At 71.1% G+C, this 57,671-nt stretch carries 40 protein-coding genes (2 of these 40 cut by a window edge); 19 read left to right on the forward strand and 21 right to left on the reverse strand.

All coding sequences use genetic code 11. The features are described 5' to 3' along the window. Together mnmA and ABD817_RS12510 are read right to left on the reverse strand one after the other, a co-directional pair. On the reverse strand, window positions 1-727 hold the 5' portion of the coding sequence (gene mnmA / locus ABD817_RS12505; RefSeq protein WP_344917999.1) for a tRNA 2-thiouridine(34) synthase MnmA. The gene continues 344 nt to the left of window position 1, outside the view; 727 of the gene's 1,071 nt are visible here — the first part of the coding sequence; the start codon lies at window positions 725-727; the stop codon falls past the left edge of the window. A gap of 174 nt (window positions 728-901) precedes the next feature. Beyond that, window positions 902-2,065, reverse strand: coding sequence for a cysteine desulfurase family protein (locus tag ABD817_RS12510; protein WP_344918000.1), 1,164 nt, complete (start codon window positions 2,063-2,065; stop codon window positions 902-904). Between the two features lie 111 nt (window positions 2,066-2,176). Here ABD817_RS12510 and ABD817_RS12515 point away from each other — a divergent pair, with 111 nt between their 5' ends. After that, the gene (locus ABD817_RS12515; protein ID WP_344918001.1) at window positions 2,177-2,683 is read left to right on the forward strand and encodes a TetR/AcrR family transcriptional regulator; all 507 of its coding nucleotides are present in this window, start codon (window positions 2,177-2,179) and stop codon (window positions 2,681-2,683) included. A gap of 183 nt (window positions 2,684-2,866) precedes the next feature. Continuing rightward, complete coding sequence (locus ABD817_RS12520; RefSeq protein ID WP_344918003.1) at window positions 2,867-4,069, forward strand: MFS transporter; 1,203 nt, start codon at window positions 2,867-2,869, stop codon at window positions 4,067-4,069. A 123-nt stretch (window positions 4,070-4,192) separates the two neighbouring features. Here the strand turns inward: ABD817_RS12520 and ABD817_RS12525 are convergent, their stop codons facing one another. From ABD817_RS12525 to glgP, 14 genes are all read right to left on the reverse strand, one after another. After that, window positions 4,193-5,146, reverse strand: coding sequence for an electron transfer flavoprotein subunit alpha/FixB family protein (locus ABD817_RS12525; RefSeq protein ID WP_344918004.1), 954 nt, complete (start codon window positions 5,144-5,146; stop codon window positions 4,193-4,195). An 18-nt stretch (window positions 5,147-5,164) separates the two neighbouring features. Next, window positions 5,165-5,947: an electron transfer flavoprotein subunit beta/FixA family protein gene (locus ABD817_RS12530; protein WP_344918005.1), complete on the reverse strand. Its 783-nt coding sequence runs from the start codon at window positions 5,945-5,947 to the stop codon at window positions 5,165-5,167. 365 nt (window positions 5,948-6,312) lie between these two features. After that, on the reverse strand, window positions 6,313-7,719 hold the full coding sequence (locus ABD817_RS12535) for a serine/threonine-protein kinase (protein ID WP_344918006.1): 1,407 nt from the start codon (window positions 7,717-7,719) through the stop codon (window positions 6,313-6,315). Between the two features lie 90 nt (window positions 7,720-7,809). Beyond that, entirely contained in the window at window positions 7,810-9,795 is a 1,986-nt protein-coding gene (locus ABD817_RS12540) for a serine/threonine-protein kinase (RefSeq protein WP_344918007.1), read from the reverse strand. Beyond that, on the reverse strand, window positions 9,795-12,134 hold the full coding sequence (locus ABD817_RS12545; RefSeq protein ID WP_344918008.1) for a serine/threonine-protein kinase: 2,340 nt from the start codon (window positions 12,132-12,134) through the stop codon (window positions 9,795-9,797). The genes ABD817_RS12540 and ABD817_RS12545 overlap by 1 nt, the downstream gene beginning before the upstream one ends. Window positions 12,135-12,265: 131 nt before the next feature. Beyond that, window positions 12,266-12,823, reverse strand: a complete 558-nt coding sequence (locus tag ABD817_RS12550; protein WP_344918009.1) for a YbaK/EbsC family protein — start codon at window positions 12,821-12,823, stop codon at window positions 12,266-12,268. Between the two features lie 73 nt (window positions 12,824-12,896). Continuing rightward, window positions 12,897-14,573, reverse strand: a complete 1,677-nt coding sequence (locus tag ABD817_RS12555; RefSeq protein WP_344918010.1) for a flavin monoamine oxidase family protein — start codon at window positions 14,571-14,573, stop codon at window positions 12,897-12,899. 100 nt (window positions 14,574-14,673) lie between these two features. Next, a complete protein-coding gene (locus ABD817_RS12560; protein WP_344918011.1) occupies window positions 14,674-15,516 on the reverse strand; it encodes a M55 family metallopeptidase in 843 nt (280 codons plus the stop codon). Beyond that, window positions 15,513-16,745, reverse strand: a complete 1,233-nt coding sequence (locus ABD817_RS12565) for a DUF6395 domain-containing protein (RefSeq protein ID WP_344918012.1) — start codon at window positions 16,743-16,745, stop codon at window positions 15,513-15,515. Before ABD817_RS12565 ends, ABD817_RS12560 begins: the two co-directional genes overlap by 4 nt. After that, window positions 16,742-17,098 (reverse strand): hypothetical protein, encoded by a 357-nt coding sequence (locus ABD817_RS12570; RefSeq protein WP_344918013.1) that lies wholly within the window; start codon window positions 17,096-17,098, stop codon window positions 16,742-16,744. The genes ABD817_RS12565 and ABD817_RS12570 overlap by 4 nt, the downstream gene beginning before the upstream one ends. An 86-nt stretch (window positions 17,099-17,184) precedes the next feature. After that, window positions 17,185-17,955, reverse strand: a complete 771-nt coding sequence (locus ABD817_RS12575) for an enoyl-CoA hydratase/isomerase family protein (RefSeq protein WP_344918014.1) — start codon at window positions 17,953-17,955, stop codon at window positions 17,185-17,187. 107 nt (window positions 17,956-18,062) lie between these two features. After that, the gene (locus ABD817_RS12580) at window positions 18,063-19,154 is read right to left on the reverse strand and encodes a glycosyltransferase family 4 protein (protein ID WP_344918015.1); all 1,092 of its coding nucleotides are present in this window, start codon (window positions 19,152-19,154) and stop codon (window positions 18,063-18,065) included. Window positions 19,155-19,291: 137 nt separating this feature from the next. Continuing rightward, complete coding sequence (locus ABD817_RS12585) at window positions 19,292-21,409, reverse strand: amylo-alpha-1,6-glucosidase (protein ID WP_344918016.1); 2,118 nt, start codon at window positions 21,407-21,409, stop codon at window positions 19,292-19,294. Window positions 21,410-21,943: 534 nt separating this feature from the next. Continuing rightward, window positions 21,944-24,526, reverse strand: a complete 2,583-nt coding sequence (glgP, locus tag ABD817_RS12590) for an alpha-glucan family phosphorylase (protein ID WP_344918017.1) — start codon at window positions 24,524-24,526, stop codon at window positions 21,944-21,946. 352 nt (window positions 24,527-24,878) lie between these two features. Between glgP and ABD817_RS12595 the strand changes: the two genes are divergently transcribed. The 3 genes from ABD817_RS12595 to ABD817_RS12605 are packed head-to-tail and all read left to right on the forward strand — an operon-like array spanning window position 24,879 to window position 30,079. Continuing rightward, on the forward strand, window positions 24,879-27,011 hold the full coding sequence (locus ABD817_RS12595; protein ID WP_344918018.1) for an alpha-1,4-glucan--maltose-1-phosphate maltosyltransferase: 2,133 nt from the start codon (window positions 24,879-24,881) through the stop codon (window positions 27,009-27,011). A gap of 46 nt (window positions 27,012-27,057) precedes the next feature. Beyond that, window positions 27,058-28,761: a maltose alpha-D-glucosyltransferase gene (treS, locus tag ABD817_RS12600; RefSeq protein ID WP_344918019.1), complete on the forward strand. Its 1,704-nt coding sequence runs from the start codon at window positions 27,058-27,060 to the stop codon at window positions 28,759-28,761. 4 nt (window positions 28,762-28,765) lie between these two features. After that, complete coding sequence (locus ABD817_RS12605) at window positions 28,766-30,079, forward strand: maltokinase N-terminal cap-like domain-containing protein (protein WP_344918020.1); 1,314 nt, start codon at window positions 28,766-28,768, stop codon at window positions 30,077-30,079. Window positions 30,080-30,108: 29 nt separating this feature from the next. Here the strand turns inward: ABD817_RS12605 and ABD817_RS12610 are convergent, their stop codons facing one another. Then, on the reverse strand, window positions 30,109-30,735 hold the full coding sequence (locus ABD817_RS12610; protein ID WP_344918021.1) for a fasciclin domain-containing protein: 627 nt from the start codon (window positions 30,733-30,735) through the stop codon (window positions 30,109-30,111). A gap of 219 nt (window positions 30,736-30,954) precedes the next feature. Between ABD817_RS12610 and ABD817_RS12615 the strand changes: the two genes are divergently transcribed. Then, on the forward strand, window positions 30,955-31,569 hold the full coding sequence (locus ABD817_RS12615; RefSeq protein WP_344918022.1) for a DedA family protein: 615 nt from the start codon (window positions 30,955-30,957) through the stop codon (window positions 31,567-31,569). 188 nt (window positions 31,570-31,757) lie between these two features. Here the strand turns inward: ABD817_RS12615 and ABD817_RS12620 are convergent, their stop codons facing one another. After that, on the reverse strand, window positions 31,758-33,209 hold the full coding sequence (locus tag ABD817_RS12620) for an alpha/beta hydrolase (protein ID WP_344918023.1): 1,452 nt from the start codon (window positions 33,207-33,209) through the stop codon (window positions 31,758-31,760). 379 nt (window positions 33,210-33,588) lie between these two features. On the opposite strand from ABD817_RS12620, the gene ABD817_RS12625 reads away from it, so the two are divergent. Further along, the gene (locus ABD817_RS12625; protein WP_344918024.1) at window positions 33,589-34,770 is read left to right on the forward strand and encodes a sensor histidine kinase; all 1,182 of its coding nucleotides are present in this window, start codon (window positions 33,589-33,591) and stop codon (window positions 34,768-34,770) included. Further along, complete coding sequence (locus tag ABD817_RS12630; RefSeq protein WP_344918025.1) at window positions 34,771-35,448, forward strand: response regulator; 678 nt, start codon at window positions 34,771-34,773, stop codon at window positions 35,446-35,448. A gap of 80 nt (window positions 35,449-35,528) precedes the next feature. Here the strand turns inward: ABD817_RS12630 and ABD817_RS12635 are convergent, their stop codons facing one another. Continuing rightward, window positions 35,529-36,905 (reverse strand): FAD-binding oxidoreductase, encoded by a 1,377-nt coding sequence (locus ABD817_RS12635; RefSeq protein WP_344918026.1) that lies wholly within the window; start codon window positions 36,903-36,905, stop codon window positions 35,529-35,531. A 299-nt stretch (window positions 36,906-37,204) separates the two neighbouring features. On the opposite strand from ABD817_RS12635, the gene ABD817_RS12640 reads away from it, so the two are divergent. Beyond that, window positions 37,205-38,323 carry a helix-turn-helix transcriptional regulator gene (locus ABD817_RS12640; protein ID WP_344918027.1) on the forward strand — a complete coding sequence of 373 codons (1,119 nt, stop codon included), beginning with the start codon at window positions 37,205-37,207 and terminating at the stop codon, window positions 38,321-38,323. Window positions 38,324-38,463: 140 nt separating this feature from the next. Here ABD817_RS12640 and ABD817_RS12645 read toward each other — a convergent pair whose 3' ends face one another. Then, complete coding sequence (locus ABD817_RS12645) at window positions 38,464-39,042, reverse strand: CHRD domain-containing protein (RefSeq protein ID WP_344918028.1); 579 nt, start codon at window positions 39,040-39,042, stop codon at window positions 38,464-38,466. Between the two features lie 328 nt (window positions 39,043-39,370). On the opposite strand from ABD817_RS12645, the gene ABD817_RS12650 reads away from it, so the two are divergent. The 4 genes from ABD817_RS12650 (at window position 39,371) to ABD817_RS12665 (ending at window position 44,734) form a co-directional block, all read left to right on the forward strand. Then, window positions 39,371-40,753, forward strand: a complete 1,383-nt coding sequence (locus ABD817_RS12650) for a xylan 1,4-beta-xylosidase (RefSeq protein ID WP_344918029.1) — start codon at window positions 39,371-39,373, stop codon at window positions 40,751-40,753. A 371-nt stretch (window positions 40,754-41,124) separates the two neighbouring features. Continuing rightward, complete coding sequence (locus ABD817_RS12655; protein ID WP_344918030.1) at window positions 41,125-42,411, forward strand: extracellular catalytic domain type 1 short-chain-length polyhydroxyalkanoate depolymerase; 1,287 nt, start codon at window positions 41,125-41,127, stop codon at window positions 42,409-42,411. Window positions 42,412-42,661: 250 nt separating this feature from the next. Beyond that, entirely contained in the window at window positions 42,662-44,080 is a 1,419-nt protein-coding gene (locus ABD817_RS12660; protein ID WP_344918031.1) for a M6 family metalloprotease domain-containing protein, read from the forward strand. 45 nt (window positions 44,081-44,125) lie between these two features. Further along, window positions 44,126-44,734 carry a GNAT family N-acetyltransferase gene (locus ABD817_RS12665; protein ID WP_344918032.1) on the forward strand — a complete coding sequence of 203 codons (609 nt, stop codon included), beginning with the start codon at window positions 44,126-44,128 and terminating at the stop codon, window positions 44,732-44,734. 347 nt (window positions 44,735-45,081) lie between these two features. Here the strand turns inward: ABD817_RS12665 and ABD817_RS12670 are convergent, their stop codons facing one another. Continuing rightward, on the reverse strand, window positions 45,082-47,529 hold the full coding sequence (locus tag ABD817_RS12670) for a M14 family zinc carboxypeptidase (protein ID WP_344918033.1): 2,448 nt from the start codon (window positions 47,527-47,529) through the stop codon (window positions 45,082-45,084). Window positions 47,530-47,937: 408 nt separating this feature from the next. On the opposite strand from ABD817_RS12670, the gene ABD817_RS12675 reads away from it, so the two are divergent. The 6 genes from ABD817_RS12675 to sppA all read left to right on the forward strand — a co-directional run. Continuing rightward, window positions 47,938-48,615: a hypothetical protein gene (locus tag ABD817_RS12675; protein ID WP_344918034.1), complete on the forward strand. Its 678-nt coding sequence runs from the start codon at window positions 47,938-47,940 to the stop codon at window positions 48,613-48,615. Window positions 48,616-48,618: 3 nt separating this feature from the next. Next, a complete protein-coding gene (locus ABD817_RS12680; protein WP_344918036.1) occupies window positions 48,619-49,866 on the forward strand; it encodes a copper amine oxidase in 1,248 nt (415 codons plus the stop codon). A gap of 270 nt (window positions 49,867-50,136) precedes the next feature. Next, window positions 50,137-52,428 (forward strand): 1,4-alpha-glucan branching protein GlgB, encoded by a 2,292-nt coding sequence (glgB, locus tag ABD817_RS12685; protein ID WP_344918037.1) that lies wholly within the window; start codon window positions 50,137-50,139, stop codon window positions 52,426-52,428. 286 nt (window positions 52,429-52,714) lie between these two features. Then, on the forward strand, window positions 52,715-54,316 hold the full coding sequence (locus ABD817_RS12690) for a glycosyl hydrolase family 18 protein (protein WP_344918038.1): 1,602 nt from the start codon (window positions 52,715-52,717) through the stop codon (window positions 54,314-54,316). A gap of 148 nt (window positions 54,317-54,464) precedes the next feature. Continuing rightward, a complete protein-coding gene (locus ABD817_RS12695; RefSeq protein WP_344918039.1) occupies window positions 54,465-56,510 on the forward strand; it encodes a S8 family peptidase in 2,046 nt (681 codons plus the stop codon). 226 nt (window positions 56,511-56,736) lie between these two features. Next, window positions 56,737-57,671 carry the 5' portion of a signal peptide peptidase SppA gene (sppA, locus tag ABD817_RS12700; RefSeq protein WP_344918040.1) on the forward strand. 769 nt of this gene lie beyond the right edge of the window, so 935 of the gene's 1,704 nt are visible here — the first part of the coding sequence; its start codon is at window positions 56,737-56,739; its stop codon lies off the right edge, out of view.

Genomic DNA, 57,671 nt, shown 5'->3' on the forward strand with positions numbered 1-57,671 from the left:
GCAGGCCCTTGCGCTGGCCGATCGTGAAGCCGTAAACGCCCTCGTGATCGCCCACGACCTCGCCGGACTCGTCGACGATCGAGCCCCTCGACGCGCCGAGGCGGTCGGCGAGGAAAGCCCGGGTGTCACCGTCGGCGATGAAGCAGATGTCGTGGCTGTCGGGCTTGTCGGCCACCAGGAGGCCGCGCCGCGCGGCCTCCTCGCGGACCTGCGCCTTGGTGGAGTCGCCCAGCGGGAAGATCGCGTGACCGAGCTGCTCCCGGGTGAGCACGCCCAGGACGTACGACTGGTCCTTGCCCTGGTCGGGGCTGCGGCTCAGGACGCCGTCCGCGACACGCGCGTGGTGCCCGGTGGCCACCGCGTCGAAGCCCAGCGCGAGGGCCCGGTCGAGCACCGCCTCGAACTTGATCTTCTCGTTGCAGCGCAGGCACGGGTTGGGCGTGCGGCCGGCGGCGTACTCGCTGACGAAGTCCTCGACCACGTCGCGGTGGAACCGCTCGGCCATGTCCCATATGTAGAAGGGGATGCCGATCACGTCGGCGGCCCTGCGGGCGTCTCGCGAGTCCTCGATCGTGCAGCACCCGCGGGCGCCGGTCCGATAGGACTGGGGGTTGGCGGAGAGGGCGAGGTGGACACCGGTGACGTCATGGCCCGCCTCGGCGATGCGGGCGGCCGCCACGGCGGAGTCGACGCCGCCGGACATGGCGGCAAGCACACGAAGACTCATAACCCCTTGAGCGTACCCGCGCCGGCGCCCACCCCGTCGGGCCGGGAGGCCCCGGGATCACCCGCGGGTTCGCGCGGAAGGCCCCGGGCGAAGGCCCCGGGAGGCCGCGAGGAACGAGCCTGCACCATACGGGACCAACTCAGACCCGCACGGCAGACACCCATACGGCACGGATCAGCTCAGGCCCGCACGGCGGGCACGCTCGACGACGAGGCCGATGACCTCGGCCAGCCGGTCCACGTCCGCCTCGGTCGAGGTGTGCCCCAGGGAGAAGCGCAGCGAGCCACGCGCCCGGACCCCGTCGGCGCCCATCGCGAGCAGCACGTGGGAGGGCTGGGCCACCCCGGCCGAGCAGGCCGAACCCGTCGAGCACTCCACCCCCTTGGCGTCCAGCAGCATGAGCAGGGCGTCGCCCTCGCAGCCGGGGAAGGAGAAGTGGGCGTTGCCGGGAAGGCGGTTCACCGGGTCGCCGTTGAGGATCACGCCGGGCACCGCCTCGCGGACCCTGCGGATGAGGTCGTCGCGGAGCCCGGTCAGCCGGGCCGAGGTCTCGGCCTGCCCGGCCACCGCGGTCCGTACCGCCATGGCGAAACCGGCGACGGAGGGGGCGTCGAGCGTGCCGGAGCGGATGTCACGCTCCTGGCCGCCGCCGTGCAGCACCGGCACCGGGTCGACGCCCCGGGCGAGCAGCAGGGCACCGACGCCCATCGGGCCGCCGACCTTGTGCCCGGAGAGCGTCAGCGCGTCGATCCCCGAGTCGGCGAAGACCAGGGGAAGCTGCCCGACGGCCTGGACCGCGTCGGTGTGGAAGGGGATGTCGTGCTCTTTCGCGATCGCGGCGAGCTCGTGGACCGGCTGGACGGTGCCGACCTCGTTGTTGGCCCACATGACGCTGACCAGGGCGACACTCGCAGGGTCGCGCTCGACGGCGTCGCGGAGGGTCTGCGGGTGCACCCGGCCGAACTCGTCGACGTCGAGCAGCTCGACGGTCGCGCCCTGGTGGGCGCTCAGCCAGTGCGCGGGATCCAGCGCGGCGTGGTGCTCCACCGCGCTGATCAGGATCCGGTCCGCGCCCCCGGCGCGGCGGGCCCAGTACAGGCCCTTGACCGCGAGGTTGTCGGCCTCGGTACCGCCCGAGGTGAAGACGACCTCGCTGGGCCTGACGCCGAGCGCGGCGGCGATGGTCTCCCGCGACTCCTCCACCACCTGGCGGGTGCGGCGGCCGGCGGCGTGCAGGGAGGACGCGTTGCCGACCTGGCCGAGCTGGGCTGTCATCGCCTCGATCGCCTCGGGAAGCATCGGCGTGGTCGCCGCGTGATCGAGATAGGCGGACTTCACGGCCGCATTCCCCTCCCCAACTCGCTGTCAACCTTCCAAGCGTATCCGCGCCCGCGTGGGACCTGTATCCCGGAGTTGCCACTAAACCGTCCAGACGGTACAGTAACTGCCATGAGACGGGAAGAGCTGTTGGACGCGGCAGAGGATCTGCTCTGCGACCAGGGCTCCCAGGCGCTCACCCTGGCGACCGTCGCGGAGCGCGCCGGATGCAGCAAGGGCGGCCTGCTCTACCACTTCGGCACGAAGGAAGCCCTGATCAAGGGCATGGTCGAGCGGCTGATCGAGGAGTTCGACGAGCTCGTCGCCACCCAGGGTCACGACACCTACACCAAGAACTATCTGGCGGCCACGTTCGCCGCCGTGCGGAGCGGCAGGCTGCGCCGCTGGGCCGTGGTGACCGGAGCCTCCGGCAACCTCTACCTTCTGGCGCCGCTGCGGGTGGCGATGGCCCGGTGGCACCGCGAGGGGCTCGACAGCGAGCCCGACCCGGGGGCGGCGCAGATCGTGCGCCTGGCCTGCGAGGGATTGTGGGACGTGGCGAGCCACGACCCCGATCTCTACGACGCCGAGCACCTCGAGGGCCTGAAACAGCGCCTGCTGGCCCTGCTGCCCGCCTGATCGCCCCGTCCGCCTGACCCCCCGGCGCCACGACGCGCCGGCCTGCGGACGCCCATCTGATCATTCACCTGACCGGGGGAAACACTCACAAAGATTGGTGGTCGCTTTCGCACGCGCGAAAGCGACCGACTTTGGTGTGCCCGCTCCCCGGTTTGTCAAAACATTTATTGAAGGGATTGCGTCATGACCCGCGACCTGAGAGCGGCTCGAACCGGGGCGGTTCTCACATTCGTGCTCGCCGGACTGCTGTGCGGATCGATGACCGTGCGCATTCCGGCGCTCTCCGACAAACTCGGCCTGTCCGAGGCGTCGGTGGGCGTCACCCTCCTCGTGTGGGGGCTGGGAGCGCTCATCACCATGCAGTCGATGCGCGGGGTGATGGCACGCTTCGGCAGCCGGAGCATCCTGCGGGTCGCGGCCCCCCTGACCGCGATCACCCTGGCGCTGCTCGCGGTGGCGCCGTCGTTCCCCCTGGCCGTCGCCGCGAGCGGCCTGTTCGGCATGGCGTTCGGCGCGGTGGACGTCGCGATGAACGCGCAGGGATCGGTGGTCGAGCGCGCCTACGGCCGCCCGCTGATGAACGGCATGCACGCAGGCTGGTGCGTGGGGGCGATCTCCGCGGGCCTGCTGGGCACCGTGGCGATCGCGGCGGGACTCTCGATCACGGTCCACCTGGCCCTGGTCGCCCTGCTCGCGCTCCCCGTGGCGGCCCTCGTCAGCCGCTCCTACCTGCCCGACCCGGTGACGGCCCCCGCTCGCGGGCGCGGTGCCGCCAGGCCGCCGCGACGCCGGATGCCCCCGGTCGTCTACCTCCTCGGCGTGATCGCCTTCTGCGCGTTCATGGTGGAGGGTACGGTCGCCGACTGGAACGGCCTGTACCTGCGGAACACGCTGGGGGCGCCGGAGGCGCTCGCCGCCCTGGGCTACCCGATCTTCGAGGCGGGCATGCTGGCCGGGCGCCTCGCCGGTGACCGTGTCCGGAACCGCTTCGGCGCCCGCGGCATGATGGTCGCCTCGGGCCTGGCCACCGCCGCGACCTTCGGCGTGGTCATCACGGCCCCCACGGCGCCGATCGCCATCTCGGCCATGCTGTTCGTCGGCGTGGCCGTGGCGACGGTCTCGCCGATGGCCATGTCCCTGGCGGGCGGCGCGACCGGCACTCCCGGACCGGCCATCGCCCAGACCGGCGCGATGGGCTACGCGGGACTGCTCCTCGGCCCGGTGATCATCGGTCTCCTCTCCGACCTGGTCACGCTCAGGGTGGGCCTCGGCCTCGCCGTGGTACTCGGCGTCCTGATCGCCGTGGTCGCGTGGTTCCTGCCCCGCTCCCGCGCGGTCGTCGTCCCGCTGGAGACCCCCAGGCGCGAGCTCTCCATGGCGGCCTGACCCCGGCGGGCCCGCGGGCCGTCCTGGCCCGCCGGTGAGAGCCGGAACACCGAGAGGGCACCGCACGACGCGTGCGGTGCCCTCTCGCGTTCCTCTGCCCGCCGGTACGCGTGACCCGGCCGGTCACTTGCGCTTGGTGATCTCCTCGGTCAGCTGCGGGATGATCTGGTGCAGGTCGCCCACGACGCCGTAGTCGGCGAGTTCGAAGATCGGCGCCTCGGGGTCCTTGTTGATCGCGATGATCGTCTTGGCGGTCTGCATCCCGGCCCGGTGCTGGATGGCCCCGGAGATGCCCGCCGCGATGTACAGCTGCGGGGAGACGGTCTTGCCGGTCTGGCCGACCTGGAACTGGTGTGGGTACCAGCCGGCGTCGGTGGCGGCGCGGGAGGCGCCGACGGCCGCGCCGAGCGAGTCGGCCAGCTCCTCGATGATCGAGAACTTCTCGGCCGAGCCGACACCCCGGCCGCCGGAGACCACGATCGCGGCCTCGGTGAGCTCCGGGCGCGCGCCCTTCTCCTCCTTGACCCGCTCCACGATCCTGGCGCCCTTGGCGGCGTCGGACACGGTGAAGGTGACGCGCTCCTCGGCGCCCGCGCCCGCGGCGGCCTCGACGGGGGTGGCGTTGGGGCGGATCGCGACGATCGGGACGCCCTTGGTCACCCGCGACCGGACGTTGATGCCGCCGCCGAAGATGGACTGGTCGGCGACCAGGCCGTCCTCGATGCCCACGACGTCGGTGAGCACACCGGAGTCGATCTTGATGGCGAGGCGACCGGCGATCTCCTTGGCCTCGGCCGTCGCGGCGACGAGCACCGCGATCGGCGACCTCTCGGTCACGAGGTGGGCGAGCAGCTCCGCCTTGGGGGCCACGACGTAGTCGCTGACCTCGGCGGAGTCGGCCAGGTAGATCTTCTCCGCGCCGTACTCGGCCAGCCTGGCCTGGGCGTCGGGAGAGTAGCCCGCGCCCGTCCAGACCGCCGCCGGGGTGCCCAGCTTCCTGGCGAGTGTCAGCAGCTCAAGGGTGACCTTCTTGACCTGGCCTTCGACGTGCTCGACCAGAACGAGAATCTCGGACATTCCAGCTAACCCCCGCTCTCAGACGAACTTCTTCGACGCGAGGAAGTCGGCGGCCTTCACGCCGCCGTCGCCCTCGTCCTTGACGACCGTGCCCGCCGCGCGCAGCGGGGCGACCGCGAAGTCGGCGACCTCGCTCCAGGAGTTGGCCAGGCCCACCTGGGAGGCGTCGATCTCGGCGTCGGCGACACCGAGCTTCTCGACCGGCTTCTTCTTGGCGGCCATGATGCCCTTGAAAGACGGGTAGCGCGGCTCGTTGATCTTCTCCACGACGGAGACGACGGCGGGCAGCGAGGCCTCGACCCTGTCGTAGCCGTAGTCGGTGACGCGCTGGATGGAGATGGAGCCCTTGTCGGCGATCTCCACGCGGTTGGCGAAGGTGAGCTGCGGCACGCCGAGGCGCTCGGCCAGCATGGCGGCGAGGACGCCGGTGCGGGCGTCCGTCGACTCCGAGCCGAGCACGACCAGATCGAAGCCGATCTTCTTGAGGGTCTGTGCCAGGGCGTGGGAGGTGCCCAGGGCGTCCGAGCCGTGCAGCGCGTCGTCCACCAGGTGGACGGCCTTGTCGGCGCCCATGGCCAGGGCCTTGCGGATGGTGTCGCTCGCCTTGTCGGGACCCATGGTGAGGACGGTCACCTCACCGCCGTGGGCCTCCTTCAGGCGCAGCGCCTCCTCGATCGCGTATTCGCACAGCTCGTTGATGACGCCGTCGGCGGCGTCGCGATCGAGCGTATTGTCATCGGACCTCAGCTTGCGCTCGGTCGCCGTGTCGGGGACCTGCTTCACGCAGACGACAATGTTCATGGCCGGTGGCCGACCTCCCGTGTTCGCGTACGCCACCGCGTCGCTGCGGTTGACGTCGGATGCGGTGCGCGCACGCGGGGCACGTGCACGCGCTGCCAAGACTGCCACAAGACTGCAACAAGACCGCCAGGTGCCCTCGGGCGGTGTGGCAGCGGGTGGCCCGAGCGATACGTACCCCGCCCCGGCCTCCCGTCCTTATGTTACCCATTGGTAGCTTAGGTGCAAACCACCAGGTCGCGCAGCTCTCGCCGGGCAGCCGCGACCTTTCCCAAGGATCATTCCCCTACCATACCGAACTATGTTCCGGTATTCGCGGGAGGGCTCCACGCCACGCGTACGGTCCGGGCCCACTCACCCGGCCGCGTTCAACCGGCCACCAGGATCCCGACCAGGACGAAGACGACGGTGCCCAGCACCAGCGCCAGGGTGAACGTGCTGAAGAACGCGCTCAGCACCGCTCCCAGCGCGACGGCCCCGGCCCCCGCGGCCAGGTCGAGGATCGCGCGCCCGCGGTTCCGGTGGGCGAACAGGGCGATGCCCGCGTCGACGAGCAGCACCGAGCCGTACCCGGCCAGTAGCAGCAGTGCCACCTCGGGCAACGGCTCCCTCGCGGTCGCGGCCGTCAGGGCGACGAGCAGGCCGGTGCCGACAACCCAGCGGCGGTGCACGACGGCCCTGCGGCGCTCAAGGGCCTCCTCGGGCGAGGGCCTGCCCGCCGCCGGGCGCGGCTGCCCCGGCCGCCACTCCCGGGTGCCGAGATCCCGCACCCCGGCGTCCGCGGCGTCGGCGTCGGTGTCGGCGGCGTCCTGGGGCGGCCTGCTCCTCGGCACCGCGATGTCCCGGAGGCGGAATTCCGGGCCGTCCGCCTCCGCGAGCGGCGGAGGGTCACGGAACTTGGCCGTCCGGTGCCATTTGGCCTCGGCCTGGGCGCTCCTCCGGGCGTCGGCGGTGTCGCGGCGGGATCGGGCCGGCCGTGCGACGGGAGCGCCGCCCAGCCACGCCACGATCCTGTCCGCGGACGGCCGGGCGGCGGGATCGCGCAGCAGGCACTCGCCGAGCGCCGGCTCCAGCCACCCGGGAACGCCGTCGAGGTCGGGAGGGTGATGGACGACGCGGTAGCCGATCGCCGACGCCGGGCCGGTGCCGTAGGGGTGCCGTCCCGTGGACGCGTACGCCAGCGTCGCCCCGAAGGCGAAGACGTCGGCCTCGGCACCGGCCTCCGCGCCCTCCAGCACCTCGGGCGCCAGGTAGCCGGGCGTGCCGAGCACGGCCCCCGAGGCGGTGACCGAGGGCGAGTCGAGCGCGGAGGCGATGCCGAAGTCGATGACGACCGGCTCGCCGTCGGTCAGGATCACGTTGGCGGGCTTGAGGTCGCGGTGCACCACCCCGGCGGCGTGCACGGTGGCCAGGGCCTCGGCCAGGCCGCGCGCCAGCCGTACGAGATCGTCATCGAGGACCGGCCCGTCGGCGGCGACCACCGCGCCGAGCGGGCGGCCCTGCACGTAACGGGTGACCAGATAGGGGCGGGCCCCCTCCAGGGAGGCGTCCAGGACCTCGGCGACACGCGGGCCCTGGACCAGCCGCATGGTCTCGACCTCGCGGGACAGCCTGGTCAGAGCCGTCTCGTCCGCCGCGACATGGGGATGCAGGATCTTGACCGCCACCGTGCGCCCCTCGGGGTCCAGCGCCAGGTGGACCTCGCCGAAACCTCCGGCGCCCAGTCTCGACAGCAGGCGGTAGGGGCCAAGGTGTTCACCGTCCGCCGCGACCATGCGACTCCTTCCGGCCGGTCTCCTCCATCGTGCCGCAGAGAAGGCCGTCGCGCACCGGTCGGCGGCCGGGAAACACCCGTCAGCGGGCCGTTACTTCCAGAATGTCAGGAATCCCAGACCGAGGCTGTTCATCAGGTTGTCGAAAAGCCCGCCGACGAGGTCGAGCGCGCCCATCGCGCCCTCGTTCGCCGACTGCCGCCACTGCGCCGTGAGGCTGTCGACGACATCGGTCGGGTTGCGCCACGGGGAGAAGGACGGGACCACGCTGAACGCCGCCATCACCGCGAAGAACGCCAGCGTGCCCAGCACGATCGTGGTCACCATGCCCGCGCCGGGACTGCGGATGACCCCGCTCAGCGTGCGGGCGACGGCCTTGCGGGGCTTGCCCCCGCCGGGCAGGACGAACAGCCCGGCCACGAAGGCACCCGCGGCGTAGGCGGCCGCGAAGTTCTTGTTCATGTCCCCGGCGTAGACGAGGAACCCCCACACGCACATGCCGAACATCGCGGACAGCACCCCGGTGACCAGCGTCCCGAACGCGGACCTGATCAGCGCCCACGGGGTGCCGAGCACCGCGAGCAGGGGGTCGCTGGCGCTGTTGCCCCGGATGGAGCGGCGCTGGGCCAGGTCCCCGAGCAGGTGTTCGCCCACCCGCAGGCAGAGCGCGGCGGCCAGCGCGAACACGCTCACCACCACGGGCAGCACGCAGGCCAGCGCCACCAGGATGGTCAGCAGCAGCATCGAGGCGAGCGGGTGGGCGGCGCGGTAGCGCTCCCGCGGAGGGGTGCGGGGCGCGGGCGCGGGCCGGTCCTGGGTGGGGGCCTCACGCCGCGCCTGGACCGGCGGCGGGTAGGGCCGCGCCTGGCCGGTGGGCGGGGGCGCGGGATATCCGGCCACCCGCTGGTCGGCGAAGGGCGGCGGGGCCGCGGCCCTGGCCTGCGCCGAGGGCGGCGCGGGGACGTAGGGCGGCGGCTTGGGAGCCGGGACGTACGGGGGCGGTGCCGTCGCGCCGGACACCTGGCCCTGCTCCTGCCTGGGCCTGCGCTCGCGCCGCTCCGGCTTGGCGTACTCGACCGGCGGGAGCAGGTCGGCGTACCCCTCGTCCTGCGGCAGCGCGCGGGTGCCGTTCCGGGGCGGCGAGGACGGCGAGACCGGGGCGGCCGGGGACTGGGACTGGGTCTGGCCGTCCAGGACCCTGGTGCCGTCGGCGTTGAGGACCTTCGTCCCGGCGTCGAGGACGGCGGTGGGCGGCGTCTCCTGCAAGGCCGTCACCCTCGGGTCGAGGGCGCGGGCCATCCGGTGCAGCTCCGTCGCGGACGGCCGGGCGACGGGGTCGACGGCGAGGGCCCGCCGCAGCCAGCCGCGCAGCCACGCGGGGGCCAGGTCGATGTTGGCCCGGCCCTCCATGATGTTGAAGCAGACGACCTCGAAGCTGCCCGTGCCGAACGGCGGCTTGCCGGTCGCGCCGAAGAAGACCGTCGAGGCCAGCGCGTGCACGTCGGCCGCCTGGGTGATCTCGGAGTCGCGGATGATCTCCGGGGCGAGGTAGCCGGGGGTGCCGACGAACATGCCGGTCTGGGTGAGCCGGGTCGCGTTGACCAGGTGCGCGATGCCGAAGTCGATGACCAGCGGGTCACCGTTGACGATCATCACGTTGGACGGCTTGAAGTCGCGGTGGATGACGTCGGCGGCGTGGATGGCCACCAGCGCCGCGCACATGCCCCGCGCCAGCCGGATGATCTGGTCGGCGGAGAGCGGGCCGTCCTCCAGGACGGTCTCCTCCAGCGTGCGCCCCGGGGCGAACCTGGTCACGATGTAGGGCTGCTTCGCCGTCAGCTCGGCGTCGAGCACCTCGGCGACGTGCTGGCTGCGCACCCGCCGCATGGTCTCCACCTCGCGGGTGAGCCGGTCGCGGGCCTTGAGGTCGGCGGCCACGTGCGGGTGCAGGACCTTGACGGCCACCTCGCGCCCGTCCTCGTCGAGCCCGAGGTGGACGACGCCCATGCCGCCCTCGCCGATCTTCCTGAGCAGGCGGTACGGGCCCAGCCGCTCGGGCGCCCGCGTGTCCCCGGTCATCACGCCGCCTTCTCTCGTAGGGCTTCCAGTTTCTGCACCACCGTTTCGACGTCGACCGGCGTCCACACCGCCTGTCGTGCCTTCTCTCCCACGGTGCCGATCGCCAGGAAGACCATCAGCGCCGCCACCGCCGCCAGCCCCGCGGCGGCGACGATGGCCGCGCCGCGCGACGGCAGCAGTGATGCCAGCGTACGTCGCATCTGGCGGCTTGGGCCCTCGACGCCGGGTCCGGCGCAGAGGGTCCAGAGCGTGACGGCCGTCCCCCAGCTCAGCGCGTTGGTCTCCGACATGCCCCCGACCCACACCGTGAGCAGGAGCGTCACCGGCAGGCCGAGGACCAGCGCGTACGGCACGAGGGCGACGGTGATGCCGATCGACTTCAGGAGCGCGGCCGGCTGGCCGAGCACCCGGAAGACGTCGGCCGCCGCCTCGCCCGCCCCCCTTCTGGCGTTGAGCGCCGGCTGGGCGATGTCGGCGGCGCGCAGCAGGATCGCCACCGGGATCACCAGCACGGCGACGATCACCGGGGCGATGACCGCCGCGACCGTCATGACGACCAGCATCAGCACGCTCGCCACCCCGTACGCCTTGGAACGCTGCAACGCGTGACCCGGACGCTGGCCGGGGTGGAGCGCCGCCGGCACGGGCTGCTGAGGCTGCTGGGCATGCTGCTGGGAGGGCTGCTGCGGCTGGGGGTGCGGGTAGGGGTAGGGCGGTGGTGTGGGGGTGCGGACGTGCGGGGTCTGCTGCTGGTCGGGCGGGGCCTGCCGCTGCGGGTAGACCGGCGGGGGCGGGCCACCCGACTGCGGTGACCGGCCCTGCTGACCCGGCTGGGCCTGCCGGCCGAGCTGACCGTGCTGGGCCTGCTGGCCGTGCTGGGCCTGCTGGCCGTGCTGGCCCGGCTGGCCGGTGTACTGGCGGATGTATTCCTGCAGGTCCTGGGGGCGGACCCGCTGGGTGGGGATGTCCCCGTCGGAGACCGGCGCGGTGGCGCCCTGGTCGCGGGCGGCGGGGATGGGCGGACCGGACGCCGGACCGGGCACGACGCCCGGGGTGCGGGTGGGGATGTCCTCGGGGGCGAGCGCGCCGGTGGGCAGGTCGTACGCGGCCTGCTGGGCCGCGGCGGCCTGGCGCAGCTCCTCGGGCGTCACCCGGCGGGTGGGCCACGGGTCGGGCTGCTCCTCGCCGAGCAGCGAGACGTACTCGTGGGGCTGGGCCACGGGGGCGGGGGGCCAGGGGGTGGGCTGCTGGACCGCCGGGCGTGACGCCACCGGGGTCGGCACGTCGCCGGGCTCGTCGACCGCGGCGCCCTGGCGGCCGGGGACGTGCGGGGCCTGGGCGCCGGATCCCGTGGGCCCCTGGCCTCCCTGGGCCACCTGACGGCCGTGACCCGGCTGGCTGTCCCGGCCCGGCCGGTCGCCCTGGCCGGACGTGCCCGAGGCGCCGTGACCGAACGCGCCGGAGGACCCGGGAGCGCGGGAGCCGGTGGCGGGGCCGTCGAACTCCGCGACCGTGGCGACCTCGTCGGGCACCCGGGACCTGCCGGAGGCGGGCAGCAGGCGTGCGACCCGCGCCGCCAGCTCGGCGGCGGCGGGCCGCCTGGCCGGGTCGCGCTGGAGGGCGGCCCGCAGGACCGGCTGGAGCGCCTGGGGGACGGCGTCGACGTTCGCCTTGCCCGCGGTGATGTTGTAGAAGATCATCTCCAGCGTGCCCTTGCCGAAGGGCGGCAGGCCGGTGGCGGCGAAGACCAGGGTGCCCGCCCAGGCGTGCACGTCGACCTCGGGTCCGGCCTCGTGCCCCTCGATGATCTCGGGGGCGAGGTAGCCGGGGGTGCCGATGAACATGCCGGTCTGGGTGAGCCGGGTGGCGTCGACGGCCTGCGCGATGCCGAAGTCGATGAGGACCGGCTCGCCGTCCAGGATGAGGACGTTACCGGGCTTGAGGTCGCGGTGGATCACCCCGACCGAGTGGACGGCGGCCAGCGCCGACGCCACCCCGTGCGCGACCCGCAGCAGCGCGGGCAGCTCCATGGGGCCGTCCTGCTTGACGACCTCGTCCAGCGGCCTGCCCGCGACGTAGCGCGTCACGATGTAGGGGCGGTGGCCGGTCACGTCGGCGTCGAGGACCTCCGCGATGTACTCGCTGCGCACCCGCCGCATCGTCTCGACCTCGCGCGAAAGACGGCGGCGCGCGACGTCGTCGCCCGCCACCTCCGCGCGGAGGACCTTCACCGCCACCTGCCGGCCCTGCGGGTCGACGGCTAGGTGAACCACGCCCATACCGCCCTCACCGAGCCGCCGCAGCAACCGGTAAGGACCCAATCGGTCGTCCTGATTCATGGCATGAAGCACCATATCGGCTTAGACCTCGCCCACGAGATGAACCATCGGGCCACATTTTCCGACTGAATAACGTTCACAGAACCACGACGGTTTCCCGATTCCCGCTCCCACTTAGTCTCATTTCCGCCTCAGTTCGCCAGGTGAAGAACCTGCGCCGTCTTCAACCCGGCCAGCAGGGAACCGGCCACGGCCAGTTTGGAGCGGCGGACGCCGCTGCCGATCACGACCCCCGGGTGGGCCGCCACCGCCTCGTCGACGAGCACCGGCCAGTCCTCGGGCAGCCCGAGGGGGGTGATCCCGCCGTACTCCATGCCGGTCAGCGTGACCGCGTCGTCCATCGGCGCGAACGAGATCTTCCGCGCGTCCAGGTGGCGCCGGATCACCCCGTTGACGTCGGCCCTCGTGGTGGCGAGCACCATGCACGCCGCGTAGCGGGTCTCCCCCGCGCGCCTGGCCGCCACGATCACGCAGTTGGCCGACTCGCCCATGCTCACGCCGTAGCGCTCGCAGAAGGCCGCCGTGTCGGCCAGCTCCGGGTCGATCTCGGCGACGGTGATCCCGCCGACCCCACCGGCCCCGTCAAGACCACCGAGCCCGCCGAGCCCGCCGACGGCCCGTGCCACCGGCTCGGCCAGCAGGTCCGGCCGCCGCACGGCACTCGTCCACTCCAACGTCCCGATCGCCATCGCCGTCTCGTCTCCCTAGGAATTCCCCCGGAAATTCTCTCGCACCGAAGACTTTACGGCCGCGCGGTGACACTCAGGAGGTCGCCTGGAGCACCCGGCGGTGCAGATCGGTGACCGCCCTCCTCGCGGACTCCATCGCGCCGGCCTGCCAGGCGGTCAGGTGCGTGAGCCAGTCACCGGCGAAGTAGACCCGGCCCGCCGGGCGCTGCAGCAGGTCGAAGGCGGCGTCGAAGGAGGGCCAGCTCGCCCAGCCGCCCTCGATGTACGGCTGGCGCCGCCAGGCGATCGAGACACTGGACCGCAGCTCGGCGCGGTACTTCTCCCCGTGGATCTTCTTGCCCTGGGTGAGCGCGCGGTTGCGCCGTTCGCGGTGGGAGAGGCCGGTGTACGCCTCGGCGTTCTCCTCGACGTTGTAGTAGCCGACCACCAGACCGCCCCGGGAGTGGAAGCCGTGGGAGGGGTACCAGATGTGGGTGATGTCCAGGTCCGTCTCGCTGGCGCCGCCGTAGATGCGGTCGTCGATCTCCCACCAGCGCCTCCCGTACTCCAGCCCGATCTTGCCGGCGGAGACGGGTACGGGCGTGCGGAGCGCGGCGGTGACCGGGGTGCCGAGGTTGTGCGGCAGGCGCGCGAACAGGTGGGGCGGCAGGGTCGCGACGCAGTAGTCGGCGCGGACGACGCCCTCCCCGGTGCCGCCCCGGTGTGTCACCTCCACGCCGTCGGGAAGGTTCCTCACCCCGGTGACCGGGGTGCCCGTCCTGATCCGGTCGCGGCCGACCGCGTCGGCGAGCGCGTCGGTGATCGTGTCCATGCCGCCCACCGGCTGGAACATGGGCATGACCTGGTCGTAGCCGAAGTCCATGGTGACGTACCTGCCGGTGTTCGCGGCGAGCACGTCGCGCAGCGAGGAGGCGGTGCCCACGGAGACGCCCTCGCCCACCCCGGGATAGGTCTCGAACCCCCGCCGCCTGGAGTCCCGCCGGTAGGCGAGGTCGGGGCCGAGGTCGCCGAAACGCCGCAGGAACTCCGCCAGCCGCTCGCGGTCGTCGGCGGTGAGACGGCGGTCCAGCGCGCCCGTGTTGCTCGCCTTGGCCAGCAGCTCCGCGACGTAGCCGTACAGGTCCGCGCGGGCCGCGCGCGCCCGGAGCGGGGCGCTCATGTCCTGGGTGTAGACGTACGCGGAGGCGTTGTTGTTGACGAAGATCTCGACGGGTACGCCCAGCTCGCGGCAGTAGTCCATGGTGACCATCCAGGCCGCGATCCGCGCGGCCCCCGCGTTGAAGTAGATGCCCTCCTCGAACGCCGCGGTCTGCGTCTCGCCGCCCAGCTCGTCCAGCCGGTCGCCCGCGCGCAGCGTGAGGTTCCTGCCGCCCACCCGGCCGGACGCCTCCAGGACCGTGCAGTCGTACCCGGCCTTGCCCAGCTCGTAGGCGCAGGTCAGCCCGGCGACGCCCGCGCCGAGGACGACCACTTTGGCCGCTCCCCTGCCGGTGAGGGAGAAGTCGGAATGCCGTGGGGGCGTGAAGTCCCTGTCCTGGGACTCGGGGGCGAGGCCGAGGGCGCCCATCGCCGCGAACATCGCCCCGGCGCCCCCGGCCGCGCCCACGCCGACGAGCAGCGCCCTGCGCGTCAGGCCCGCCCCCGTGGCGGGTGCGGTCTTCGTGGACGCGGTCTCGGGGGGCGCGGTCTCGGCGGCGGTGGCCGCCGTGCCGGAGGCGTCGGGTCGCGCGGGGCCCGTCTCGTCACTCATGGGGGTCGTCACAGCACATGTCGTCACAGCACATGGGGCACCGTCAGGTCGCGGGCTATCCGGGTCGGGGGAGCCGTGGGGCGAAGGGGCATCGGAAGGGTCAGCCGTACGCGCCGCTGCCGCAGGCGACGTGGCCGCCGATCGTGGCGAAGATCCCCAGGAGGGCCATGATCTGCGAGAAGTCGTCGGTGGTGAACTCCGTGTGCCGGGGGCCCGCGGCCGTCACGCCGGGGATGATCGCGCATCCGGCGGCGATGGCGGTGGAGTTCCACTCGACGCCGAGGGTGAACGGCGGCTCGGGGGCGCAGAGGCGGAAGTCGGCCACCCGGTCGAGCGCGCGGGCCGCGGCCTCGCGGATCCGGGCGCGGGCGACGGCGGGCGGCAGGAGCTCGGCGGCGAACCGGTCGATGCCCTTCTTGACCGCGACGGTCTCCACGTCGCCGAGCAGCTCCCTGGCCTCCTCGCAGACGGCCTCGTCCCCGGTCACCAGGATCACCGGCACGCCGAGCGTCCCGGCGAAGGAGGCGACGAGGCGGGTCTCCCCGCAGACCTCGCCGTTGAGGTAGATGTTGTGGATCTCCTTGCCCATCCAGGTGTGGTTGAGCACGCCGTGCTGGACGCCGGCCCGCGCGTGGTAGCCGGCGAAGCAGGCCGCCCGGTAGCTCGCGTCGAGCCCCTGTCCCATCCGCAACGGCTTGCCCGGCCCCCTGATCAGGGTCGCCCGCTCGTCGAGCAGGTCGATCCTGAGGTTCTTGGTCGAGCCGTGGGCGTCGTTGACGCGCACGGCGGTGGCACCGGCGTCGAAGACCCCCTCGACGACCGCGTTGGCGTCGCCGGTCATCAGCTCGCAGCCGCGCTCGTAGCCCCGGCCCCCGGCGTGCATCTCCTCGGGGTCGGTCAGTCCGGTGACACCTTCCATGTCGACCGAGACGTAGACCTTCACGCCGCCCCCCACGTCTCGACGCGACGCGCCTCGCTCTCGCTCATGAAACCGATCTCCCCGTCCACGAAGTCGTGAACCTGCTTGCGCCACGGTTCGGGAATCTCCGCGACCGCGGGCGGGTAGCAGCGGTCCAGCCAGGCGGTGGAGGACTCGGTCGCGCGGAGGTACCGCGCCGCCGCGGCGAAGACCGTGTCCTCGATGCCGGGCACCCGGGCGCAGCCGTACTCGATCATCTCCTGCCCCCCGTACGGGGGCGGCCGCTGCCACTTGCGGGCGACCGGGCGGCCCTCGGTGATCGTGGTGCGGAGCGGGCGGCGCTCGACGGCGGCCTGGATGAGCTCCTTGTACAGGCACTTGCCGCAGGTCCCGCAGGGGCCGCCCACCCCGCGCAGGCACCAGCGGAGCTGCCCGCGCAACTCGGAGCCGAGGGCGAGCCGCATCGTGACGGCCTCGCTCACCCCGCCCACCGGAAGCACGATGTGCAGCCCGGCCGCGGCGAACACCCGTCCCCAGGCGCCGTGCGGGGCCCACATCGGGTTGTCGGGCGTGTAGCGGTGGATGTAGCGGGCGCCCCCCAGCCAGCGCGACCCCAGCTCGTAGCCGAAGGCCAGTCCTCCCAGGTCGAGCTCGTCGGCCATCAGCAGCGCGCCCACGGCGACCGCGTGGTGCTCGGGGTAGCCGGGCCTGGGCTCGGCGAGGGTGAACTCCAGGTCAGAGCGGACGACGGTCAGCTCGCGGCCGGTCTTCTCCGCCAGCGAGGCCAGGACGTCGGAGCGGTAGTGGGTCCACCGGTTGGGCACGCGCGAGTGGGAGACCCGCTGGAAGTGCACGAACGGCGCGTCGGGCAGCATCGCGGCCACGGCGACCGAGTCGGCCCCGCCGCTGTAGGAGATCGCCAGCCTGCCGCCGGACCGCGCCCGCGTCCCGGTGAGACCGGTGGGACCGGCCTGGACCCCCCAGCCGTCGCCGATCGCCTCGGCGAGCTCCGGAGAGATCGGCCGGTCGAAGGTGACGCGGCGCCGGGTCCACGGCGCGATCACGGTCCACGCGGCGAGGGCGAGCAGGTCGGGGTGGATGTCACGCGGTGCTCGCGGCAGCTCGGCCCTGAAGGTGTTCGTGGCCAGCTTCAGCGGCTGGCCGTCCGCGCAGAAGCCGGTGACGCCGTCCTCGGGGTCCAGCCGGAACACCAGGTGCCAGGTGCCGCCGTCGGCCGTCCAGGCCACTCTCACGCGCCGCTCCCCCTTCCCGCCGCCTCCGCCGCGCCTTCGTTGGCGCGGTCCACCGCCTGCCAGAGCAGCACCTCGTTCTGGAGCACCCCGTCCAGCGCGACCGCGGTCTCCTGGGCGAGCCGGTGGGCGTCGTCCCAGCGCCCGGCCCGCGCCGGGTCGAGCTTGACCCCGGCCACCCGCGCGCGCAGCTCGACGACCTCCGCGCGCAGCGAGGTGACCTCCCTGGCCAGCGTCTGAACTTCCCAGAGCGCGTCCTTGACGTCCTGCCGGTGGTCGGCCCTGGAGATGTACCGGGAGTCGAACCAGCCGAGAACCGCCCGCCGCAGCGGGGCGGGCACCAGCGCACGCTTCACCAACCGCACCATAATCCGGCACGATACCGGCAATTCTTGATCAACCAGGACCGATCCCGGCAAGCCCGGCCGACCCGGCGGACATGTCAGCGGCCGGTGAACTCCGCCTTCGACCTCTCGGAGAAGGCTCGCATGCCGATCCCCGCGTCGTCGGTGGCGAACAGGCCGGAGAACTGCAGGCGCTCGATCTCCAGGCCGGTGTCGAGATCGGTCTCCAGGCCCCGGTCCACGGCCTGCTTGGCGGCGCGCAGCGCCAGGGCGGGACCTCCCGCGAACCGGGCGGCGTACGCGAGGGCCTCGGTGTACACGTCCTCGTCGGGGACGACCCGGTCCACCAGGCCGATGTCCAGCGCCTCGGCGGCGGGCACGTGGCGCCCGGTGAAGATGAGATCCTTGGCCCTGGCCGGGCCGATCAGCCGGGGCAGCCGCTGGGTGCCGCCCGCGCCGGGGATGATGCCGAGCAGGATCTCGGGCTGGCCCAGCTTGGCCGACTCCCCGGCGATCCTGACGTCCGCGCACAGGGCCAGCTCGCAGCCGCCGCCGAGCGCGTAGCCGGTCACGGCAGCGACGACGGGCTTGCCGATCCTCGCGACGGCGGTGAAGCAGTCCTGAAGGACCCGCGAATGGACCGCCATGTCGGCGTACGACATGCCGGCCATCTCCTTGATGTCGGCACCGGCCGCGAAGACGGCTCCCCCGTAGAGGACCACGGCGTACACGTCGTCGTCGGTGTCCACCCGCCGGGCGCACTCGGCGATCTCCAGCTGGACCCGCCGGTTGAGCGCGTTCATCTTCGGCCGGTCGAGCCTGATCGTCGCGACCCCGTCGGCCGCCTCCACCCGTACGAACTCACCCATGGACGTCCTTCCGCCTGCCGCCGGGACCCGCGGGGCGCGCCGTGATCCCCGCCGGCCCCTGCCGATCCCCGCTGATCTCCGTACCGTGGTCCACCATAGAGCGCGTCTCAGTTGACGGGCATGGCCAGGTCCCTGCTCTCCCCGGCGCTCTTGGCCGGGTCCTCCCCCGCCCGCCTCGGCAGCCCGGCGATCGTCCTGCGGTAGATCGCCTCGTACGCGCGGGCCATCGCCTCCACGCCGAAGAAGCGCTCCACGCGGGAACGGCAGGCGCGCGGGTCGAGCACGTCCGCCGCCTCGATGGCCGCGGGGAGCTCCGAGGTGTCGCTCCGGATGAACCCGGTGACCCCGTCCACGATCACCTCGGGCACCGCGCCCCGGCAGAGGGCGACCACGGGCGTGCCGCAGGCCATGGCCTCGATCATGACCATGCCGAACGGCTCCTCCCAGACGATCGGGAAGATCAGGCACCTCGCCGCCGCCAGCAGCTCGTGTTTACGCGCGGTGTCGGCCTCGCCGACGTACTCGGCGTCGGGGCCGAGCCTGGGCCTGACGTACTCGTCGAAGTAGTCGCGTTCGATCTTCTCGGTGAGCTTGCCGGCGAGCAGGATGCGCCGCCCCGCCGCGCGGGCGGCGTCGATGGCCAGGTGGGCGCCCTTGTCCTCGTTGAACCGGCCCAGCCACAGCGCCCAGTCCTCCTTGCGCTCCCTGAAGGGGAAGGCCGTGACGTCGACCGCGTTGTGGACCACCCCCGACCAGTTCAGGTCGGGGGCGATGCGCCGCTGGGCCTCGGAGATCGCGACCATCGACACGGCGGCGCCGAGTACCCGGTAGTACTCGCCGAACTCGCCCCCCACCTCCCCGTGGCAGGTGATCACCGTCGGGACGGCCCGCGCGGTCGCGGTCAGCGGCCCGGCGAGGGTGTGATCGTGGATCACGTCCACGACGAGCTCCGAGGTCATCGCGTACGCCTTGGCGGCGTGCAGGACCTCCGGCAGCGGCTCGCCGATCCGCTCCGAGGGCGCCCGCCCGTAGGTGCTCAGGAAGCGCGCGGGGGTCCCCGCCCGGCCGGCCCCGACCAGCGTGATGTCGTGCCCGCGCCGGGTCAGCCCGGTGACGAGACCGGCCACCATCGACTCGATGCCCCCGTAGCCCCTCGGCGGCACGTCGTACCAGGGCGGCGCGACCATCAGGATGCGCATGCCGTCAGACCATTCCGTGACATTTCTTGAAAAAACCATGGCCACCTCACCTGAAGAGACACGAAACCTGGAAGGACGCGAAATCCGGGAAAACGCGGTCCTGGAAAACACGGTCATGGGGGACGCGAGAGAGACGATCAGTGGACCCGCAGGGCGGCGGTGAGCGGGCTGCGCGGCTCGTTGATCAGGGTGATCCCGTCCGGCAGCCCGCTGACGGTGGCGCCGTCCGGACCGGCCTCGATCGTGATCTTGGCACCGGCGAGCGGCAGCCCCTGGATCCGCAGGCCCTCCAGGTCGACGGGGTCCAGCCACACCCGCCCGTACGGGATCCACGGATCGAAGCGCAGCAGGGTCCTGACCAGCTGGATGGGACTCGCCGCGGCCCACGCCTGCGGGGAGCAGGAGGTGGGATAGGGCACCGGCCAGGTGAACTCGGCCCGGTCGAACCCGCAGAACAGCTCGGGCAGCCGCCAGCCGAAGACCTCGGCCGCGTCCAGCAGGCCGAAGGCGATCCGCCGGGCCTCGGCCGTGAAGCCGTAGCGCATCAGCCCGGCCGCGATCAGGGCGTTGTCGTGCGGCCAGACCGAGCCGTTGTGGTAGCTCATCGGGTTGTAGGCGCCCATGGTGGTGGCGAGGGTCCGCACCCCGTACCCGCTGAACATCTCCGGCGAGAGCAGCCTCTCGGCGACGTGGGGGGCCCGGTCCCTGTCGACGATGCCGGTCCACAGGCAGTGGCCCATGTTGGAGGCGAGGCTGTCGATGGCGCGCCCGGCGCCGTCGAGGCCGATGGCGTAGTAGCCCCGGTCCGGCAGCCAGAAGCGCTCGTTGAAGGCGTCCCTGAGGCGTTCCGCGCGGGCCGTCCACTCCCCCTCCAGGGCGCTGTCGCCCGCCTCGTGGGCGAAGTGGGCGCGGGCGATGTAGGCGGCGTAGACGTAGCCCTGGACCTCGGCGAGGGCTATGGGCGGGGCGGCGATGGTGCCGTCGGCGAAGTTGACGCCGTCGAAGGAGTCCTTCCACCCCTGGTTGATCAGCCCGTGGTCGGTCTTGCGCCGGTAGGACAGGAAGGGGTCGGCGGATCCTCGGATCCAGTCGAGGGCGGCGTCGACGTGCGGCATGAGCTCCTCGACGGCGTCCCCGTACATGCCCCACCGGCGCAGCTCGCCCATGACCATCACGAACAGCGGGGTCGAGTCCACCGAGCCGTAGTAGGCGTGGCCCGCGTGCGGCGAGGCGTCGACCTGCTTGCCGAAACGGAACTCGTGCAGGATCTTGCCCGGCTCCTCCTCGGTCAGCGGGTCGTCGACGGTGCCCTGCAGCCCGGCCAGGCGCCTCAGGGTGCCCAGTGCCAGGCACTGGTCCAGCGACAGGGCCATCCACGAGGTCAGCAGCGAGTCGCGGCCGAACAGGGTCATGAACCACGGAGCGCCCGCGGCGATCGTCGGCGGCTCGTCCGGCCGGCCGGGCTCGAAGAGCCGCAGCGCGCCGAGGTCCTCCTTGGAGCGTTCCAGCACCTGGGCCAGGACGCGGTCGGAGGTGACGACGGTGGGGCTGAGGCGCTCCCAGTCGGCGCGGCGCCTGGCGGGCTCCGCGTGCTCCAGCGGGTAGTGGGTGGAGAACCACGCGGGCGACTCCTCGCCCTCCAGGATCGGGTTGACCTGGAGGCTGGCGGTCCACTCGCCCCGGGCCGGCACGACGATGCGGAAGATGAGCACGCCGGGCACGGCGAACGGCGGCGGCTCGGCCACCACCCTGGTACCGCGCGAGCGGCAGATGGAGACGATCAGCAGCCCCGTCCTGTCGGCCGTCACCTCCACGTCACTCACGTGCCGGATCCGGCCGGCCTTCACCTCGAACAGGTCGGCCACGTCGGAGGCGACGTGGATGTCGACCACGCATCCGGCGGGCTCGCCGGACAGGTTGCGCAGGGTCAGGTCCTCGCGCAGCCCGCCCCCGACGTAGCGGTCCCTGATCACGAGCAGGCTGCTCTCGGCCCGCCCGGGGCGGGGGGCCGCGCTGCCGAGGAACATCGCGTGGTACGGCTCGGCGGGAAACACCCTGAGAGCCTCCACGGGCAGATCGTCCACCCTCAGCTCCCAGCGCGACAGGATCCGGGTGTCGGCGTGGTAGACCCCCTGCGCCCCGCCGGGAAGCATGTCACCGTTGCGGGCGCACACGCAGAAGGAGCCGCCCTCGACCAGCGTGACCGTGGTGTCGCCCAGCGCGCCCGGCTGGCCCTCGAACGTCCATGCGTCCACTGTTCTCTCCAGGGTGTGCGAGATGTCGGCTATCTAGCCATTCCCGGCACAAACAAGAAAGAACTACACAAAAGACGTAGGTTGTCGCATTTTGTCGTACAAAAAGGGTTTTGTCGGAGTTGACTCACCGCCCGCGCCGGGGGATCGAGGGTGCCCCGGAGCCGATGGTCCGCGCGATCCTGGAGGCCGACGCCCGACCTCGCCACAGCCCCTCCGCGTGGCCCGCGGCACCGACCTCCGCGGGCCACGCGCCACCGGGCCGCCGTACGATCAGGCGCGCTCCGGGGTCACGGCGCCGGAAACCTTTCTTGGGCGCCAGGTATCGAGTGCTCAACCCTACCCACCTCACCACGCGACGTGCTGGAACGCGCACACTTCCGGGTTCCGTGTCCGCACGCCTCCCCCGGACGTCCGCCAGAGCGGACCGGCCGAAGAACCGGCCGCAGAGACGCGAAGACCTCCGTGCCCCTCCGGGAGGACCGGAGGGATCACGGAGGTCACACCGTCCGGCGCGCGCGCCGGGCGGTCACGCGGTCAGCGCAGGGTGCCGTTGGTCATGCCGACGGGCTCCTCGGGCACCGCGACCAGGCCGAGCTCCGAGGCCGAGGCCACCAGCGGGTGGTCGGGAACGACCCGGACCGTGTAGCCGAAGGGCCCGGTGCGGTCGAGGGGGATGGTCCCGGCGAAGACGGCCCTGCCGTCGTCGCCCTCGGTCTCGACGGTGAGGTCGGCGTAAGCGGGGGCTGCCAGGTCGTCGTGGTCGCCGACCCGGCCGTAGGCCGCCTGGACCCGGATGTCCCCGGGCTCCAGCTCGCCGAGGGCGATGGTGGCCTTCAGCTCCAGGGACGTGCCGAGCTCGGGGGTGCCGTCGCCCAGGCCGGTGGCCTCCACGTGCTCGACCCGTACGCCCGGCCAGGCCCTGCCGACCCGGAGCTTCCAGGCCGCGAAGCTCCTGGCCTGCTCGTACCCCTGCCCGGAGAGGGCGCGGGCGGACCTGGCGGCCGGGGCGTAGAGGCCGACCACGTAGTCGCGGAGCATCCGCCCGGCGAGCACCTTGGGGCCGAGCGAGTTCAGGGTGTGCCTGACCATCTCCAGCCAGCGCCGGGGCAGCCCGTCGGCCCGGTCGTAGAACCGGTCGGCCACCTCGTGCTCGATCAGGTCGTACAGGGCGGCGGCCTCGAGCTCGTCGCGGCGGTCGGGGTCGGCGACGCCGTCGGCGGTGGGGATGGCCCAGCCGTTGGTGCCGTCGTACCACTCGTCCCACCAGCCGTCGCGGATGGAGAGGTTGAGCCCGCCGTTGAGCGCGGCCTTCATCCCGGACGTGCCGCACGCCTCCAGCGGGCGCAGCGGGTTGTTCATCCACACGTCGCAGCCCTGGACGAGCAGCTGGCCCAGGGCCATGTCGTAGTCGGGCAGGAAGACGACGCGGTGCCGCACGTCCTCGGAGTCGGCGAACTTCACGATCTGCTGGATGAGCTTCTTGCCGCCCTCGTCGGCCGGGTGGGCCTTGCCCGCGATCACGATCTGCACCGGCCTGGCCGGGTCGAGCAGCAGCGCGCGGAGCCGGTCGGGGTCGGACAGCATCAGGGTGAGCCTCTTGTACGAGGGCACCCGGCGGGCGAAGCCGATGGTGAGCACCTCGGGGTCGAGGGCGTCGTCGATCCAGCCGAGCTCGGCCTGCGAGGCGCCCCGGTTGATCCACGACTGACGGAGCCGCGCGCGGGCCGCGACGACCAGCTTCTCGCGCAGCCGTCCCCGGATGCCCCAGACGTCGCCGTCGGAGATCTTGCCGATGCTCTCCCAGCCCTGGGCGCGGTCGACCAGGGTGGGCAGCTCCCGGCCGGCCAGCTCCATGATCTCCCGGCCGACCCAGGTGGGGGCGTGCACGCCGTTGGTGATGGACCCGATCGGGATCTCCTCGGTGTCGAATCCCGGCCACAGGCTCTGGAACATCCCCCGGCTCACGGCGCCGTGCAGCTCGGAGACGCCGTTGACCCGCTGGGCCAGCCGCATGCCCATCGCGGCCATGTTGAACTTGCCCGGCTCCTCCTCGGCGCCCAGCGCGAGGATGCGGTCGACGGGGACCGTGGGCCAGGCGTTGTCGCCGCCGAACTGGCGGCCGATCATCTCGGCGGGGAAGCGGTCGATCCCGGCGGGCACGGGGGTGTGCGTGGTGAAGACGGTCCCGGCCCGCACCGCCTCCAGCGCCTCGTCGAAGGAGAGCCTGGCCTCGGTGAGCTCGCGGATGCGCTCCAGGCCGAGGAAGCCCGCGTGCCCCTCGTTGGTGTGGAACACCTCGGGCTCGGCGTGCCCGGTGACCCGGCAGTACGCGCGGATGGCGCGGACGCCGCCGACGCCGAGCAGCAGTTCCTGGAGCAGCCGGTGGTCGCCGCCGCCGCCGTACAGGCGGTCGGTGACGTCGCGGGCGGCGGCGTCGTTCTCGGCCACGTCGGAGTCGAGCAGCAGCAGCGGCACCCTGCCGACCTGGAGCACCCAGACCTGGGCGTGCAGCGTGCGCTGCTCGGGAAGGCTGATCTTGATGCGTACGGGGGTGCCGTCCTCCTCCCGCAGGAGGGTGAGCGGCAGGCCGCCGGGGTCGAGGGAGGGATAGTGCTCCAGCTGCCAGCCCTCGGGCGAGAGGGACTGGGTGAAGTAGCCGTGGCGGTACAGCAGGCCGACGGCGAGGATGGGCACGCCGAGGTCGCTGGCGGCCTTGAGGTGGTCCCCGGCCAGGATGCCGAGCCCTCCCGAGTACTGCGGCAGGGCGGCCGCGATGCCGTACTCGGGAGAGAAGTAGGCGATGGCGCCGGGAGCCTCGGAGATGGTCTGGTACCACCGGGGGGCGGTCATGTACTCGCGGAGATCGTCGGCGGCGTCGGCGAGCCGCCTCAGGAAGCGGCGGTCGGCGGCGAGCTCACGGAGCCTGTCGGCCTCCACGGCGCCCAGCAGGGCCACCGGGTCGTACCCGACGCGCCCCCAGATGGCCGGATCGACCTCGCCGAACAGATCCAATGTCTCCGGGTGCCATGACCAGCGCAAATTGAGGACGAGCTCGCCGAGGGAGGCCAGCTCCGGCGGCAGGACGGTGCGGACGGTAAACCTGCGGATTGCTCTCACGGTGCCAGACCCTAGTTACTCAGCGCCACGAGGGCGACCTCAACACTCACGCGTCTCCCCCTCACCGCTATCAATCCACCCCAAACACATCAAAGACAGGTGATCGACTGTGAGGACAACTCGCGGAAGAGTAAGAGGTGCCGCACTCTATCCATCGGCACGCATGAAGATGGACTATTGGGGCACCGGAGATACCAGCCAGCTGTACCGCCCTCGAGAACCGGTCGTCCCAGCGGGGCGGGGCCTCCGCTTGCCCCGAGACCGGTCGTCCGAAGATGCTTGAACAAACGAAGATCCTTCCTTGCTGACTTCCCCGGCGGTACCGGGCGTGCCGCCGCTACCTTGAGACGCGATGATCGGACGAATCCCAATCCAGGACATCCACCCCACGGTCGACTGCGGGCGCCGCCCCGCGAAGGCCGCCGCGGGTGAGACCTTCGAGATCTCCGCGACCGTGTTCCGCGAGGGACACGACGCGGTCGCGGCAGGGGTCGTGTTCACCGGCCCCGGCGGTGTGCGAGGCCCCCTGCTGCCCATGGGCGAGCTCGCCCCCGGCACCGACCGGTGGGGCGTGGAGGTGACGCTGCCCACCGAGGGCGAGTGGCGTTTCCGGGTCGAGGCGTGGGGTGATCCCCTCGCCACCTGGCTGCACGACGCGGGCATCAAGATCCCCCGGGACCTGGACGCCGACCTGATGTGCGAGGAGGGCGCCCGGCTCTTCGACCGCGCGGCGCGAGCGGTGCGGCCCGCCGACTGCGGGCCCGCGACCGGCCCCGCGTCAGGCGTCGTGGCGACCGGCGGGCCGGTGAGCGGCAAGACCCCGGCGGCGAGGACGGCCAGGCGCGCCAAGGAGGCGCAGAAGCACGTCTGCGGGCACCGGGCCGCGCTCCAGGCGGTCGCGGCCCGGCTGCGCGACCCCGAGATCGACCCGCGCGCCCGGTTCACCGTGGCCCAGCTCCCGGAGACGGCCGCGCTGCTGCGCGCCCACCCGCTGCGCGACCTGGTGACGAGGTCGGCGCCGCGCACGGTCCTGGTGCACCGCCGCAGGGCGCTGTTCGGGTCGTGGTACGAGTTCTTCCCGCGCTCCGAGGGCGCGATCATCGAGCAGGGCGTCGCCCCCAAGTCCGGGACCTTCCAGACCGCCGCCAAGCGGCTGCCGGCCGTGGCGAAGATGGGCTTCGACGTCGTCTACCTGCCGCCGATCCACCCGATCGGGCACAGCTTCCGCAAGGGGCGCAACAACACCCTGACGCCCGAGCCGTACGACCCCGGCTCGCCCTGGGCGATCGGCTCGGAGGAGGGCGGTCACGACGCCATCCACCCCGACCTGGGCACGTTCGAGGACTTCGACGCCTTCGTGGCCAAGACCCGCGAGCTGGGCATGGAGGTCGCCATCGACCTAGCCCTGCAGTGCGCGCCCGACCACCCGTGGGTCAAGGAGCACCCGGAGTGGTTCAACGTCCGCGCCGACGGCTCGATCGCCTACGCGGAGAACCCGCCGAAGAAGTACCAGGACATCTACCCGCTGAACTTCGACAAGGATCCCAAGGGGATCTACGAGGAGATCAGGCGGGTCGTGCGGCTCTGGATGGACCACGGGGTGCGGATCTTCCGGGTGGACAACCCGCACACCAAGCCGGTCGCCTTCTGGGAGAAGCTGCTGGCCGACGTGCACACCACCGATCCTGACGTATTGTTCCTGGCGGAGGCGTTCACCCGCCCCGCCATGATGCGGACGCTGGCCAAGGTCGGCTTCCACCAGTCGTACACGTACTACACGTGGAAGAACTCGCGCCCGGACGTCGAGGCGTACCTGAGCGAGCTCTCCCACGAGACGTCGCACTACATGCGGCCCAACGTGTTCGTCAATACCCCGGATATCCTCCATGAATACCTTCAACACGGGGGAGTCCCGGCATTTCATATCAGAGCAGTACTCGCGGCGACGGCGATGCCGACGTGGGGGGTGTACGCCGGATATGAACTCGCGGAGAATGTACCGGTTAGACCGGGCAGTGAAGAATACCTAGATAGTGAGAAATATCAGTACAAACCCCGCGATTGGGTGGCTGCTGAGCGGGAAGGTCATAGCCTGGCCCCGTTCATCACGCAACTCAATTTGTTCCGAAGAGCACACCCGGCGCTCCAGGAACTGCGTAATCTACGGTTTCACAGCGTCAACAATCCGGATGTGATCTGCTTCTCCAAGCGGTTGCCCGGCGCCTATGACACGGCCACACGACGGCACGGCCTGGGCGACGTGGTCCTCGTCGTCGTGAACCTGGATCCGCACAACACCCACGAGGCGACGGTGTCGCTGGACATGCCCGCCCTCGGTCTCGACTGGCAAGCCGAGTTCGTCGTGGACGACGAGCTGTCGGGCGAGTCGTATCGCTGGCGGCAGGACAACTACGTGCGTCTCGATCCCCACATCCACCCAGCGCACGTCTTCACTCTGCGTGCCGCGGCGGCGAACCAGCGGTGAGCCGGCCGGGTACGCCCATACCGGCAGAACAGCGGGGAGTCCACTGGTGAGTCAGCTACCTGAGCCAATTCCGAACACCTTCGACGAGGAAAAGCCGCGCGACCCGTACTGGTTCAAGCGTGCCGTCTTCTACGAGGTCCTCATCCGGGGTTTCGCCGATTCGAACGGCGACGGCACCGGAGACATCCGCGGTCTCATCCAGAAACTGGACTATCTCCAGTGGCTCGGTGTCGACTGCCTCTGGCTGCTTCCGCTGTACGAGTCGCCGCTGCGCGACGGCGGGTACGACATCGCCGACTTCATGAAAATCCTCCCCGATTTTGGCGATCTCGGAGATTTCGTGAAATTGGTCGATGAAGCGCACAAGCGCGGCATGCGGGTCATCGCCGACCTGGTAATGAACCACACCAGCGACCAGCACCCGTGGTTCCAGGCCTCCCGCCACGACCCCGAGGGGCCGTTCGGCGACTTCTACGTCTGGAACGACAACGACGAGCTCTACAAGGACGCCCGGATCATCTTCATCGACACCGAGACGTCCAACTGGTCCCACGACCCGGTCCGAGGCCAGTACTACTGGCACCGCTTCTTCTCCCACCAACCGGACCTCAACTACGAGAACCCGGACGTGCAGGACGCGATGCTGGAGGTGCTGCGCTTCTGGCTGGACCTGGGCATCGACGGCTTCCGGATGGACGCCATCCCGTACCTCTTCGAGCAGGACGGCACCAACTGCGAGAACCTGCCCAGGACCCACGAGTACCTGAAGCGGGTCAGGGCGGAGATCGACCGGCTCTACCCCGACCGGGTGCTGCTCGCCGAGGCCAACCAGTGGCCCGCCGACGTGGTCGAGTACTTCGGCGACTCCGCCACCGGGGGTGACGAGTGTCACATGGCGTTCCACTTCCCGCTGATGCCGCGCATCTTCATGGCGGTCAGGCGGGAGTCGCGCTACCCCATCTCCGAGATCATGGCCCAGACGCCGAAGATCCCGGAGAACTGCCAGTGGGGCATCTTCCTGCGCAACCACGACGAGCTCACGCTCGAGATGGTGACGGACGACGAGCGCGACTACATGTACTCGGAGTACGCCAAGGACCCTCGGATGCGCGCCAACGTCGGCATCCGGCGGCGGCTCGCCCCGCTGCTGGAGAACGATCGCAACCAGATTGAGCTGTTCACGGCGTTGCTGCTCTCTCTCCCGGGATCTCCCGTGCTGTACTACGGCGATGAGATCGGGATGGGGGACAACATCTGGCTGGGCGACCGCGACGGTGTCCGTACCCCCATGCAGTGGAGCCCCGACCGCAACGCGGGATTCTCCGACTGCGACCCGGGGCGGCTGTATCTCCCGGTCATCATGGACCCGATCTACGGCTACCAGGCGCTCAACGTCGAGGCACAGCAGCGCAGCGCGGGTTCACTGCTGCACTGGACGAAGCGGATGATCGACATCCGCAAGCGGCACCCGGTCTTCGGCCTCGGTGAGTTCACCGAGCTGAACTCGTCCAACCCGAGCGTCCTCGCCTTCGTACGCGAGCTCGGCGACGACCGGATGCTGTGCGTCAACAACCTGTCCCGGTTCCCGCAGCCGGTGGAGCTCGACCTCCGCCGCTTCGAGGGATCGGTCCCGGTGGAGACGATGGGCGGAGTTCCTTTCCCACCGATTGGCGAGCTTCCGTATCTTTTGACTCTTCCTGGGCATGGGTTCTACTGGTTCACCCTGCCACCCGCATCCCAGGAGGCGTAAAGCCGTGTTGACGGAGCTCCTTACCGGTTGGATCACCCATCAACGATGGTTCGCCGGTAAGGGGCGCCCGATCGACGATCTCGTCGTCGACTCGGACGTGGAGCTGTCCCCCCGCCTGCGCCACCTGATCATCTCGGTTCACCAGTCCGGCACCCGCGACCGCTACCAGCTGCTGCTCGGCAGCGAGGCGCCGGAGTGGGCCCGCTTCAAACCGGCCCACATCGGCGGCGGCTACTACGACGCCGCCTACGACGCCGATCTCACCGCCGCCCTGCTCGAAGGCATGGCCGAGGGCCGCGACCTCGGCGCGCTCCGCTTCCGCCACCTCGACGGGGTGGAGATCGACACCTCCAAGCGCAGCCTGGTCCTGGGCGCCGAGCAGTCCAACACCTCGCTGGTGTACGGCGACACCTACATCTGCAAGCTGTTCCGCCGCCTGACCGCCGGGGTGAACCCCGAGCTGGAGATCGTCACCGCCCTGGCCCGCCGCGACGGCACACACATCGCCCAGCCGTACGGCTGGATCGAGACCGACCTCGACGGCGAGACCACCACGCTGGCGATGACCCAGGAGTTCCTGTCGAACGCCAGCGACGGCTGGGCCCTCGCCCTGGCCAGCGTCCGCGACCTGTACGGCTCCCTCGAACCGTCGGCCTCCGACGCGGGCGGCGACTTCAGCGCCGAGGCCTACCGGCTCGGCGTGACCACCGCCCAGGTCCACCGGGAGATGGCCGCCGCCTTCCCGACCGACGTGATCGAGGCGCAGGAGGTGAAGCGGATGGTCGAGGAGTTCCACCGCCGCCTGGCCGTCGCCGTGGAGGAGGTGCCCGACCTCCGCGAGCACGCCCACGTCGCCGAGGAGGCCTACCAGCGGGTCTCCGACGTGGCCGGGGAGATGCCCGTCCAGCGGGTCCACGGCGACTACCACCTCGGCCAGGTGATGCGCACCACCAAGGACTGGATCATCCTCGACTTCGAGGGCGAGCCGGGCCAGCCCATCGCCGAGCGCCGCGCCCTGTCCTCCCCGCTACGGGACGTGGCCGGGATGCTCCGCTCCTTCGACTACGCCGCCCGCCACCTGCTGGCCGACCACCCCGACGCCGACGCCCTGCGCCCCCGCGCGATCGAGTGGGCCGAGCTCAACCGCTCGTCCTTCCTCGCGGGCTACTCCGCCGGAGGCGGCCACCTGCGCGCCGAGGACGCCGTCCTGCTGCGTGCCCTGGAACTCGACAAGGCCGCCTACGAGGTGGTGTACGAGTCCCGCAACCGGCCGACCTGGCTGCACATCCCGATGTCGGCCTTCCAGCTGGGCCGCTGAGATCGGACCCCCTGAAGGGGCCTGCCGGGTCACTTCGAGTGCGGCAGCAACACCTTGTCGATGATGTAGAGGGTGGCGTTCTTGGTGGGGATGCCACCGCAGACCACCTTGGCCCTGCCGGAGACGATGTAGTTCTGGCCCGAGCCCTTGACGGTGATCTGGCCGCCCTGCAGGGTCTTCAGCGGGGCGCCGACCAGCTGGGACGGGGTTTTCGCGCCCTGGACCACGTGGTAGGCCAGGAGCTTGGTCAGCTGCGTTCTGTCCCTCAGCAGTTTCTTGAGCGTGGCCGGCGGGAGCTGGTTGAAGGCGGCGTTGCTGGGAGCGAAGATCGTGATGTCCTTGGTCCGGTAGAGCTTGCCGGTCAGGCCGACGTCCTTGAGGGCGGTGTTCAGGGTGGACAGGTCAGGGGTGTTGGCCACCACGGTGGTGACCCGCTCCCTGGCCGCGCTGCGGAGGCTGCCCCTGCCGGAGGAGGACAGGATCGAGCAGCCGGGGCCGATCGGCTTGCCGGCCAGGCCGGCCGAGGGCCCCAGGGCCGACGACGAGGGTGTCGAGGGTGTCAGGGTGGGAACGGAACCGGCCGCCGCCCCCGCGGCGGAGGGAAGCGCGCTCAACATCAGCACGCTCAGCCCTGAGACGAGAAATCGTTTCTTCATGGCGACCTCCTGGTTCGGCTGGACGAGCCCGCCGGACATCTGTCCCTAAACCCCCTTCCCCCCAATTAATCACCTATCGGACATATAGCCATTAAATACCAAAAACTATATAAGAGCAGTTGTTAATATGACATAAATACAAGTAGCCCTTGGCCTGCGCCGGGCATCGCGGAGCAGGCCGGAGCACAGAGTGATTAAATGCTGACATATAGTGACCATATGGCCCCACCGCTACCCGGCCCGCTGGCTCACCTGGCACCGCTGCTGGACCACTACGGCTACCTGGCCGTCGGCGCCCTGGTCTTCATGGAGGACTTCGGCATCCCCGTCCCCGGGGAGACGATCCTCCTCACCTCCGCGATCTACGCCGGGGCCGGGCGGCTGAACCTCGCTCTCATCATGCTGATCGCGGTGGTGGCCGCCATCGCCGGGGACAACCTCGGCTACGTGATAGGCCGCACCGGTGGCCGCGCCTTCGTCCACCGCTGGGGCCACTACGTCCTGCTCCCCCCGGAGCGCTTCGAGAAGGCCGAGAGGTTCTTCGCCCGGCACGGCGGCAAGGTCGTCGTCGTCGCCCGCTTCGTCTCGGGACTGCGCCAGGCCAACGGCATCGTCGCGGGCACCATCGGCATGCCCTGGCTCCGTTTCCTCGCCTTCAACGCCCTCGGCGCGGTCCTGTGGGTCGGAATGTGGACGGTGCTGGGATACACCGCGGGCACCCACATCGGCGAGTTCTACGACGAGATCTCCCGCTACTACACCTACGTGCTCATCGGCCTGGCCGTCCTGGCCGCCGGACTGATCGCCCGGCACCTGCTCCGGCGACGCCGATGACCCGCTCGACCGGGGAGACCCGCCCGCGATGGCCGGGTACGGCCACGCGGACGAGCTCCGGCGGCCACGCCGCCCCGCCTCGCCACCTTCCCGGGCGTGGCAACGCTTGAGCCCGAAGGCGCTCATTCTCACCTCGACGGTGCCGCCTGGGACGGGGAAGAGGGCGGGGAGTCCGGACTCGGCTCCCGCTACTTACCCGGTTCCGCCGCGCAGGCGAGGTCCCGCGCCGGGCGCTGTCCGGTGGTCAGGAATCGCGTCACCGCGTCCTTCGCGCACGTGTTGGGGCCGAGGGGATAGACGCCGTGCCCACCCTGGTCGGCCGTCACCATCGTGGCCCGCTTCCCGAAGGCCCGCCGCAGCTCCCGGGCGCCGGCCAGCGGCGTTCCCGGGTCGCGCTCGTTCTGCACCATGAGCACGTTCGACGGGCCCCGGTCACCGACGCGCACCGGCGGCTCGACCCGCTTGCCCGGCCAGAACGCGCACGGCCCGATGTTGGCCGTGGACCCGCCCAGCATCGGGTACTTCAGCCGGTCGACCGCGACGTTCCTCTGATACTTCCGGACCGTCCTCGGCCACCGCGAATCACCGCAGAGGACGTGATAACGGCTGGACGTGGCGTTCTCCGGCGCGGTCAGCGGCGGGCCGGGCGGCAGCGGCCGGTCCGTGTCGAGCGCCTGCCATGTCTCGGCCAGCAGGGGCATGGTCGCGTCACTGTAGAGGCGGTCGAACGTGATCCCGCGGAACAACGTCCCGTCGACGCCCTGGACCGGTGTCGCCTCCAGCCGTTCCGCGAGATCGAAGAACTTCGCGGTCACCTGCTCCGGTGTGGTGCCCAGACCGTACTCGGGGCGCGCGGCCACGAACGCCGCGAAGTCCGGGAACCGCTCCTCCATCCCACGGGCGAACGACCGCATGGCCGTCACGTCGTAACCGCCGGGGCCCAGACTGCTGTCGAGCACGATCCGGTCGCCGCGCTGCGGGAACATCGTCGCGTACACCGCGCCGAGGTAGGTGCCGTAGGAGCCACCGAGGTACGACACTTTCGGCTCGCCCAGCGCCGCCCGGATCCGGTCCATGTCGCGCGCGGTGTTCGCGGTGGTGACGTGCGGCAGCATCCACGCCGTCGACGAGGTGGCGCACTGCTCGGCGATGGTCCGCGCGCTCCCCGCCGCCCGCGCGACATCGGCCGCGGTGCGCGCGTACGGCGGGAAGTTGCCGCGTGCCAACTGTTCCGGCGTCAGATCGCAGGTCACCGGCGTGCTGCGGCCGACGCCACGCGGGTCGAAGCCGATCACGTCGTAGGAGTCCACCACCTCCCGCGGCATCCCGAAGGTGGCGAGAACGACCGGGTAGCCGAGTCCACCGGCGCCGGGGCCGCCCGGATTGGTCAGCAGCACGCCACGGCGCCGTGACGGTTTCTCGCTCGCCATCCGGGAGATCGTGATCTCGATCTGCCGGCCGTCCGGATTCCGGTAGTCCAACGGGACTTCGAGCGTCGAGCATTTGAGACGGGGCGAGGCGGCCTCCTTCGGGCACGGGCCCCACCGCAGGGTGTCCGACGTCGTCGCCGCCGACACCCCCGAAATCATGGTCGCCGCCAGTGTGGTGGCGGCGAGAGTGAGGGACAGGGGTGAGTGCATCTGGTGTCCTCCTGAAAGGCGCACAGGGCGCACGGGGTGTACGGGGCGCAAGGGGGGCGCGGGGTATACGGGGTGCACGGGGTCGCACGTGGCGCACGGGGTCGCGCGGGGCGCCGGAACGCGGGCTCGGAACGCCCGCCGCGTGCCGTGGTCGAACGAGCCACCACCGTCCGGCCGCGTCCCCCGTGAGGGCCGGTCCCCGATCGCGCGTCAGGGGCCGTCCGCTCCCGAACAAGTCTGGCCATTCACCACGGACGGCACATCGGCCCGGGGGCTCGAATCGCCTTCGACCACGGGCGAGGCGGCGATTCGACTCCGGTCGGGTGCGCACCGCCCCCGGTCCCACTCACCGGCCGCACGGTGTTGCGATAATGACCAGGTGGACACTGGCGTCGCGCCACGGCTCGGGTGGTGGCAGCAGACATGGCGACTGGTGTCGGCCGCGGCGGTGGGCGTGGCGTTCTGGCTCTTCACCGGCGTGCTGCTGCGGGGGCAGGGGGCCGAAACGGGCTCGTGGTTCCTCACCGGTGATCCGCTGGTGGCCTTCGGCTGCCTGACGGCGCTTCTGTGGCGGCGGCGGTTCCCGCTCGCCGTCGCCATGACGGTCATGATCGCCTCAGCCGCGTCGTTACTCGCCACCGGCGCCGCCCTTCTGGCGCTGGGCTCGATCTCCACCCGTCGCCGTCCGGTGGAGATCGGGGTCGTCGGGCTGGCCTTCGTGGCCGCGTCGCAGTTCGCCGGCAGGTTCTACCCGGCCCAGACCCCGCCCGGCCTGTTGTGGTTCCAGCTCGCGCTCCCGGTACTGGTCGCGGGCATCGCGGTGGCTGCGGGCGTGGCCGTCGGCGCGCGACGTGTCGAGGTGCGGTCCCTGCGAGACCGGGCGGAGAGCGCGGAACGGGAACAGACCGCACGAGCGGCGCAGGCACGGGCCCTGGAACGCAACCGGATCGCCCGCGAGATGCACGACGTGCTCGCGCACCGGATCTCCCTGGTCGCCATGCAGGCCGGAGTGCTGGACCACCGCGGCGACCTCACGGCCGAGGAAAGCCGCGTGCTGGCCCGCGGCATCGCCGACGGCTCCCACCAAGCCCTGGAAGAACTACGGGATGTCCTCGGTGTGCTCCGGGCCGACCCGGGCCACCCGGAACCACCACAACCCTCCCTCGATCGAATCCCCGCCCTGGTGGCCGACGCCCGCGCCTCCGGGCTGGACGTCACGCTCACCACCACGGTGACGGGAACCCCGCCCGACGTCGTCGGGCGAACCTGCTACCGGGTCGTCCAGGAAGGACTGACCAACGCCGCCAAACACGCCCCGGGCGCACACGTACACATCACCCTCGAAGGGACAGCGGGCGGCGAACTCACCGTCGGCGTCCGCAACTCCCCGGCCACCGCGAAACCCGGGCGACCACCGGCATCGGGATTCGGCCTGCTCGGCCTCGCCGAACGAATCGACCTCGCCGGTGGGAAACTCGACCACCATCCCACCCCCGGCAACGGATACGACCTCACCGCCCAACTGCCCTGGCCGAACCCCATCGACGAAAAGAGACCGTGAGTGGACAGCGAACGGGAGCCGGTGCGTGTCGTCATCGTCGACGACGACCAGCTGGTGCGAATGGCGCTTCGGCTCATCATCGACGGCGAACCGGACCTGATCGTCGTCGCGGAGGCGGCCGACGGGGACGCCGCGATCACCGTGGTGGACGAGCAGCGGCCGGACGTCGTGCTGATGGACGTGCGGATGCCCGGTCGTGACGGTCTCAGCGCGACCCGGGAACTCCTCACCCGACCGGCACCGCCGGGGGTGCTCATGCTGACCACGTTCGACTCCGACGATCTGGTGCTCGGCGCACTGCGCGCCGGAGCGCTCGGGTTCGTCCTCAAGGACACCCCGCCGCCGCGGATTCTCGACGCGGTGCGGGCCGTCGCGGACGGCGACCCCGCGCTGTCCCCGGCGGTCACGGCACGGGTGATCGCCGCTGCCACCGGCCCTCGGTCCTCCCACGCTCGCGACTCGTCCCGCGAGGCCGCACGGAGACAGCTGTCCACGCTGACCGAACGAGAACTCGAAACCGCTCGGGCCATCGCGGACGGGCTGGGCAACCCTGAGATCGCCCAGCGGCTGCACATCAGCGTCGCGACCGTCAAGGCACACACGGGCAACCTGTTCGCCAAGCTGGCGGTCGAGAACCGGGTACAGATCGCGCTCCTGGTCCGCGACGCGGAGGACTGACCCCCGCGTCACGGTGAACCCCAGGCGGATCGCCGCGTTCCGGCTCGGGCCTGGGCGCCCCCCGAGCACGTTCCGGAGTCCTAGCCGGCCGGCGTGACGGGGTGGTTGGCGTGGATCAGGTCGGCGGGGTCGTAGGCGGCCTTGATCCTCTGCAGTCTGATGTGGGTCTCCAGGCGGTCGAACCTCGGCCCGGACCGTTCGGTGAAGTTGCGGTAGGCGGTCTCGGCCCTCCAGGGGGCGAGGGCGGCGCCCACCTCGTCGAGGGCGACGTGCACGGCGGCCGCCGCGTCCGCGTCCGGGGTGATCCCGCCGGAGAACACGGCGATCGCGGCGTCCATGCCGGAGACCGCGCCGCCGCCCTGCTGCCCGTAGGCGAGTGCCCCGCCGAGATGGCGCAGCTCGATGGTGAGCAGCGGGACGTCCGCCCCCGGGCCCGCGACGCGCAGCAGGGCCTCCAGGGCGGCGGGCGGGAACCCGGCCAGCTGGAGACCGTCGCCGGTGACCGGGGTCGGTTCCTGGGGGTCCATGTGCAGCGCGCCCAGCTCGGTGATCGGGGTCGGGCGGACGGTGTCCATCTCGGGGCCGAGCGCGCGCAGCGGGGCGAGCAGGAGATCGGCCGTGGCGGGGTCCAGCAGGCACGCCGCCTCGACGGCGACGAAGGAGCGCCCGCGGAGCGGCTCGGGGATCTGCGGGATCGGCGGGAGCCGCAGCAGCCTGCCCAGCGAGGTCACCGTCTCCGGCACCGACCTCGCCCACTCCCACCAGGCGCCCAGGACCTCGGCGGCGCGCTCGATCGGCCACAGCAGCATGCCAGCGTGGACCTCGGTGATCGGGAACAGCCGGAACTCCAGGGCGGTGACCACCCCGAAGCCGCCCCCGCCGCCGCGGATGGCCCAGAACAGGGCGGCGTCGCGCGTCGCGTCGATCGTGCGCGGCTCACCGTCGGCGGTGACGATGTCCGCCGACAGCACGTGGTTGGCCGCCAGGCCGTGCAGCCGGGCGAACCACGACAACCCGCCGCCGAGGGTGTACCCGACGACCCCGACGTCGGGGGCCGAACCGGCGAGCCCGGTCAGGCCGTGGACGGCCGCCGCCGCGGTGACGTCCGCCCACAGCGCGCCGGCCTCGACCCTGGCGACCTGACGCCCGGCGTCGATCTCGACCCCTCGCATCGCCGACGTACGCAGCAGGATCGTCCTGCCGAGCGGTCCGAGGGGGGCGGCGTTGTGCCCGGTCGCCTGCGGCGCGACCCGCAGGCCGAGCCTCGCCGCCGCCTCGACGGTGGCCACGACGTCGCGGGCGGAGGCCGCCAGCACGACGGCGTACGGCCGCTGGTCGACGGCGAGCTGCCAGGCGGCCCGCGCCGCGTCCCAGCCGGGCGAGGAGGGACGGACCAGGGCGCCGTCGAGCACGTGTTCGAGCTCGTCGAGATCCATCACGGGCGATGAGAAAGACATGATCAGAAACTCTCTTTTAGCTGGATTCAATGTGATTTACGACATAGATCCCGCGCCGCGGACGTGCCGGACGTACCGGTCGGGCGCGGGAAGGAGGACGGGAGAGCCGTACAGGAGCATGCCGGTACGGCACCCGAAGCACCGGCCGTCACGGCCGTGCGGCCCGTTGCCCATCGGCCTGTCCATCAGCCTGGCCGGGACCGCGCGCCCCGCGCATCCCCCGGAACGCCGGTCCACGTGCTCCGGGGTCCCTCATTCGGGGGAGGTGTGCCGCCGCTCCCGTGTGACAGCATCGCCGTATGACGATGTCCACCGAACGGCCCGGAGAGCGCCGCGAATCCGGCGCGGCAGGCCGTGGCGGTGAGCTGTTCGCCGCGGCGTCGGAGCGGTTGCGCCGGGTGACGCCCTTCGACGCGGCGGCGTGGTTCGGCACCGACCCCACCACGGTGCTGCCCATCTCACCGCTCCGGGTCGAGAACATCGAGCCCGTCCACTGCGAGGGATACTGGCGACGGGAGTACGGCAGCGAGGACATCCTGCTGTTCCGCGACGTCGCGCGCAGCCGCAGCGGCGGCGGCACCCTGGGCCTGGCCACCGGCGGTTTCCCCGGGCGCAGCCTGCGCTACCGCGAGTTCATGCGGCCCCAGGGCTACGGCGACAACCTGCGCGCGGCGTTCCGGATCGGCGAGCGCACCTGGGGAGTGGTGGACCTCTTCCGCGACAGCGGCCGGCCCCCGTTCACCGAACGCGACGTCAGGCAGGTCACCGCGATGGGCCCGGAGCTCGCCCTCGGACTCGCCGAACTGGCCATCGCGACGACCGAGGACGCGCCACCGACCGTCACCGAGGCGCCCGGCACCGCGCTGTTCGACGAGTCCGGGCAGATCATCTCACTGGACACGCACGCCGAACGCTGGCTGGACGAGCTCACCGGACCACGCTGGGATCGCCCGCAGAGCCCGCTGCCGATGGCCACCGTGCAGTCGGTCGTGGCCCGCGCCCGATCGGTCGCGGCCGGTCACGACCCCGGACCGGCGGCGGCCCGGCTGCGGGGCGGTTCGGGCCGCTGGCTCGTGGTGCACGCCTCGTGCCTGCGCAGCCCCGCCGGTGAGCCCGGCCCGGTGGCGGTGGTCCTGGAACCGGCGAACTCCGCGCAGATCGCCCCGATCATCGTCGAGGCGTACTGCCTGACCCCGCGCGAGCAGCAGATCACCCAGTGCGTCGCCCGCGGCCTGCCGACCGCCGACATCGCCGCGGAGCTGCACCTGTCCGCCCACACGGTGCGCCATCACCTCAAGGCGATCTTCGCCAAGTTCGGCGTCACCAGCCGGGGCGAGCTGGTCGCCAAGCTGTTCGCCGAGCACTACGGCCCCCTGATGCACGCCCCGGACGCCGACCTGGAGCACGTCTACGGCTGAGGCGGGGCTGCCGGGCGTCCCGCCGGGAAGCAGCCGGGGGCACCGGGTCCCAGCGGGCCACCGCCCCGTCCTTCGTCCCACCGCCCGGCGCCGGATGCGCGGTGGAGTCCGGTGGGGGCGGGTGACCAGAGGCCGGTGAGCTACCAGCGGCCGCCCTTGGTGAGCTGGCCGCGGACCGCGCCGTCGGGGAACTGCTTGGTGTGCAGGTTGGCGTACCAGTTCTTCGGGTTGCTCTTGATGCCCCTGAGCAGGCTGGAGTCCTTGACGACGACGGAGCCGAAGCTCGTGTTGCCGCGGATCCTGCCATTGGACAGCAGGTCGATGACGACGGGGCCGTTCGTGCCCGCCTTGCCCCTGTGGATGTGGAAGGCGCTGGGCTTGGCGGTCCTCTTCCACTGGACGAAGTAGTAGAAGCGGTTCCCCTGGATGCGGAACTTCGCGACCGCCAGGCCGTCCCGGTCGTTCACCTTCTTGCCCGGTTCCGGCACCTCGTTCCTGCCCAGGAGCCCGGCGGCGAAGTAGTACTTCTTCACCTGAACGCTTTGAACGCCCTGGCCGGTCGCCTCACCGGTGATCGCGGCCGTGGGTGCGGTCGCCGCCTCGGCGGGCACCGCCACCGCGCCGGTGGCCAGCGCCACCGCCGCCGCGCCCACCGCCGCGCGGCCCATCACGTGCCGCCAGGAGATACGCCGACTGTTGACCTTTTCAAACGCATTCATGAGGATCTCCACCTTGGTTCCGCCGTGTCACTCTTTCTGGACACCGCAGACCCTAGGGAGTCAGCCGTCGGTGTTATGCGTACAAATCCGCACAAGTCATGAGCGTGGGCAAGGTCACACAGCCCCTCGACGTTCCGGTGTCCGCGGGCCGGGGGTGACGTACGCCGGTCCCGGCACCGGCGCACGCTCGTCGGCACCGGGATCCCGCAGGGAGTTTCCGCAGGTCGGCCATAACGCTTACCTGTGAACCGCGTTCCTGTACGACGCTCTTACACGGCCTGTGGAACGCTCTGCGCAAAGTGGATGCCGAAGATCGGGTGGGTGTCAGGTGTCATCAGGTAGTGGGGGATCCGCACGGCGGCGTCCCGGCCGGGTCGTCGCCTCGGTGGCGGGGATCGTCGCGATGGCGCTGGTGGCGGCGGGCTGTTCCTCCGGCGACAGCTCGGACCAGGCCGTTCCCGTCGTACGGCAGTCCGCCGCCGCCTCGCCCGCCGCACCCGGCACCACGATTCGGGAGGCGCCGCCGGTCGACCCCGCGTGGCCTCGCTGGGGGTTCACCCACACCGGGGTGAGCGCCAACAACGTCACCCCGGAGTTCGAGCAGGTCGTGGCCGGGGCCCTCGCCGGAACCCCGATGCTGCAGAACCAGCACATCATGGGGTTCGGAGCACTCAACCCCCAGCCCCGCCCTCGGGAGTTCTACTGGGAGGACCTCGACAGCCGGACGAACCTCATGAAACGGTCCGGCGGCACACAGGTCATGACGCTCTGCTGCGCCCCCGACTGGATGAAGGGCGGCCCCGAGGGCCCGACCTCGGACGTGGGCTGGGACGAGCACCTGGAGGACGCCCCCTACCCCCGGCACTTCGACGACTTCGCCAAGCTGTCGGCGGCCGTCGCCACCAAGTATCGCGACGTCAAGTACTTCATGGTCTGGAACGAGTTCAAAGGCTTCTGGAAGGACCACTCCAAGCCCGCGGACTTCAAGGGCTACACCACGCTCTACAACAAGGTCTACGACGCGGTGAAGGCGGCCAGGCCCGACGCCATGGTCGGCGGCCCCTATCTCGGCTTCGACAGCAACAGGACGGGCAAGTCCGAGCTGCGGGGGGCGTGGGGGGTCGTCAACCAGAACGCCCTGGACGCCTTCGAGTACTGGTTCAAGAACAAGAAGGGCGCCGACTTCGTCGTGGTCGACGGCGCCTCGCTGACCGACGCCCACGAGATGCTGCCCGACGCGTTCGGAGCGCTGAGCAAGTTCAGCGCGGTCACCACCTGGCTACGTGAGAGGACCGGCGACATGCCGGTCTGGTGGTCGGAGTGGTACTTCGTCCCCGAGGACAACACCACGTGGCCCGAGCCGATGCGACTCGCCGTCCAGGCCGCCTCGATGATCGAGTTCGCCAAGAGCGGCGCCACCACGGCGCTGTACTGGAATCCGCAGGCCAAGGAGGGCACCTGCCAGGGGTGCATGTGGGACCCGCGAACCGGCGCCACGCTGCCCACCGGCAAGCTGGTGAGCGACTTCACCACCTGGTTCCCGGCCGGAGCCGAGCTGGAGGAGGTCACCTCCTCCGACCCCGGGGTCCGGGTGCTCGCGCAACCCCGGCGACTGGTGATGGTCAACACCGCCAAGACGGAGGTCACCACGACCGTGGACGGCAGGGAGTTCACCCTCGGGCCCTACGAGATCAGGTGGAGCGACCGCTGACCCTCCGGCCCGGCGGGCTCCTGGCTGACCCTCCGGCGGGCCAGAGCGTCCGGGACCGGGAACCCGGAGGATGGAAACTTTCACCGAACGGCACGAGGGCGGCTCGGCCGCTTCCGATGCCGAAGGTGTTTCCCACCTGTGAGAAAACCTCGTGGAGAGGAAGGAGCGCGCCGGGCGCGTACCCGCATCCCCGACCCGGTGATTGAAAATTTCGGCAAACAACTTTAACTTTCGGCGACAAGCATGAGGCGCCGAACGCCGGGGCCGCGACGGTCAGGGAGTCCCGGCGATCGGCCGTAGCCGAGAGGAGATCGACGATGTCCGACAGCGATGTTCCCCGCCGGGCCCGGCCGGGACCGGGGAACGGTCGGATGAGAACGGCCCTGCGAGCGGTGTGCGCGGCCCTTCCCCTCCTGCTCGGCCTGGCGCTGACGACCTCACCCGCGTCCTCCGCCTCTTTGGTGGAGGTCACCGGTTTCGGGACGAACCCCAGCAATCTGCGGATGCACCTCTACGTCCCCGACCGGGTGGCGCCCCGGCCCGCCATCCTGCTGGCGGTGCACTACTGCACCGGTTCGGGCCCGGCCTTCCACTCCGGCACGCAGTTCGCCTCGCTCGCCGACCAGTACGGGTTCATCGTGATCTACCCGTCGGCCACCCGGAGCGGGAACTGCTTCGACGTCTCCTCCCCCGAGGCGCTCAGGCGCGGCGGCGGGAGCGACCCGGTCGGGCTCATGTCCATGGTGACCTACGTCCAGCAACGCCACAACGGTGACCCCTCGCGGGTCTACGTGACGGGTGCCTCCTCCGGCGCGATGATGACCGAGGTCCTGCTGGGCCTGTACCCGGACGTGTTCAAGGCCGGAGCGGCCTTCATGGGCGTACCCTTCGGCTGCTTCGCCAGCGCCTCGGGATGGAACAGCGAGTGCGCCAACGGCACGATCATCAGGACCCCCCAGGAGTGGGGCAACCTGGTCCGGGCCGCCTACCCCGGATACACCGGCGCCCGGCCCCGCGTCCAGCTGTGGCACGGCACCGAGGACTCCACCCTGCGCTATCCGAACCTGGGCGAGGCGGTCAAGCAGTGGACCAACGTCCACGGCCTGAGCCAGACCCCGACCTCCACCGACACCCCCCGGGCGGGCTGGAACCGCAGCCGCTACGCCGACTCCACGGGCACCGTCAAGGTCGAGTCCTACAGCCTGCCGGGCGTCGGGCACAACCTGCCGCAGAGCGGGATGGCCGAGTCCGCGATCCAGTTCTTCGGCCTGAACACCCCCACCCCCACCCCCACTCCCACCCCGACGCCCACCCCGACCCCCACGCCCACCCCGACGCCCGGCCCCGCCTCCTGCCGGGTGACCTACAGCGCCAACAGCTGGGACACCGGTTTCACCGCCAACCTGTCCGTCACCAACACCGGCACCTCGGCGATCAACGGCTGGGAGCTGAGGTTCACCTTCCCCGGGAACCAGCGGGTCACCCAGGGCTGGAGCGCCACCTGGTCACAGTCCGGCCAGGTCGTGACCGGCCGCAACGCCGCCTACAACGGCACGCTGAACCCCGGGCAGTCCGCCGGGATCGGTTTCAACGGCTCCTACAGCGGCACCAACACCGCCCCCGGCTCGTTCACCCTCAACGGCTCGCCCTGCGGCTGACCTCCGGCACCTCCCGGGAAACACCTCGGCACCCGGTGGAACCGGTCCTCCCGCCTCTCCCGGCGGAGCCGGTCGTCACCGGGTGCCCGGGACACCGCGCGGACCACCTCGGTCACCGGCCCGTTGAGTACACCGGCCTGTTGAGAACACCGGCCCGTTGAGTACGCCGGTTTGTTGAGTAGGGGATACTCACGACACGAATCCCTATCAGTCCTACCTTCGCAGGAAGGAAGGACGATGAGGGGACATCATGCACTTCGTTCCACTGGCGCCAGACGCGCTGGACAAGCTGGAAACCCGCTTCCACGAGCTGAAAGCCGCCCGGCTCCTGCCCGAGCACCTCCCGTTCGAGGACTACTACGCGGTGTGGCGCTCCGAGCGGCGCGGGCCGCGCGCGGCGGGCCTGGACGACGGCACCGTCATCCCGCGGGCCCGCGACGCGAGTCTGATCAACCGGCCGCCCAAGAAGCTCAGGGGCGTCATCAGGACCCTGGTGCTGCTGGTCGACTTCGACGACCGGCCGCACGACCCGGCACACGACGCGGAGCACTTCGAACAGCTGCTGTTCGGCACCCAGGCGGGCAGCATGCGCGACTTCTACCGGAAGGTCAGCGGCTTCGACGACGGCTCCGAAAACGGCTCCGGCGCGCGGGGCATCGACGTGCGGGGCGAGGTGTTCGGCTGGTTCCGGCTGCCACAGACGCTGGCCTTCTACGCCAACGACAAGTCGGGGATGGACGAGCGGAACTTCCCGCGTAACGCCCAGGGCATGGCGCGCGACGCCGTGCTGGCCGCCCTGGAGGCGGGCGTCGACTTCGACCCCTCCTACGACGTGCTCGACGAGAACCGGGTCACCGCGCTGTTCGTCGTGCACGCCGGTCCGGGCGCCGAGACCTTCTCCGACGCCGCCGGGCTGCGGTTCATCTGGAGCCTGAAGTGGACCGTCGGGGAGCAGCCGATCACGGTGGGGCCCGGCCTCCAGGTGAGCACCTTCCTGACCGTGCCCGAGGACTGCAACGTCGGCGTCTGCGCCCACGAGTGGGGGCACCTGGCGGCGCGTTGGGCCGACTATTACGACACCGACCGGGCGCAGACCGGCTCCACGTCACACGGGCTGGGCAACTTCTGCCTGATGGCGGCGGGCTCGTGGGGCAACAACGGCGTCACGCCCGTTTTCCCGACCAGCATGCTGCGCATGTTCCACGACTGGGTCACCCCGCGCCTGGTCACCGAGACCACCCACGGCATCACGCTCCGGCCGACGGCCGAGGGCGGTGACTTCGTCGTCGTCCACAACGACCGGACGATGAAGGACACGCAGTACGTCGTTGTCGAATACCGCCGCCGACGGGGGCAGGACGAGTTCCTGCCCGACCAGGGCATCGCGGCCTACGTCGTGGACGAGGCCGTTCCCAACGTCGACGACGAGCGGCGCCTGGCGATCGAGCTGATGCAGGCCGACGGTCTCCGCCAGCTCGCCAGGCTCGGCAGCCTCGGTAACAGGGGCGACGCGGGCGACCTCTACCCCTCGCAGGGCAACGCGAGGATCGGCAGGGACACCTCACCGGCGCTGAACCTGCCCGGGGGCGGATGGACGGGCGTGACCATCGAGGTCTCCGGCACACCGGGCGACGAGGAGATGACGATCGACGTCGTCTTCGGCCCGTGAGGGAACCGGGCGTTCCAGGCGTTCCCTGCGTTCCGTGTGGTCACGGTGCCCCGGACCACCGGACGGCCCGGCCCCCGGTACGCGGGCAAGCGGGAGTTCAGCGGGTGCCAAGACAGGCACGTCAGGGTGGTCCGCATGCCGTTCCTGCCGAGAACCCACGAGATCCCCCCGGGCGTGAGACACGAGAGGTTCCACATCCGGCCCATCACGATTCACGACGCGGTGCGCGACTTCGACGCCGTGATGAGCAGCGCGACCCGGCTGCGGGAACGCTTCCCGCTGTGGGGTGGCTGGCCACTCGGCGACATGACGCTGGAGGAGAACCTGATCGACCTGGCCTGGCACCAGAAGGAGGCCCTGCTGCGCAGGTCCTTCAACTACGCGGTCATGAGTCCCGACGGGTCCCGCCTGCTCGGGTGCGTCTATGTCGATCCTCCGGAGCGGCGAGGGGCCGACGCCGACGTGTCGTTCTGGGTACGGGCCGACGAGGAGGGCACGGGCCTGGAGGAGGAGCTGGAGCCGGTGGTCCGCGCCTGGCTGGACGAGGCGTGGCCGTACGCCTCGGTGCGCTGGCCGGGCAGGGAGATCTCCTGGGAGGAGTGGGACCTCCTACCGGACGCGCCTGGGGCGAACGTGCTTCGAACGGACGGGTGAGGCACCCCGGCGGGGAAGGCCCCCGGACAAACGGGCGGCCGAGTGGGCGGGCAGGAGAACGGGGGCTGATGTGCGAACGGGTGGACAGACGAGTGGGCGGGTGAACGGGCAGGTGGGCGGCAGAGGCGATCCGGGCGGGACGATGACCGGCCCGGGTCTCGCCGTGGAAGCCACTGCCCTCGCCACGAGCGGCGACGGCCGCCGGTCGGTGGACCGGCGGCCGCGCGAACGTGCGGACTCGCGAGCGAGCGTGCGTACGAGCGTGTGGACCCGCGAACCCACGGACCCACGGACCTGCGGACCTGCGGACCCGCGAACGTGCAAACCAGCAGACCCGCAAGTAAGGATCAGGGAGTCTTGGTGATCTTCACCTTCTCCTTGCGGTAGTTGTTGCCGTGGCCGTCCGGCCGGTAGCCGTTCTCCACGTTCCCGGCGATGTCGACGGCGAACCAGCGCACCTCGGTGTCCTTGGTGACCGTGATCTGCTGCGCGCCCTCGCGCGTCCCGGCGGCGGCGAGCTTGGTGGAGCTCAGCGTCGGGCGGCTGCCGTCCAGCGTGTAGTACACGTTGGCGGGCTCGTCGGTCGCGAAGGTGAACGTGGAGGAGGTGGTGGTCCAGCCGGTCTTCTTCAGCTCCGACTTAGGACTGTCCCTGTCGTCGGCGAAGGACCGGGCGATCTCCAGGATGCCGATCTGACCGCTGGCGAACTCCATCGCCTCCTCGTGTCCCTCCGCGAAGTCCGGCTGGAAGCCGACCGCCCGGAACTGCTTGGTCGCCGGGTCGTAGACGTCCGCGCCGACCTCGAAGTCCCAGCCGATGATGCCCCGGTTGTACCAGTGTTCGTCGGCGCTGTTACCGGCCGCGGAGTACAGCACGTCGGGCACCGGACCGGTGCGACCCGGCCAGATCCCGGTACCGCGCCACGACTGGACCGCGGAGAGGATGTGGTCGGAGGCGTCCCAGAAGAAGTTCTCCGTGCCGTAGTCGACCCGGGGCAGCAGCTCGCGCCCGGCGGCCTTGTACGCGCCCGGAGGCCACATGAAGTAGCCGCCGTAGGAGTGCGTGTTCATCGCGAACTTGATGTTCGGGTACTGGGTGGTGAGCCAGACCTCGTTGCGCGCCTCCGGCTCCGACAGCTCGGCCGGGCCCGCGAAGGTGTCGCTGGTGCAGGTGGTCGAGGCGCCGCTGTAGCCGTCGAAGATGGAACCGACCGAGAAGTTGCGGTTCAGGTCCACCCCCCAGGAGTTGCGCCGCGCCGGGTCCGCCGCGTTGGCCGGGCAGTGGTTGGTCAGGTTGCGGCGCTGCATGTTGTAGTCGTACATGCTGTAGTGCCCGCCGTCGGGGTTGGACGTGGGCAGGATGAAGATGTCGAGGTCGTCGACGAGCTTCTTGGTCCGGCCGTCGCGGGCGTAGTTGCGCAGGAGCCGCTCGGCGGTCTCCAGGCAGACCAGCGGGGTCACCCATTCGCGGGCGTGCTCCTGGCAGTAGAGGAACACACCGGTCTTCGACCCGTCGCGCTGCTTGCCGATGCGCAGCGCCTTCATCTGGAACGGGTCGCGCGAGATGGTCGCCGGCGCCTTCAGGTTGTCGGTCAGCTTCGTCGCCGCCGCCGCGTCGACGAGACCGGTACCGGCGTTGCCCCGGTAGGTGGCGGCGCTCAGGAGCGCCGACGACGCGGTGTTGCCGTTGAGCGCCTCCACCACCTGGAGGGCGGTGCTGCTGATCGCGGAGGACGCGTCCGTGCCGAGGTTGACCACGACGTCCTTGCCGCTCACCGAGACGCCCAGCGGGCTGGAGGCGGCGTCGGGCTTCACCAGGGCGAGGCTGATGTCGTTGCCGCCCTCGTGCCCGTACGTCTTCGAGCTCACGTAGAACGTGCTCGCCGCGACCGTGCCGAACTGCGCCTGCGCCGCCCGGCGGTAACCGTTCGTCTTGTGGGGCAGGTTGACGATCTGGCTGATCTTCGGGAACTCTGCGGCGAGGGCGGTGATCCTGCCGGTGAGCTCGGTGGGGTCCATGTAGCGGTCGACGAAGTCCGCGACGTAGTGGGGCTTCGGCGCCTTGCGCGGGGAGCCCAGCCACTTGGTCACCGGGACCGTGACCGAGCCGCCGCGGTTGCTCGTGATCGTGACCTTGGTGGGGATCGCGGTGAGGGAGAGCGGCGAGCTGAACCGGTGGTACATGTACTGGCCGGCGTCGGTGAAGCGCGACATCGTCGTGGTGCCGCCCGAGTCCGGGGGCGTCTTCCTGCCGCTGTCCCAGGTGGCGGTGAGCACGGTCTCCGCGTCGACGGCGCTCGACTTCACCTCCACCGACAGGAAGCGCTGGTCGTCGAGGCTGGTGAACCACTCGGCGCGGAGCGGGGTCAGCGTGTCGACCTCCGCCGCCGCCTCCGCGGCCTCCTTGAGCGCCTCCCGCCGTTCCGCCCTGTTCTCGGCGACGTCACTCTGGTCGGAGATGGGGCCGCGTACGTCGAAGCCGAGGTCACGCAGCCGCTGGGCCTCCGGGGGGCTCAGCACGGCGTGGACCTCGAGGCCGCCCTCGACGGACTTCTTGTACTCCGCGAGGTCGACGTCCAGGGAGGTGAGCCGGTCGACGGCCGCCTGGTCGGGAACGATGACGCGCAGCAGCGCCACACCGTTCTGCTCGGTGCTGGACTGCCGGTCGGGGGCGACCTCGCTGACCGGCGGGGCCGGGTCGGCGAGGACGGGCATCGAGCTGAGGCTGAGGGCGAGGGGCAGGGCGAGCATGACCGCGGCGCGGCCGGCTCTCCTGCCGGTGAGGGAGCTCCTCATGAAAGATTCCTCCAGTTGGCGCACGTCTCAGGTAGGGGGGCACCTGGAAATAAGTGCGCTATCGGCAAGAATCTTCGCTAGAGGGTTGATATCCGTCAAGGAGCAAACTAGCGGCGTAACCTATCCGAATTACGCAAGCAATACCGAAGGAAAACCGTCGCCCCACCAGCGGCTCCGGCCGTCACACCCTCGCGGCGCCGCGAACCTGAGGCGACGGCCCCCACCTCGGACGAAAGGCGCCGAGCGTCCTCGGGGGCCAGCCCGGCTTTCGCGGCCCAAAATCCGGACTAAAGCCCCTAAACCACAACAACACCCACCAAAAGTGCAATACGCCTTTGGACCCGCCGGGACACTCTCCGATCGCTACTCTTCGCAGGGAAAAGTCAACGGTGAGTAAAGAGGGCGCTCATGGGGCGAAGACTGATGATGATGGCGGTCGCGGGGGCGGGGGTGGCCGTCGTCGCCGGGGCGGCGCTGTTCGTCTCCGGCGAGCAGGGGTCGCGGGCCGCGGGGTCCATCCTGCGGGTGCCCGCGCTGGAGGACCCGCTGACCGGCCAGGAGGTCGCCCAGGCCACCACGATCGCCTCTGCGGGGTCCAGATCGCACCTGGCCGCCGGGCGGATCAAGCTGCTCTACGTGGAGCGCGACGACGACAAGGACTCCTCCCCCGACCGCCGCCGCGCCGATGCGTACCTCTACGACTACGGCAGTGACAGGCTCATCGTGCGGACCGTCGACCTCGGCCGGGGCGAGGTCGTACGGGAGACCGTGGCGCGGGGGGTGCAGCCACCGCCCTCCAAGGAGGAGGAGACGACGGCCGCCGGACTCCTGCTCTCCCACCCGGGATACGGCAAGACCGTGCGCGAGGCGTACGCCAAGGCCGGGGGCGGGTCGCTGAGGTCGGCGGCGGAGCTGGGGCTGCGCGGGTTGATCTTCGTCCCGTCCGGTGAGAGCGGGCCCGCCCGGGAGTGCGAGGTCCACCGGTGCCTGCGGCTGTTCGTCCGGCTGCCCGACGGCACCTGGCTGGACACCAGCCGGATGGTCGTCGACCTGTCCGCCAAGAAGATCCACACCCTGGAGTGGTAGCCCGTGTTCCTCCGCCTCACCCTCTCCTGCGCCCTGCTCGCCGGAGGGCTCGCCGCACCGCCCTCCGCACCCGGCGCGCCCATACCGCCGCTGCCGCCGCCCATGTCGTCGACGTCGTCCAGCGCGCCTCCACCACCCCGCGCCACAGCGGAGGCGACGGCGCCGGGGACCGCCGCGCGGCCTCCGGCGGCTCCCTGCAACGCGCCGTACCGCGTCGACAAGACCCTGCCCAACGGGGCGCGCTGGCAGCTCTGCTGGGAGATGCGCAACGTCGAGGGCCTCACCCTGACCAGGATCGTCTACACCCCGAGGGGCCAGCGGCCGATCACCGTGCTGCGCAGCACCTCGCTGGCCCAGATCCACGTGCCGTACGACAGGGGCCGGCCCCGCTACCACGACATCGGGTCGCTGGGCTACACCGCCATCCCGCTGCGGGCCGCCGACTGCCCGCTCGGCGAGCGCCGCGAGCAGTTCGTCTGCGTGACGACCAGGGCGCGCGGCCACGCGCACCTGAAGGCGCTCCCCGACCAGCTGAACGTGACGGCGCAGGGGCGTGACCTGGTGGTGTTCGCCGCCTTCCAGGTCGGCTGGTACACCTACCTGGCCGAATGGGCCTTCTCCGACGACGGCGCGATCACCCCGCGCGTGGGGGCCACCGGCTCGCTGGCCGGGTTCACCACCACGCCCGAGCACGGCTGGCCCATCGGGGTGGGCCAGAGCGGGTTCGAGGCGAGCCACACCCACAACATCTTCTGGCGCCTGGACTTCGACGTGGCGGGCCGGGCGGACGACGTCGTGGAGCAGTACGACTTCAGCGGCTCCGGCACCGCGAGCCGGAAGATCCAGCGGACGGCGTTCGCGGCGGAGGCCAAGTCCGTCAGCAGGCCGATGCGCTGGTGGCGGGTGGTCGACAGGAAGGTGCGCAACGCCGACGGACACCGCGTCTCCTGGGAGATCAACAACTCCGACACCGCCCAGTACCGGGGTCCCGCCGACGAGGCCTTCACCCGGGCCGATCTCTACGTCACCGACTACCGCTCCTGCGAGCGCCTCGCGACGGTGAACCCGTCCCCCCGGTGCGCCAGGTCCGTCGACCGCTACGTCAACGGGGAGCGGCTCGCCGACCCGGTCCTGTGGGTCAACGTCGGCTTCCACCACGTCCCCCGCGACGAGGACGCCGACCCCATGCCGAGCCACTGGCAGGGGTTCCGCATCACCCCCCGCGACGTCACCGCCAAGAACCCGTACTGACCGGCCGTTTCCCGCCGTTCCCGGCCGTTCCCGGTGGGCCCGGCGACGCGGTCGCCCGGCACCGGCCGGAACCCGCGTACGACGCCGCCCATGATCGGATACGGTCGGCGAACGGTGTTGTGATGGAGCCCCCACATACCCGACAATCGTGACTTTTGTCTCGCTCAGATCCGCACGTTTTCCGAACACGCATGGTGATAGCGGACATGGGCATGGGTTCGGTCACCCGATTAGGGCAAGGTAGGGGCTATCGATCTACGGGAGTGAGCCATGAACGCGCACCAGGACCTGGACCGGCTCGCGGGCGGAGCGCACCATGATCCGCACTCGATCCTCGGGGCGCACCTGGGTCCCGAGGGCGTGACGATCCGGACGCTGCGCCCGCTGGCGCGGAAGGTCCAGGCGCTCGTGGACGGCAGGGCCCACGACATGAGCCACGTGGCCCACGGTGTGTTCGCGGTGACCCTGCCCGGAGTCGACAAGATCCCCGACTACCGGCTCCGGATCACCTACGCCGACGCCGAGCCGTACGAGACCACCGACCCCTACCGGCACTGGCCCACCCTGGGCGAGGTGGACCTGCACCTCATCGGCGAGGGGCGCCACGAGCGGCTCTGGGAGGTCCTCGGCGCGCGGGTCATGCGGCACGAGGACGTGGACGGCACGGCCTTCGCCGTGTGGGCGCCCAACGCCCGCGGCGTCCGGGTCATCGGCGACTTCAACCACTGGGACGGCGGCGCGTACCCCATGCGCTCGCTCGGCAGGTCGGGCGTGTGGGAGCTCTTCGTCCCCGGTCTCGGCCCCGGCGACCGCTACAAGTTCAGCGTCCTGGGCGCGGACGGGGTCTGGCGGGCCAAGGCCGACCCGATGGCCCGGCGCACCGAGCTGCCGCCCGCGACCGCGTCGGTGATCGAGAGGTCGGAGTACGCCTGGCGGGACGACGAGTGGATGCGGCGCCGCGCGGACGGTGACGCCCTGCGGGAGGCGATGAGCGTCTACGAGGTGCACCTCGGCTCGTGGCGGCCCGGCCTGTCGTACCGGGAACTCGCCGTCGAGCTGGTCGACTACGTGGTGGACATGGGGTTCACGCACGTGGAGCTGATGCCGGTGGCCGAGCACCCGTTCGGCGGCTCCTGGGGTTACCAGGTGACGTCCTACTACGCCCCGACGTCCCGTTTCGGCTCCCCCGACGACTTCCGCCACCTGGTCGACAGCCTGCACGCGGCGGGCATCGGGGTGCTGGTCGACTGGGTGCCCGCGCACTTCCCGATGGACGACTGGGCGCTGGCCAGGTTCGACGGCACCCCGCTGTACGAGCACGCCGACCCCGGGCGGGGCGAGCACCCCGAGTGGGGCACCTACATCTTCGACTTCGGCCGCAGGGAGGTGCGCAACTTCCTGGTCGCCAACGCGGTGTACTGGCTGCGTGAGTTCCACGTCGACGGGCTGCGCGTCGACGCGGTCGCCTCGATGCTCTACCTCGACTACTCGCGGCGCGAGGGCGAGTGGACGCCCAACGAGTACGGCGGCAGGGAGAACCTCGACGCGGTCGCGTTCCTCAAGGAGATGAACGCGGTCGCCTACCGGGAGGCGCCGGGCATCGTCACCGTCGCCGAGGAGTCGACCGCGTGGCCGGGCGTCTCCCGTCCGGTGCACCTGGGCGGGCTCGGCTTCGGGTTCAAGTGGAACATGGGCTGGATGCACGACACGCTCGCGTACCTCAAACACGAGCCGGTCTTCCGCCAGTACCACCACCACCAGATGACGTTCTCGCTGATGTACGCGTACTCGGAGAACTTCGTGCTGCCGCTCTCGCACGACGAGGTGGTGCACGGCAAGGGGTCGCTGCTCGGCAAGATGCCCGGCGACGAGTGGCAGCGGTTCGCGAACCTGCGGGCGCTGTTCGCCTTCATGTGGGCCCATCCCGGCAAGCAGCTGCTGTTCATGGGCGGCGAGTTCGGCCAGGGCTCGGAGTGGTCGGAGGAGCGCGGGCTCGACTGGTGGGTGCTCGACTTCGAGGGGCACCGGGGGGTGCAGCGGCTGGTCCGCGACCTCAACCGGGTCTACCGGGAGTCTCCGGCCCTGTGGAGTGTGGACGCCTCCCCCGACGGCTTCCGCTGGATCGACGCCGACGACGCGCAGGGTAACGCGTTCTCCTTCCTGCGCTACGCCGAGGACGGCTCGGTGGTGGCGTGCGTGGCCAACCTCTCCGGCGCGCCGCACGAGGACTACCGCCTCGGCCTGCCCTTCCCCGGCGCGTGGGAGGAGGTGCTCAACACCGACGCCTACGACTACTGGGGTAGCGGTGTGGGCAACCTCGGCACCATCGAGGCGACCGAGGAGCCTCGCCACGGTCTCCCGTACTCCGCCACCCTGCGCGTCCCGCCCCTGGGCACCCTCTGGCTGCGCCACCCGGGCGCGCTCGCACCCGCCGCGGACGAGCGCGCGGTGGAGATCGTCCAGGCCGCGGAGCAGGAGATCGTACGGGAGCGGCTGGAGATCGTGCGGGAGGCGCCCGCGGCCGACGGGCCGGGCGAGCGCAGGGAGGCCGAAACGGCCTGACCGAGCCGTCGCCTCTCCCGCGCGGACCGGGCCCGACCGGGCCGCCGGACTCTCCCCAGCGGACCAGGCCGAAACGGGCCGGTCGCGTGATCAACGCGACCGGCCCGTTTCGCGCTCTATGCTTCCGGCACCCGCGCCGCCACCCGGCCAGCCGAAAACCTTAAATCGGCCTTATATCCACGAACGAGGCATTGACCGTCGGCGTACGAGAACCTACGCTCTGGAAACTAATAGGAAACTTTCCTATGAATACGGGGACTTGGCACTCTCTGACCTGGAGCGACCCTTGCGACGAATTACCATCGGCTCCTTCATTGCGGCAGCGGCGCTGCTGGTTCCCCTGGGGATCGGCACGGCGACGGCCGCCACACCCGCCACCGCGACCTACTCGACGACTTCGAACTGGGGCTCCGGCTTCGAGGGCAAGGTCGTCGTGAAGGCCGGGACGAGCGCGCTGACCAACTGGAAGGTCGAGTTCGATCTCCCCGCCGGCACCTCGATCAGCTCGTCCTGGGACGCCGACCTGACGAAGAGCGGCAACCACTACACCTTCGTCAACAAGGCGTGGAACGGCGCGCTCGCCGCGGGCGCCTCGACGAGCTTCGGTTTCAACGGCGCGCCCGGTGGCATTACCAGCGTGCTGAACTGCAAGCTCAACGGCGCCGCCTGCACCGGCGGCCCCACGAACCCGACCCCCACCCCGACGCCCACGGTCACCCCCACGCCAACCCCGACCCCGACCCCGACGGTCACCCCCACCGTCCAGCCTCCCGGCGGCAAGAAGATCGTCGGATACTTCACCCAGTGGGGCGTCTACGCCCGCAACTTCCACGTGAAGAACCTGGTCACGAACGGCTCCGCGTCGAAGCTGACGCACATCCTGTACGCCTTCGGCAACACCACCGGCGGCCGGTGCACCATCGGTGACTCCTACGCCGACTACGAGAAGGCCTACACCGCGGCCGACAGCGTCGACGGCGTGGCCGACACCTGGGACCAGCCGCTGCGCGGCAGCTTCAACCAGCTCCGCAAGCTGAAGAAGGCCTACCCGAACATCAAGGTCATCTGGTCCTTCGGCGGCTGGACCTGGTCCGGCGGCTTCACCCAGGCCGCGCAGAACCCGGCCGCGTTCGCCGACTCCTGCTACAACCTGGTCGAGGACCCGCGCTGGGCCGACGTGTTCGACGGCATCGACGTCGACTGGGAGTACCCCAACGCCTGTGGCCTGACCTGTGACAGCAGCGGCCCGAACGCCTTCAAGAACATCATCTCCGCGCTGCGCGCCAAGTTCGGCCCCAACGCCCTCGTCACCGCGGCGACCACGGCCGACGGCTCCAACGGCGGCAAGATCGACGTCGCCGACTACGCGGGTGCCATCAACAACCTGAACTGGCTCATGCCGATGACGTACGACTACTTCGGCGCGTTCAACGCTCAGGGCCCGACGGCTCCGCACTCGCCCCTCACCTCCTACGCGGGCATCCCGACGGCGGGCTTCAACTCCGACGCGGCGATCCAGAAGTTCAAGTCCAAGGGCATCCCGGCCAGCAAGCTGCTGCTGGGCATCGGCTTCTACGGCCGAGGCTGGACCGGCGTGACCCAGGCGGCCCCGGGCGGTTCCGCCACCGGCGCGGCCCAGGGCACCTACGAGGCCGGGATCGAGGACTACAAGGTCCTCAAGACCAAGTGCCCGCCCACCGGCACCGTCGGCGGCACCGCCTACGCCTTCTGCAACGGCAACTGGTGGAGCTACGACACCCCCGCCACCATCACCGGGAAGATGACCTACGCCAAGAACCAGGGTCTGGGCGGGGCGTTCTTCTGGGAGACCAGCGGCGACACCACCAACGGTGAGCTGATCACCGCCATCTCCAACGGCCTCAAGTAATATTTCGACCACTCGGCCCCCCGTGTGCGCTACGCCGCGGGGGGTCGAGCTTTTCTCCGAAGATCCTCCAAATGTGGGGCAAAGTATTCACGCGGCGCAGACGGCTGCTTAGACTCCGAAACGCCCGTTTGATCCCCCCGGAGGACGTGTGCGACTTCGAGCTGTCGTGGCCATGGCGTTGGTTCTCACCATCGCACCCGCGGTACCCGCCCTCGCCGAGGACCCACCGGCGCCTCCAGCGGTCTCCGCGAGCGAGAGCCCACCGGCGACCCCGGGCGACGGAACCGGGGAGACGGGCGGCCAGGAGACACCCGCCGCCACACCGGCTCCGGCCACTCCGCTGCCGAAGCTGGAGGCGGGACTCGCCGCCGACGACGACGGGGCCCGGGTCATCGTCGAGCTGGCGGCCCCCGCGGAGGCGGCGCCGGTGGCCGGGGAGGCGCGGCAGCTGCCCGACGCCGAGGTCGTCCTCGAACCCGCGGACACCTCGTTCATCGTGGTCGAGGGCACCGGTGAGTCGCTCGCCAAGCTGGCCGAGGACCCGCGCGTCCTCTCCATCCGCCGCGACCGCACGTACTCCTCCACGTCGCTGGAATCCCTGAGCTCGGCGGGCTCGCTGGCCACGAGTTTGCAGGTGATCGGCGCGGACAAGGCGCACGCCGCCGGGACCAAGGGCCAGGGCCAGACGATCGCGATCATCGACACCGGGATCGACGCCGCCCACCCCGACTTCGGGGGCAAGGTCGTGGAGCAGGTCTGCTTCTCCGCGACGGACGAGGGCGCGCAGTCCCTGTGCCCCAACGGGCAGACGAGCGACCCGGGATCCGCCGACGCGAAGACCCCCGCCTGCGTCCACGAGGGGGTCAACCTGTGTGACCACGGCACCCACGTGGCGGGGATCGCCCACGCCGTCGCGCCCGACGCGGACATCGTGGCGATCCAGGTCTTCAGCAGGCTCAACGACTGCGACGACGAGGGCGGGGTCTGCCTGACCGCGTTCGAGTCCACGATCCTGCTCGCCCTGGAGCACGTCGCGAAGCTCAAGGAGGGCGGCAGGAACGTCGCCGCGGTGAACCTCAGCCTCGGCGGCGGCCTCTACGAGGGAGCGTGCGACGCCGAACCCGAACTGGCGGCGATGAAGGGCCGGATCGACGACCTTCGCGCCAAGGGCGTCGCCGTCGTGGCCGCCGCGGGGAACGAGGGCGTACCCGGCGCCGGGGCTCCCGGCTGCTTCTCGGGGCCGGTGACGGTGGGCGCGACGGGCGACGACGACAGCGTCGCCCCCTGGTCCAACCACGGCTCCGTGCTCGACCTCTTCGCCCCCGGTCTTGAGATCGACTCCGCGGTGCCCGGCGGCGGCCACCAGGTCTACAGCGGGACCTCGATGTCCACCCCGTTCGTCACCGGCGCCCTGGCGCTGGTGGCCCAGAAGACCCCGGGCACCCCGGACGCGATGGCCGAGCAGCTCGAGAAGGCGGGCCGCCCGATCACCTACGGCGAGGTGACCACCCCGCGTCTCGACCTGAACGCCGCGCTCGCCGGGGGCACCCCCGGTCCCCCCGTCACCCAGAATCCCCCCGCCCCCGAGGATCCCCCCTCCGGCTCCGACGACCCGAACGAGGACCCCTCGGAGGAGCCCTCCGAGGAACCCAGCCCCGAACCCAGCTCGGGCCCCTCCCCGTCGGCCACCCCGAGCGACCCGGTGCCGACGCCGGTCCCGCTGCCGACGGTGACGATCACCGTGACCGTGACCGTCCCCCCGACCCCCTCGACGGCGGCGCCCGCGGTGTGCACGCGCGGCAAGTCCACGAGGACGCTGAGCGCCGCGCAGTGGGCGGTCGAGGTCACCCGGGGCAAGGGGAAGATCACGGACGCGACGCTCGGCTGCTACCTCGGCCTGGTGACCAAGGCCAGCAAGGTCTTCGCCGAGGTCACGCCAGCCTCCACCCTGGGCGGCGCGTACCGGGTGCTCAAGCCCGCCAAGAAGACGGCGAAGGCGAAGCTGGAGAGCGAACTGCTGGCCGCCTGGCTGAACTGGGCGAACGGCGGCGTGAACTTCACCGCGAAGATCACGGAGAAGACCACGCTGAAGACGGTCCTCACCTCGGTGGAGAAGGCACGCCTGAAGGGCGCCTCCCCCGCCGCGTCCACCTCGATGCTCAAGCAGCAGGTGAACGCCCGCCGGACCGCGTAGGCGCTGTGTGGCGCTGTGTGGGCGCCATATGGGCCCCGGGGGTCGTACGGCCCCCGGGAGCCGGAAGGCACGTGGCCGCTCACGGTCGCGCGAGCCTCCGGGGGCGGTGGCCGCTCACGGTCGTGCCGCTGGTCACGGCCCGGGGGCGCGAGCCTTCAGAGGCCGGAAGGCAGGTGAACCCCACCGAACCGCATAAGCCCGGTATGTGTCGCTTAGGGTGAGGGGCATGGACGCGACCAAGGTGATCATCGACAGTGTCGACCGGTTCAAGCAGCGGCGTACCGCTCCCCTGGTTCTCGAGCTCGACCTCACCGAGGGCCTGACCGACGGCAGTCCTCCGGCGGATCCGCTGAGCGCCATCATGGCGATGCGCAAGACGAGCCTGACCGACGTGCTGGCCGGGCTCAAGCGCGCCAGGAAGGACGACCGGGTCAAGGCGCTGATCGTCAAGATCGGCACCCAGCCGCTGGGCCTCGCGATCGTCCAGGAGCTTCGCCAGGCCGTCATCCACTTCCGGGCCTCGGGCAAGCTGACCGTCGCCTTCGCCGAGACCTTCGGCGAGTTCGGCGCGGGCACCGTCCCCTACTACCTGGGCAGCGCCTTCGAGCGGGTCTACCTCCAGCCGTCCGGCGACGTCGGGCTGACCGGCGTCGCGATGGAGCAGCGCTTCCTGCGCGGCGCGCTGGGCAAGCTCGGCGTCGAGTACCAGATCGGCCAGCGGCACGAGTACAAGACGGCCGCCAACACCTTCACCAAGGACCACATGACCGAGGCCCACCGCGAGTCGATGGGCCGCATCACCGAGTCGGTCACCGAACAGGTCGTGGCCGGGATCGCCGAGGGGCGCGGGCTCGAACCGGCCAGGGTGCGCGAGCTCATCGACCAGGGCCCGTTCATCGGCGCCGAGGCCGTCGAGGCCGGGCTCGTCGACCGGCTGGCCTACCGCGACGAGGTCTACGACGAGGTCAAGAAGTCCGTGGGCGACAGCGCGCTGCTGCTGTACGTCGGCCGCTACGCCAAGGCGCTGTCCGCGAGGAGGCTCCCGCACCCCGGCGAGCAGACCGTCGCGCTGGTCCGAGGCAACGGGGCGATCCGGCTCGGCCGCAGCGGTCGCAGCCCGCTGGGCGGCGGGGGCGCCATGGGCTCCGACACCATCTGCGC

The organism is Streptosporangium oxazolinicum, assembly GCF_039537505.1.
GTDB lineage: Bacteria > Actinomycetota > Actinomycetes > Streptosporangiales > Streptosporangiaceae > Streptosporangium > Streptosporangium oxazolinicum.

Bases quoted from the DNA above. Each gene is read 5' to 3' on its own strand.
- ABD817_RS12515 (WP_344918001.1), top strand. From the start codon at position 2,177: ATGAGACGGGAAGAGCTGTTGGACGCGGCAGAGGATCTGCTCTGCGAC.
- ABD817_RS12520 (WP_344918003.1), top strand. From the start codon at position 2,867: ATGACCCGCGACCTGAGAGCGGCTCGAACCGGGGCGGTTCTCACATTC.
- ABD817_RS12525 (WP_344918004.1), bottom strand. From the start codon at position 5,146: ATGTCCGAGATTCTCGTTCTGGTCGAGCACGTCGAAGGCCAGGTCAAG.
- ABD817_RS12530 (WP_344918005.1), bottom strand. From the start codon at position 5,947: ATGAACATTGTCGTCTGCGTGAAGCAGGTCCCCGACACGGCGACCGAG.
- ABD817_RS12535 (WP_344918006.1), bottom strand. From the start codon at position 7,719: ATGGTCGCGGCGGACGGTGAACACCTTGGCCCCTACCGCCTGCTGTCG.
- ABD817_RS12540 (WP_344918007.1), bottom strand. From the start codon at position 9,795: ATGACCGGGGACACGCGGGCGCCCGAGCGGCTGGGCCCGTACCGCCTG.
- ABD817_RS12545 (WP_344918008.1), bottom strand. From the start codon at position 12,134: ATGAATCAGGACGACCGATTGGGTCCTTACCGGTTGCTGCGGCGGCTC.
- ABD817_RS12550 (WP_344918009.1), bottom strand. From the start codon at position 12,823: ATGGCGATCGGGACGTTGGAGTGGACGAGTGCCGTGCGGCGGCCGGAC.
- ABD817_RS12555 (WP_344918010.1), bottom strand. From the start codon at position 14,573: ATGAGTGACGAGACGGGCCCCGCGCGACCCGACGCCTCCGGCACGGCG.
- ABD817_RS12575 (WP_344918014.1), bottom strand. From the start codon at position 17,955: ATGGGTGAGTTCGTACGGGTGGAGGCGGCCGACGGGGTCGCGACGATC.
- ABD817_RS12580 (WP_344918015.1), bottom strand. From the start codon at position 19,154: ATGCGCATCCTGATGGTCGCGCCGCCCTGGTACGACGTGCCGCCGAGG.
- ABD817_RS12595 (WP_344918018.1), top strand. From the start codon at position 24,879: ATGATCGGACGAATCCCAATCCAGGACATCCACCCCACGGTCGACTGC.
- ABD817_RS12610 (WP_344918021.1), bottom strand. From the start codon at position 30,735: ATGAAGAAACGATTTCTCGTCTCAGGGCTGAGCGTGCTGATGTTGAGC.
- ABD817_RS12615 (WP_344918022.1), top strand. From the start codon at position 30,955: ATGGCCCCACCGCTACCCGGCCCGCTGGCTCACCTGGCACCGCTGCTG.
- ABD817_RS12620 (WP_344918023.1), bottom strand. From the start codon at position 33,209: ATGCACTCACCCCTGTCCCTCACTCTCGCCGCCACCACACTGGCGGCG.
- ABD817_RS12635 (WP_344918026.1), bottom strand. From the start codon at position 36,905: ATGTCTTTCTCATCGCCCGTGATGGATCTCGACGAGCTCGAACACGTG.
- ABD817_RS12640 (WP_344918027.1), top strand. From the start codon at position 37,205: ATGACGATGTCCACCGAACGGCCCGGAGAGCGCCGCGAATCCGGCGCG.
- ABD817_RS12645 (WP_344918028.1), bottom strand. From the start codon at position 39,042: ATGAATGCGTTTGAAAAGGTCAACAGTCGGCGTATCTCCTGGCGGCAC.
- ABD817_RS12655 (WP_344918030.1), top strand. From the start codon at position 41,125: ATGAGAACGGCCCTGCGAGCGGTGTGCGCGGCCCTTCCCCTCCTGCTC.
- ABD817_RS12660 (WP_344918031.1), top strand. From the start codon at position 42,662: ATGCACTTCGTTCCACTGGCGCCAGACGCGCTGGACAAGCTGGAAACC.
- ABD817_RS12670 (WP_344918033.1), bottom strand. From the start codon at position 47,529: ATGAGGAGCTCCCTCACCGGCAGGAGAGCCGGCCGCGCCGCGGTCATG.
- ABD817_RS12675 (WP_344918034.1), top strand. From the start codon at position 47,938: ATGGGGCGAAGACTGATGATGATGGCGGTCGCGGGGGCGGGGGTGGCC.
- glgB (WP_344918037.1), top strand. From the start codon at position 50,137: ATGAACGCGCACCAGGACCTGGACCGGCTCGCGGGCGGAGCGCACCAT.